Source organism: Pseudomonas sp. GM21 (assembly GCF_000282215.1).
In the GTDB taxonomy this organism is placed as follows: Bacteria; Pseudomonadota; Gammaproteobacteria; order Pseudomonadales; family Pseudomonadaceae; genus Aquipseudomonas.
Map to the genome: position 1 here is coordinate 1 of NZ_AKJS01000140.1, position 42,362 is coordinate 42,362.

General features: G+C 58.9%; 35 protein-coding genes and 1 pseudogene. 19 read left to right on the forward strand and 17 right to left on the reverse strand.

Features of this window, described 5'->3' with window-relative positions; translation table 11 throughout:
- The 3 genes from glcF to glcD form a co-directional block, all read right to left on the reverse strand.
- The coding region (glcF, locus tag PMI22_RS06825; protein WP_007947838.1) for a glycolate oxidase subunit GlcF at positions 1-1,150 on the reverse strand (1,150 nt) is incomplete at its 3' end.
- Between the two features lie 3 nt (positions 1,151-1,153).
- On the reverse strand, positions 1,154-2,218 hold the full coding sequence (glcE, locus tag PMI22_RS06820; RefSeq protein ID WP_007947839.1) for a glycolate oxidase subunit GlcE: 1,065 nt from the start codon (positions 2,216-2,218) through the stop codon (positions 1,154-1,156).
- Positions 2,218-3,717, reverse strand: coding sequence for a glycolate oxidase subunit GlcD (gene glcD, locus PMI22_RS06815; protein WP_007947840.1), 1,500 nt, complete (start codon positions 3,715-3,717; stop codon positions 2,218-2,220). Before glcD ends, glcE begins: the two co-directional genes overlap by 1 nt.
- Before the next feature lie 404 nt (positions 3,718-4,121).
- Here glcD and PMI22_RS32290 point away from each other — a divergent pair, with 404 nt between their 5' ends.
- The 5 genes and pseudogenes from PMI22_RS32290 to PMI22_RS06790 form a co-directional block, all read left to right on the forward strand.
- Entirely contained in the window at positions 4,122-6,137 is a 2,016-nt protein-coding gene (locus PMI22_RS32290) for an aminotransferase class I/II-fold pyridoxal phosphate-dependent enzyme (protein WP_007947841.1), read from the forward strand.
- 28 nt (positions 6,138-6,165) lie between these two features.
- Complete coding sequence (locus PMI22_RS06805) at positions 6,166-6,948, forward strand: transporter substrate-binding domain-containing protein (protein ID WP_007947842.1); 783 nt, start codon at positions 6,166-6,168, stop codon at positions 6,946-6,948.
- A 148-nt stretch (positions 6,949-7,096) separates the two neighbouring features.
- A complete protein-coding gene (locus PMI22_RS06800) occupies positions 7,097-7,810 on the forward strand; it encodes an ABC transporter permease (protein ID WP_007947843.1) in 714 nt (237 codons plus the stop codon).
- Positions 7,811-7,815: 5 nt separating this feature from the next.
- Positions 7,816-8,514, forward strand: a complete 699-nt coding sequence (locus PMI22_RS06795; protein ID WP_007947844.1) for an ABC transporter permease subunit — start codon at positions 7,816-7,818, stop codon at positions 8,512-8,514.
- Positions 8,514-9,335: pseudogene (locus PMI22_RS06790) on the forward strand (DMT family transporter); the annotation flags it as partial. The gene PMI22_RS06795 and the pseudogene PMI22_RS06790, both read left to right, overlap by 1 nt.
- A 45-nt stretch (positions 9,336-9,380) precedes the next feature.
- On the opposite strand, the gene PMI22_RS32540 reads toward PMI22_RS06790, so the two are convergent.
- Complete coding sequence (locus PMI22_RS32540; protein WP_405046860.1) at positions 9,381-9,512, reverse strand: hypothetical protein; 132 nt, start codon at positions 9,510-9,512, stop codon at positions 9,381-9,383.
- A 92-nt stretch (positions 9,513-9,604) separates the two neighbouring features.
- Here PMI22_RS32540 and PMI22_RS06785 point away from each other — a divergent pair, with 92 nt between their 5' ends.
- Positions 9,605-10,621 (forward strand): succinylglutamate desuccinylase/aspartoacylase domain-containing protein, encoded by a 1,017-nt coding sequence (locus PMI22_RS06785; protein ID WP_007947846.1) that lies wholly within the window; start codon positions 9,605-9,607, stop codon positions 10,619-10,621.
- Positions 10,622-10,702: 81 nt separating this feature from the next.
- The gene (locus tag PMI22_RS06780) at positions 10,703-11,083 is read left to right on the forward strand and encodes a RidA family protein (RefSeq protein WP_007947847.1); all 381 of its coding nucleotides are present in this window, start codon (positions 10,703-10,705) and stop codon (positions 11,081-11,083) included.
- A 47-nt stretch (positions 11,084-11,130) separates the two neighbouring features.
- On the opposite strand, the gene PMI22_RS06775 is transcribed toward PMI22_RS06780, so the two are convergent.
- Both PMI22_RS06775 and PMI22_RS06770 read right to left on the reverse strand, forming a co-directional pair.
- A complete protein-coding gene (locus PMI22_RS06775) occupies positions 11,131-12,843 on the reverse strand; it encodes an amidase (protein ID WP_007947849.1) in 1,713 nt (570 codons plus the stop codon).
- A gap of 255 nt (positions 12,844-13,098) precedes the next feature.
- A complete protein-coding gene (locus PMI22_RS06770; RefSeq protein WP_007947850.1) occupies positions 13,099-13,395 on the reverse strand; it encodes a DUF7693 family protein in 297 nt (98 codons plus the stop codon).
- A 139-nt stretch (positions 13,396-13,534) separates the two neighbouring features.
- Between PMI22_RS06770 and PMI22_RS06765 the strand changes: the two genes are divergently transcribed.
- From PMI22_RS06765 to PMI22_RS06750, 4 genes are all read left to right on the forward strand, one after another.
- The gene (locus PMI22_RS06765; protein WP_007947851.1) at positions 13,535-13,924 is read left to right on the forward strand and encodes a c-type cytochrome; all 390 of its coding nucleotides are present in this window, start codon (positions 13,535-13,537) and stop codon (positions 13,922-13,924) included.
- 219 nt (positions 13,925-14,143) lie between these two features.
- Positions 14,144-14,644: a DUF4405 domain-containing protein gene (locus tag PMI22_RS06760; RefSeq protein WP_007947852.1), complete on the forward strand. Its 501-nt coding sequence runs from the start codon at positions 14,144-14,146 to the stop codon at positions 14,642-14,644.
- Positions 14,645-14,787: 143 nt separating this feature from the next.
- The gene (locus PMI22_RS06755) at positions 14,788-15,945 is read left to right on the forward strand and encodes a response regulator (RefSeq protein ID WP_007947853.1); all 1,158 of its coding nucleotides are present in this window, start codon (positions 14,788-14,790) and stop codon (positions 15,943-15,945) included.
- A gap of 57 nt (positions 15,946-16,002) precedes the next feature.
- The gene (locus tag PMI22_RS06750) at positions 16,003-19,989 is read left to right on the forward strand and encodes a hybrid sensor histidine kinase/response regulator (protein WP_007947854.1); all 3,987 of its coding nucleotides are present in this window, start codon (positions 16,003-16,005) and stop codon (positions 19,987-19,989) included.
- Positions 19,990-20,159: 170 nt separating this feature from the next.
- Here the strand turns inward: PMI22_RS06750 and PMI22_RS06745 are convergent, their stop codons facing one another.
- Complete coding sequence (locus PMI22_RS06745) at positions 20,160-22,328, reverse strand: TonB-dependent siderophore receptor (protein WP_033049564.1); 2,169 nt, start codon at positions 22,326-22,328, stop codon at positions 20,160-20,162.
- Between the two features lie 387 nt (positions 22,329-22,715).
- Between PMI22_RS06745 and PMI22_RS06740 the strand changes: the two genes are divergently transcribed.
- Positions 22,716-23,588, forward strand: coding sequence for a DNA/RNA non-specific endonuclease (locus PMI22_RS06740; protein WP_007947856.1), 873 nt, complete (start codon positions 22,716-22,718; stop codon positions 23,586-23,588).
- Between the two features lie 72 nt (positions 23,589-23,660).
- Here the strand turns inward: PMI22_RS06740 and PMI22_RS06735 are convergent, their stop codons facing one another.
- The 8 genes from PMI22_RS06735 to PMI22_RS30010 form a co-directional block, all read right to left on the reverse strand.
- Positions 23,661-24,221 carry a YSC84-related protein gene (locus PMI22_RS06735; protein WP_007947857.1) on the reverse strand — a complete coding sequence of 187 codons (561 nt, stop codon included), beginning with the start codon at positions 24,219-24,221 and terminating at the stop codon, positions 23,661-23,663.
- A gap of 201 nt (positions 24,222-24,422) precedes the next feature.
- Positions 24,423-24,725, reverse strand: a complete 303-nt coding sequence (locus PMI22_RS30815) for a hypothetical protein (RefSeq protein WP_007947858.1) — start codon at positions 24,723-24,725, stop codon at positions 24,423-24,425.
- A gap of 64 nt (positions 24,726-24,789) precedes the next feature.
- On the reverse strand, positions 24,790-25,077 hold the full coding sequence (locus PMI22_RS0129665) for a hypothetical protein (RefSeq protein ID WP_157214455.1): 288 nt from the start codon (positions 25,075-25,077) through the stop codon (positions 24,790-24,792).
- A 205-nt stretch (positions 25,078-25,282) separates the two neighbouring features.
- Positions 25,283-26,167, reverse strand: a complete 885-nt coding sequence (locus PMI22_RS06730; protein ID WP_033049566.1) for a transcriptional regulator — start codon at positions 26,165-26,167, stop codon at positions 25,283-25,285.
- Between the two features lie 126 nt (positions 26,168-26,293).
- Entirely contained in the window at positions 26,294-27,202 is a 909-nt protein-coding gene (locus tag PMI22_RS06725) for an ATP-binding response regulator (protein ID WP_007947862.1), read from the reverse strand.
- Positions 27,203-27,243: 41 nt separating this feature from the next.
- Positions 27,244-28,653 (reverse strand): GGDEF domain-containing protein, encoded by a 1,410-nt coding sequence (locus PMI22_RS30005; RefSeq protein ID WP_007947863.1) that lies wholly within the window; start codon positions 28,651-28,653, stop codon positions 27,244-27,246.
- Positions 28,654-28,715: 62 nt separating this feature from the next.
- Positions 28,716-29,840, reverse strand: coding sequence for a response regulator (locus tag PMI22_RS06720; RefSeq protein ID WP_033049567.1), 1,125 nt, complete (start codon positions 29,838-29,840; stop codon positions 28,716-28,718).
- Between the two features lie 250 nt (positions 29,841-30,090).
- Entirely contained in the window at positions 30,091-33,846 is a 3,756-nt protein-coding gene (locus tag PMI22_RS30010) for a PAS domain-containing hybrid sensor histidine kinase/response regulator (protein ID WP_007947865.1), read from the reverse strand.
- A gap of 297 nt (positions 33,847-34,143) precedes the next feature.
- On the opposite strand from PMI22_RS30010, the gene PMI22_RS06715 reads away from it, so the two are divergent.
- Complete coding sequence (locus PMI22_RS06715; protein WP_007947866.1) at positions 34,144-34,536, forward strand: GFA family protein; 393 nt, start codon at positions 34,144-34,146, stop codon at positions 34,534-34,536.
- 23 nt (positions 34,537-34,559) lie between these two features.
- Here the strand turns inward: PMI22_RS06715 and PMI22_RS06710 are convergent, their stop codons facing one another.
- A complete protein-coding gene (locus PMI22_RS06710; protein ID WP_007947867.1) occupies positions 34,560-35,012 on the reverse strand; it encodes a hypothetical protein in 453 nt (150 codons plus the stop codon).
- Positions 35,013-35,164: 152 nt separating this feature from the next.
- Here PMI22_RS06710 and PMI22_RS06705 point away from each other — a divergent pair, with 152 nt between their 5' ends.
- From PMI22_RS06705 to PMI22_RS06685, 6 genes are all read left to right on the forward strand, one after another.
- On the forward strand, positions 35,165-35,626 hold the full coding sequence (locus PMI22_RS06705; protein WP_007947868.1) for an anti-virulence regulator CigR family protein: 462 nt from the start codon (positions 35,165-35,167) through the stop codon (positions 35,624-35,626).
- Positions 35,627-35,742: 116 nt separating this feature from the next.
- Positions 35,743-36,279: a hypothetical protein gene (locus PMI22_RS32130; RefSeq protein ID WP_033049568.1), complete on the forward strand. Its 537-nt coding sequence runs from the start codon at positions 35,743-35,745 to the stop codon at positions 36,277-36,279.
- Positions 36,280-36,676: 397 nt separating this feature from the next.
- Positions 36,677-37,603, forward strand: a complete 927-nt coding sequence (locus PMI22_RS06700) for a Gfo/Idh/MocA family protein (RefSeq protein WP_007947871.1) — start codon at positions 36,677-36,679, stop codon at positions 37,601-37,603.
- Positions 37,604-37,725: 122 nt separating this feature from the next.
- Positions 37,726-38,916: an MFS transporter gene (locus PMI22_RS06695; protein ID WP_007947873.1), complete on the forward strand. Its 1,191-nt coding sequence runs from the start codon at positions 37,726-37,728 to the stop codon at positions 38,914-38,916.
- A 216-nt stretch (positions 38,917-39,132) separates the two neighbouring features.
- Positions 39,133-40,203 (forward strand): calcium/proton exchanger, encoded by a 1,071-nt coding sequence (cax, locus tag PMI22_RS06690; RefSeq protein WP_007947874.1) that lies wholly within the window; start codon positions 39,133-39,135, stop codon positions 40,201-40,203.
- Between the two features lie 51 nt (positions 40,204-40,254).
- The gene (locus PMI22_RS06685) at positions 40,255-41,391 is read left to right on the forward strand and encodes a nickel/cobalt efflux transporter (protein ID WP_007947875.1); all 1,137 of its coding nucleotides are present in this window, start codon (positions 40,255-40,257) and stop codon (positions 41,389-41,391) included.
- A 68-nt stretch (positions 41,392-41,459) separates the two neighbouring features.
- Here PMI22_RS06685 and PMI22_RS06680 read toward each other — a convergent pair whose 3' ends face one another.
- Complete coding sequence (locus PMI22_RS06680) at positions 41,460-42,032, reverse strand: chorismate mutase (RefSeq protein ID WP_007947877.1); 573 nt, start codon at positions 42,030-42,032, stop codon at positions 41,460-41,462.
- Between the last annotated feature and the right edge of the window lie 330 nt (positions 42,033-42,362).

The window sequence follows — 42,362 nt, forward strand, 5'->3', positions numbered from 1 at the left end:
GCGCCTGCCAGCCGATATTGGCGGTGACAATGACCTCGGGATACCCGCTCTCCAGCGCATTGAGCTTGTTGTCGCGCAGCTGTCGGGACAGTTCGGGTTGGGTCAGCGAATAGGTGCCCGCCGAGCCGCAGCACAAGTGACTATCGGGCACGGGCGTGAGGTTGAAACCCAGCCGTATCAGCAGCGCTTCAACCGCACCGCCGAGCTTTTGCGCGTGCTGCAAGGTGCAAGGGCAATGGAACGCCAGGCGGTGGGCGCAGTGGATGCCGAGTTTTTCCAGCGGTTCGGCGCGCAACACTTCGACCAGGTCCTTGGCCAGCGCACTGACTTTTTTTGCCTTGTCGGCATAGGCCGGGTCGGCACGGAGCAAGTGACCATAGTCTTTGATGAACGCACCGCAACCGCTGGCGGTTTGTACGATGGCTTCGACACCGTTTTCAATGTCCGGCCACCAGGCATCGATGTTGTGCCGTGCGCGATCAAGGCCGGCTGCCTGAGCGTCGAGGTGATAATCGACGGCACCACAGCACCCGGCCTCGGGGACCGGTGTGATGCTGATGCCCAGCCGATCCAGCACGCGCGCGGCGGCGGCATTGGTGTTGGGTGACAGCCCAGGCTGCACGCAACCTTCCAGTATCAGCACCCGCCTTGAGTGACGCATCGTCGGGCGCGGTTTGGCCGGGTACACACGACGAGGCAACTTGGCTTGCAAGCTGTTTGGCAACAACGCACGAAACATCTGCCCGCTGTTGACCAGTGCCTTGAACAGTCCGGGGTTGGGCACAACGCTGCGCAAACCTTCGCGTAACAAGCGCTGGTCGATTGAGCGCGGTACGGCGGCATCCACTACCGCGCGACCAATGTCGAGCAAGTTGTGATAATCGACGCCAGAGGGGCAGGTTGTTTCGCAGTTGCGGCACGACAGGCAACGGTCAAGATGCTGCTGGGTTTTTCGCGTGACTTCGTTGCCTTCCAGCACCTGCTTGATCAGGTAGATGCGCCCCCTCGGCCCATCCAGTTCATCGCCCAGCAGCTGATAGGTCGGGCAGGTGGCATTGCAAAAACCGCAGTGCACGCACGTGCGCAGAATGCTTTCGGCTTCTTCTGCCCGGGGCAGTTGGCGGGATTTTTCGCTGAGTGTGGTTTGCATGGGTCAGCACTCCGCGTACAGGCGACCGGGGTTGAAGATGTCCCGTGGATCAAGCTGCTGCTTCAGGTTCCTGTGGTATTGCATCAGGTTAGCAGGCAACGGGTGGAACGGGCTGTCGATCAGGCCATGGCTGTAACTGGTCACATGCCCGCCGACCTCACCGACGATCTTGCGAATGAATGATGCCTGCGCCTCGGATTTGAGCCAGCGCTGTGCACCGCCCCAATCGATCAGTTGAGCGCCGGGCAAGGAAAGCCGGGGCGTGTTGTGGGGCAATGACAACCGCCATAGGGGCTGGTCCTCATCGAAAAAACCCAGTCGATGTTCGTTGAGATCCTCCCAGTAGGTCGCGTCCAGCAATTCTCCACCCAATCGGTCATGGGCCGCCGCCACTGAACCTTCGCCTCCTTCCAGCCGCAAATGCAGGCGCTGTCCGTCATGGCACGCCGCGCTGATCGGCAAGGGCTGCTGACCCCACTCCGCGAGGCGCTGCAAAGCGCGATCACTGTCCATTTCCAGGCTGATGCTCAGGCACTGACGCGGTTTGGGCAACACCTTGAGTGACACTTCAGTCACCACCCCTAGCGACCCGTAACTGCCGGCCATCAAGCGCGACACGTCATAGCCGGCGACGTTCTTCATGACTTCACCACCGAAACGCAAATGCTTGCCGTGCCCGGTGATCACCCGTGTACCGAGGACGAAATCCCTGACCGAACCTGACCACGGGCGTCGTGGTCCCGACAACCCGCAGGCAATCATGCCGCCGACGGTGGCGCCTTCACCGAAGGAGGGCGGTTCGCACGCCAGCATCTGATGCGCGCCGTCCAAAACATCGGCCAATTCCGACAGCGGCGTGCCGCAACGGGCGGTGATCACCAGTTCGGTCGGGTCATAACTGACGATGCCTCGGTGGGTGCGCGTATCGAGCACCTCCCCCGCAACAATGCGCCCAAGGAAAGCTTTGCTGTTGGAGCCCTGAATGCGCAGCGGCGTCGCGTTTTGCAGCGCCTGATTGACCTGTTCCAGCAGCGCGGCGCTGTCATCCATGTCGAATTCGCTGCGCATCAGAAACGCTCCAGATCAGGGAAGGGCAACTGACCCATATGCACATGCAACGCGCCAAATTCGGCGCAGCGGTGCAGGGTCGGAATGTTCTTGCCGGGGTTGAGCAGTCCGCCCGGATCGAAGGCGGCTTTGACCGCATGGAACAGCGTCAGCTCATCGCTGTTGAACTGCGCACACATCTGATTGATTTTCTCGCGGCCCACACCGTGTTCACCGGTAATGCTGCCGCCGACCTTCACGCACAATTCGAGGATCTTGCCACCCAGGGTTTCGGCGCGGTCGAGCTCGCCGGGCTGGTTGGCATCGAACAAAATCAGCGGGTGCATGTTGCCGTCACCGGCATGGAACACGTTGGCCACCCGCAGGCCATATTCGGCCGAGAGCGCTGCGATCGCCTGCAACACGCCGGGCAGCTCACGGCGCGGGATCGTCCCGTCCATGCAGTAGTAATCCGGCGACAGGCGTCCTACCGCCGGGAAAGCATTCTTGCGTCCGGCCCAGAAACGCACGCGTTCGGCCTCATCGCGGGCCTGGCGGACTTCGGTGGCGCCGGCCTGCTCCAGCACCTGGCGCACGCGGTTGACGTCATCATGCACATCAGCTTCAACGCCATCGAGTTCGCAGAGCAAAATGGCTTCGGCGTCGACCGGATAACCAGCGTGGATAAAGTCTTCAGCGGCGCGAATGGCCAGGTTGTCCATCATCTCCAGGCCGCCGGGGATGATGCCGGCCGCAATGATGTCACCCACCGCGCGGCCGGCCTTCTCGACGGAATCGAAGGCCGCCAGCAGTACTTTCGCCGTCTGTGGTTTGGGCAGCAGTTTGACCGTCACCTCGGTGATGACCCCAAGCATGCCTTCTGAACCGGTGAACAATGCCAGCAAATCAAAGCCGGGCGAGTCCAGGGCATCGGCCCCCAGCGTCAGGTGTTCGCCTTCGACGGTCAGGATGTCGACCTTGAGCAGGTTGTGCACGGTCAGACCGTATTTCAGGCAATGCACACCACCGGCGTTTTCGGCAACATTGCCGCCGATGGAACAGGCAATTTGCGAGGAGGGATCCGGCGCGTAGTACAGGCCGAAAGGCGCCGCCGCCTGGGAAATGGCCAGGTTACGCACCCCCGGCTGAACCCGTGCGGTGCGGGCGGCGGGGTCGATGTCCAGGATGTTGTTGAAGCGCGCCATCACCAGCAGCACACCTTTTTCCAATGGCAATGCACCGCCGGACAAACCCGTGCCGGCACCACGGGCAACCACCGGGACGTGCCGCTCATGGCAGACTCGAAGCACGCCCTGGACTTCGTCGAGGTGGCGGGGCAGCACTACCAGCAGGGGTGTGGTGCGGTAAGCGGAGAGCCCGTCGCATTCATACGGCTTGAGCTCTTCCTGCTGATGGAGGATTTCCAGATCGGGCAACCGCGCGTGCAGCGCATGGAGCAGGGCGGCTTTATCCACATCGGGCAAAGCGCCGTCGACGCGTTCATCGTAAAGAATGTTCATCGCCTGATCGCAACCCTCAGTGGTTTTTATTCGAGGTCTTCCGGTGGCAGCTAATGTGCATCATTGGCCTGCCGCGTTTTTCTGTCTATGGGTTGTTTAACGGGCCCTTCGGCGGTTTTTTGGCTAATAGAGAAAACAACCTCCAAAACATTAGCTTATCCGTGCTCGTTCGCCTCCATTGCCGGGAGGTAGACACGCCAAAGCTGCGGCCTTAAGAGCCTATCGACCACCCATTCCCGTGATTGAAAAACGGCGCGACTGTCGTGAAAGCGACCTGTTTGTGCTGAACGCGAAGCGTCGCGACTTTTCTGTTGAACGACTGTTCAGCTTCGACTATGTTGGTGGCCACCTCCCCCGGCTGGTTGCGCGGGCTTGCGTTTCTTCAATTCGAACGAGGCACTGGCATGCGGTTTTCACCCTTTGTTGAGCGGATTTCAGGCGACGGCGTGGCCGCTTGGGATATTCACAATGCAGGCCTTGAAGCCCAGGGGCGTGGTGAGGATGTGATCATTCTCAGCGTCGGTGACCCGGATTTCCCCACGCCCGATTTCATTACCGATGCCGCCATTGAAGCACTGCGCGAGGGCGACACCCACTACACCGAGATCGCCGGGCGCCGGGCTTTGCGCGAAGCCATCGCTTCTCGCTACAGCCCACTGTTCGAGCGTGATGTGCCAGCGTCCAGCGTGATCGTCGCGGCCGGGGCACAAAACGCGTTGTTCATCACGTCGATGTGCCTGCTCAGCAGCGGTGATGAAGTGATCGCCCTGGACCCGATGTACGTGACCTACGAGGCGACGCTCAAAGCCTCCGGTGCAACGCTGGTGCGGGTGCCGTGCTCGGCGGATTCAGGTTTCAGGCTCGATGCCGCCGTGCTGGCCAAGGCCATCACCCCGCGCACCCGGGCCATTTTCTTCTCCAACCCGAACAATCCCACCGGCGTGGTGCTTAACCGCGAAGAGCTGCAAGCCATTGCCGACCTCGCCATCGAACATGACCTGTGGGTGGTGGTCGACGAAGTCTACGAAAGCCTCGCATTCGAACGCGAACACCTCAGCCTCGCGGCGCTGCCGGGAATGGCCGAGCGCTGCGTGGTGATCGGCAGTCTGTCGAAATCCCATGCCATGACTGGCTGGCGGATCGGCTGGATGCTCGCCCACGAAGCCTTGATTGCTCACGCCGAAACCCTGGTGCTGAGCATGCTGTATGGCTTGCCCGGGTTTGTCATGGAAGCGGCGCTGAAAGCGGTGCAGGCCCACGACGACGTGGCCCAAGGCATGCGCGACATCTATCGCCGTCGTCGCGATCTGGTGGTCGCGAGCCTGGCGGATTGCCCAGGTCTTTCAGTGCTCAATCCCGATGCCGGCATGTTCGTGCTGGTAGACGTGCGCGACACCGGGCTGACCTCGCTGGAGTTCGCCTGGCGCTTGCTGCGCGAGGCGCAGGTGTCGGTCCTCGATGCGGCGGCGTTTGGTGAGCCGGCGCAAGGTTTTGTGCGGCTTTCGTTCACGCTGGGTGAAGAGCGCCTGGCCCTGGCCTGTCAGCGTATTCGCGACTTTGTGCTGGTGCTCAAAGGTGAAGCGCCCCGTCCCGTAATCAGCCCCGTGACCAGCCGCGTCACCTGCGAAGCCACCGTTGCACCGGTCACAGCCAAGACCATGATCGAAGTCGATAGCCTGCACAAACGCTTCGGTAATATCGAAGTGCTCAAGGGCGTGTCCCTGACGGCGCGCGAAGGCGATGTAATTTCCCTGATCGGCGCCAGCGGCTCGGGTAAAAGTACCTTGCTGCGTTGCATCAACATGCTCGAAGTGCCGGACCAGGGGCGCATTCTGGTGGACGGCGAAAGCATCAAGCTCAATCACGACCGCCCCGGTGCACCGTTGGTGTCCGACGCCAAACAATTGGTACGGATCCGTTCGAGCCTGGGCATGGTGTTTCAGAATTTCAACCTCTGGCCCCATCGCACGGTGCTGGAAAACCTCATCGAAGCGCCGACCCAGGTCCTGCGTGAAAGCCGAGCCGAGGCGACCGAGCGCGCCGAAGCCTTGCTCGAACGCGTCGGGCTGGCGGCCAAGCGCAACGAGTACCCGGCGTTTCTCTCCGGGGGACAGCAACAACGGGTGGCCATCGCCCGAGCCCTGGCCATGCGGCCCAAGGTCATGCTGTTCGATGAACCCACCTCGGCACTCGACCCGGAACTGGTCGGTGAAGTGCTGCGGGTGATCCGCTCCCTCGCGGAAGAAGGCCGGACCATGATCCTGGTGACCCATGAGATGGCCTTTGCCCGCGATGTCTCTTCCAAAGTTGCCTATTTGCATCAAGGGCTGATCGAGGAAACCGGTTCGCCGGATGAAGTGTTCGTACACCCACGCAGCGAACGTTGCCGACAATTCGTCAACGCTCACCAGACTCGCTAATAAATCATAAAAAAGACGGGGAAAAATCATGGGAAATCGACGTTTGGCAAACTGGTTTACCGGCGCGGCCTGCTTGTTGCTGGCCGGCATGAGCGCGGCCCAAGCCCAGCCGATCAGGTTCGCGGTGGCGGCAGAACCCTATCCGCCGTACACCGAAAAGCAGGCCAACGGTGAATGGAAAGGTTTTGAAGTCGACCTGATCCACAAGCTGTGCAGCGAAATGAAAGCCGAGTGCGAGATCAAGGAAGTGGCGTGGGACGGCATCATTCCCTCATTGCTGGCGAAGAAGATCGACGTGATTTTTTCCTCGATGTCGGTGACTGAAGAGCGCGAAAAACAGATCGCGTTCAGCAAGGCCTACTACGACTCGGTGATCGCGATCGTCGGCCCCAAGGGCACCTCCGTCAAGAAGTACCCGGACGATCTCAAGGGCAAGATCATCGGCGTGCAGAACTCCACCGTGAGTGCCAGTTACCTCAAGCAGTACTACGAAAAAATCGCCGACGTGAAGTATTACGACACCCAGGACTCGGTTAACGCCGACCTGATTGCCGGCCGTATCGACCTGATGATGGCGGACGGCACGGCCATGGCGGCCTTCGTGCAGACGCCGGATGCGAGCAACCTGGACTACCTCGGCGCGGTGCCTTATGACCCGATTTTCGGCAAAGGCGTGGGCGCCGGTCTGCGCAAAGACGATACCGAGCTCAAGGCCAAACTCGACAAGGCCATCCAGGGCCTGCTGGCGAGCAAGGACTATGACGACCTGTCCCAACACTACTTCGGTACCAGCGTGAAACCTGCTTTCTGATCTGAATAGAGATCCTGTGGGAGCGAGCCTGCTCGCGATGACGGCCTGTCATTCAACAATGATGTCGACAGACACACCGCCATCGCGAGCAGGCTCGCTCCCACAGGGGGCCTGCGTCAGGCAGTGATTGCGCTAACTGGAGAGTGAAATGCCGGCAATGTTCGAGTTGATCAATTTCAGCGAGCAAGGATGGGGCAGTGCGCTGTTAAAGGGGCTCTGGATGACCCTGCAGATTTCCGCCGGGGCGTTTGTGCTCGGGCTGATGATCGGGTTGGTGGTGGCCTGCCTCAAACTCAGCGCGCCCAAACCTATCGCAGCGCTGATGCGCAGCTACACCACACTATTCCGGGCAGTTCCGGAGTTGTTACTGATCCTGCTGCTGTACTACGTAGGCTCCATGCTGCTCAATTCGCTGATGGTGCAGATGGGTTACGGCACGGTGAATGTCAGCGGTCCGCTGGCGGCCATTGTGGTGCTGGGCCTGGTGCAGGGCGCTTACGCCTCGGAGATTTTTCGGGCGGCGATCCAGGCCATTCCTTTCGGCCAGATCGAGGCGGGCAAGGCGTTTGGCTTGAGCGGGTTCGGCTTGTTCCGGCGGGTCACGCTGCCGATCATGGCGCCTTACGCCATGGCCGGGATGGCCAACCTGTGGATCAACCTGATCAAGGACAGTGCATTGATCAGCGTGGTCGGCACCAACGAGCTGCTGTACACCGCCAAGCAAGGCGCGGGTTCGACGCGGCATTATTTGTTGTTCTACCTCACCGCCGCGGCGATGTATTACGCGGTGACGTTGGCGTCCAACTACCTGTCTGGACGGCTTGAGCGACGCATCCGTCGCTGGATGCCTTTGGCTGAGTAAATGAAATGATTCCAGCGTGGATAGTTGAATACGCGGCGCTGTTGGGCCGGGGGCTGCAAACGACCATCACCATCCTGTTGATTTCCAGCGTGCTGGGTTTCGCGCTCGCGGTGCTGGTGGCGCTGGCGCGGATCTCAAAGAACAGAGTGATCGCCAACGTCAGCCTGTTTTACACCAGCGTGACGCGCGGTACGCCGCTGCTGATCCAGATCTACATTTTCTACTACGGCCTGGGCAGCCTGTTTGCGCAGTTCCCGTTGATTCGCAGCAGCTTCCTCTGGCCGTACCTGCGGGACGGGTATTGGTACATCGTGTTTGCCTTGGTGGTGTCGGTGGGGGCCTATGTCGGCGAAGTGATTCGCGGCGGGCTGCTGGCGGTACCCAAAGGCGAGATGGAAGCGGCTTCGGCGTTTGGTATGACGGCACGCCAGTCGTTGCTGCGGGTGCGTTTACCCCGGGCGCTGCGCCTGTTGTTACCGACACTCGCCGGGGAGACCGTGATGCTGCTCAAGTCCACCGCGCTGGCGTCGACGATTGCGATTATCGACCTGCTGGGCGCCGCCAACGTGGTACGCGCCCAGACCCTGCAAGTGTATGAACCCTTGCTGCTGGTGGCCGGCGTCTATGTCTGCCTGACGTTTTTGATCGAAGCGCTATTTGCCTTTGCCGAACGGCGCGGGACGCCCGTTCGCAGGTCGATGTAATGAACGCGCCACGGATCGTCGACCGGTCGTTGCAAGGCATCGGCCTGTGCACCTTGGGGTACACGTTCCTGGCGTTGCAGGATGCTGCCATCAAATGGCTGGTGGCGGATTATTCAGTGGTCAGCATTCTGTTCTGGCGCGCCCTCGTGGTGGTGCTGGCTTGCCTGCTGGTGGGGCGCTTGCGCCTGGTCCAGCGTGCCTGGCACTCGCCGAGCCGGCGTCTGTTGGTGGTTCGTGGATTGTTGTCGATTGTTGCCTGGGTGTTGTATTACACGGCGGCCCGGGACCTGACCCTTGCGGAAATGACCACGCTGTATTTCTCCGCGCCGATCATGGTCACCGTGCTGGCGGCAGTGATCCTCAAGGAGCGCGCCAGCGCGTGGCAGTGGTTCAGTCTGATCATCGGTTTTGTCGGCGTGATCATTGCCTGTCGTCCCGACAACCTGGCCGATCCCGTGCCAGTGATCCTGACGCTGTTGGCCGCAATGTGCTGGGCGTTCACTTACATTCAGTTGCGCCAGGTGGATGAGCAGACGTCAGTGCTGGAGCAGATGCTGATCACCAACGTGGTGTTTGTGATTTGCATGACGGTGGCGCTGCCCTGGAACGACACCCCGGCACCGACCCCGGCCTGGCTGGGAATGCTCGGCGCCGGGTTGGTCGGCGGTATCGGTCAGTTTCTGCTGTTCGCCAGTTTTCAGCGGGCCACTGCCACCTTGCTGGCGCCGTTCGAATACACCGGCCTGATCTGGGCATTCCTGTTGTCGAGCCTGATCTGGGGCACGCTGATGGACGTGTCATTGATGGTCGGTGCCGGGCTGATCGCGGTCAGCGGCACCTTGGCGATGATCTTCGGGCGACACCCCTCACAAGACGTCGTCGGTGCTGAATGCTCCGTGTCGCAGCCCCTTTATCCAGCAACGACAGATGTGGAGGCCGTTGGCGGGGCTGAAGGTTTCGGGGTTCAGGCACCACTCGATCCAGAGTCCGTCGAGCATCGCCGATAAACCGATGGCTACCGTTCAAATCTCCAGTGTCGGCCATGGCAATGTTTCGGTTTTTAACGTTCGTGACGTGGGAGAACAAGCAGATGGCGCAGGATGTTTCGTTCAGTGTTCGCAACAACAACGGCGACCCGGTGCAGGTCTGCGCCTGGCGCTTCGAGGGCAATGGCAGCGGGCCGACAGTACATTTGCAGGCCGGGGTGCATGCCGATGAAATCGCCGGGATGCTGGTGCTGCATTTGCTGATGCAAAAGCTAGAGATCGCCGAGGCCAACGGTCGGCTCAACGGCAGTGTGACGGTAGTACCGCAAGCCAATCCGCTGGGCATCGGGCAGTTTCGCCAAGGGCGAATTCTCGGTCGTTTTCACGATGCCACCGGGCATAACTTCAACCGCGCGTTCGACCAGTCGGTCGCCATGGTCCAGCCGTCGACCAACGTCCAGGAATGGCAAAAAAAACTGGTGCAATTGGCGGCCCCGGCGGATGTGATGCTCGACCTGCACACCGATGACGAGGCGTTGCCCTACCTCTACGCTCACCGCTGTTTCTGGCCCCGTGGCCGCGAACTGGCCGCCGCAATGAAAATGGACGTGGCGATCATCTGGGATGACGGTGGCGATGGCTCCTTCGAAGAAACCATCATCGCGCCGTGGCTGCGCGACGGCGTCACCGATCAGCGCATGGCCGCGACGCTGGAGCTGCGCGGGCAGGGCGATGTCAGTGACCGGTTTGCCGAGCAGGATGCCGAAGGGTTGTACGTTTGGCTGTGCGGTTTCGGCGTGATTGATGAGGCGCTGGCGCCCGCTGACTGGCCTGTCGAGGCCATGGAAATGGGACATATGGAAACCATTCTGGCGCCGCAGCCCGGCGTGCTGATCTTTGAAAAAGAGCTCGGCGATTTCGTCGAAGAAGGGCAGCGCTTTGCGCGGATTCTACGCAGACCGGGTGATCCGTCGTCCGAAGTGGTGTTGGTGGCCGAGCAAGCGGGACGCATGGTCACCCGCTACCGGGATCGGCTGGTGTCCCAGGGCATGGTGGTGGCCAAATTCACCGGCAGCCGGGTCTCACGCAACTGGAGTGGCGGGTTGCTGGACCCGAACTAGATGAACAGCAGTGCGCCGTGGGGTTGTAAACTGCGCGCCTGATACGCGACAGCCCTTTATCACCTCAAGCACGAGATCCCCATGGCCAATCAAGACATCACGTTCACCCCTGACCCTGACCAGGATTCCATCTCCTCCGACGTCGCCGGTCTCGGCGGCCTGCTGGTTTCCACGCAGATCCCGACCCGCGCCGATGGCAGTCTGGAATTGGGTGGCATCGTCGAGCAGAGCGAATGCACGCTGCAAGCGCTCAAAGTCGCACTGGAGCGCGCCGGCAGTTCGATGGATCGGGTGTTGCACCTGACCATCTACCTCACCGACATGGCCGATCGCGCCGCATTCAACGAAGTCTATAAGCGTTTCTTCGCCAAACCGTGGCCGGTTCGCGCCGCTGTGGGCGTGGCCGCGTTGGCGGTCGAAGGCATGCGCGTGGAAGTGACCGCGATGGCGGCCAAGGGCTGAATCGTTGAGCGGGATTGGAGCCAGCATCACTCCAATCCCGGTCTACGTTACAGCTGGTTCGACAGCGGCGGAGTACGTGGCGGGATCAAGCGTTTCGACCCGGTGGCTTCATACGCCGACGCCAGGCGCAGCAGCGACGAATCGTCATAGGCGCGACCGGCAAAAGTCAGCCCGACGGGCATGCCGATGTCCGGCATCACACCCATCGGCACGGTGACCGTGGGCACCCCAAGGTGGCGGATGGCGAGGTTGCCATTAGCGACCCAGATGCCGTTGCTCCACGCGATGTCCGCAGACGCCGGATCGACATCGGCATTCGCCGGACCAACGTCGGCGACCGTCGGGAACAACACTGCATCGAGACCCAGGCGATCCATCCACTCTTCAAGGTCGATACGCCGCGTCTGTTCAAGGCCGCGCAAGCCGTCAGGCACGGTGGTGATCTCGTTCCAGGGCGTGATGCCGCGCTCGGCCATCCGCACATACTCGTCCATGCCGGCGGCAAGGTCGCCCTCGCGATTCGGCAGCGTGCCGGGGTCGTGGGGGAAAATCAGCGGTCCGTCGACGTCGACCAGGCGGTTCAGCTTCGGATCGCCATTGGCCTGAAGAAAGTCATCGAACGCCCAGGCCGTCAGGTCCCACAACTCATGGTGCAGGAACTCTTTGGAGACGATGCCGCGATTGAACACGGTCGGCGCCCCCGGACGGTCGCCTTCGCAATTGGAAACCAGCGGGAAGTCGACTTCGACCACTTCCGCACCGGCCGCTTCCAGCGCTCGTCGAGCCGCTTCCCACAGACCGATCACCGAGGCACGGGTGTTGATTCGCTGCCCCGTCGGCCCTCCGATTCCCGGCGCCTCGCTGGTGCCGGCCTCCGGGTCTTTGTTGATGTACATGCGCGGCACACCGAAACGCTTGCCGGCGAGCGCCTCGGGTTGCGCGGCGAGTTCATGATAGGAGGCAGGGCGCACCGAGGTAACACTCGGAATCGGCACCCAGGGTTGCAAACGCCACAGATCGCCGCGCGTATCCGGGTCTTCGGCCACCACCACGTCGAGCACTTCAAGCAAGTCCGCCATGGTCCGGGCAAACGGCACGACCACGTCCATGGTCGGGGTCAACGGCCAGTTGCCGCGCACCGAAATCACCCCGCGCGAGGGCGTATAGGCACACAAACCATTGTTTGAGGCGGGACCGCGTCCGCTCGACCAGGTTTCTTCCGCCAGGCCGAACGCGGCGAAACTGGCGGCGGTGGCCGTGCCGGCACCGTTGGATGAACCCGAGGCGAACGGCGCAGTGAGGTAGTCAGCGTTGTACGGGCTCTCGGCGCGGCCATAGACCCCGCGCTGCATGCCACCGTTGGCCATGGGCGGCATGTTGGTCTTGCCCAGGCAAATGGCGCCGGCGCCGCGCAGCCGTTCGATGGTGAACGCATCGCGACAGGCCATCAGGTGGGCGAAGGCGGGGCTACCCGACGCAGCGGTCAGCCCCTTCACCAGATAACTGTCTTTCGCTGTGTAGGGGATGCCATCGAGCGGCCCCAGCGTTTCGCCTTTGGCCCTGCGCGCATCGGACGCTTGCGCTTCCTGGAGCACATCGGGGTTGCGAACCACGACAGCGTTCAGTGCGGTAGAGGTGTCGGCACCGTCGTAGGCATTGATCCTGGCGAGATAAGCCTGCACCAACTCCACCGCCGTTGTCTGGCCGGATTCGAGTGCCGCACGCAATTGCGCAATGGAAACCTCAGTGACCTCAATCATGCTGTTACCGCCGGCGGCTGATGGGAGACGCGGGATTTCGGGGCATCACTTAACTGAAAATGGGCTTTCATATCGAATTCTCGTTGCACTGCATTACGCGGCAAGGGCTGGACGGGTGACCTGTGCGTTGTATTTTGGCATTAAGCCGGGAACAGAGGAAACGCTGTCCGTGGTGCGAGACGGATCCGGGGGCCGTCAGTCAGTGACATTCGAGCACTGGGCGAGCGACAGCCGATCAGTCAAGCCAAAAGGTGCTCAGTCCTCAGTCAGCAGCCGCTCAATCTGCGCCAGCTCCCACGCGCTGAGAAAACTGAGCGGGTCGGTGCCGTACCGTTGCCAACTGTCGAGATCGCCCTCGCGGCCATCGGGGCTGTGGCAGCGTTGGCAGTGGCGCACATGGACGCCATCGACGTCGAGGGTCAGGCACCAGCCCTCGATGTCGACCTGCACCTGGCCGGGCGTGGAGGGTCTATCGAGGCGTCGCAAAGGGTGGATGCCCAGGGCGGCGTTGCGCAATGTCTGGTAAACCTCGCGGGCGGTCAGGGGTGGCACGGTTGTCTCCAGTGAAATGTTTGTCAGGCGCCGATACGCCGGGCTACGAAGAGAGTCATTCTTTACGTAGACTTTTGCGTCTGCAAGCAGGCGTCCATTGATTCACTCGCGCCTGGCCCTACAAACTCGGAAACAGCCCATGAAGCAAGTCGCCGTATTTATCTTCACCTGTCTACTCAATACAAGTTTGTTGAGCGTTCCGGCACACGCGGCCGGCGATGTTGAAGCGGGTGCGACATTGTTCAAACGAATCTGCGGGGGGTGCCATCAGGTCGGCGAATCGGCACGGGGTTCATTTGGTCCGCAACTCAATAACATCTTTGGACGACCTTCGGGCAGCACTGCGGATTATCAGTATTCCGACGGCATGAAATCCGCCGGTATCGTCTGGAATCGCGAAACACTTATCGCGTACCTCGAAGCACCGAAAGAAGTGGTCCCCGGCACCCGCATGATTTTCTGGGGACTCAGCGATCCGGAAAAGATCGACAACTTGCTGGCTTACCTGGAAACCTTTCAGGTGCAGTAGTGCTTTACTGCACTCATCTAACTTTTCAAACTTTTGTGCTGTCGGCGATGTCGTTGTAAGGGTCAATGTAAATAGAAGTTTTACTCCTGCTTACAAATTACTTACACAAAACGGCTGTACCATTCGTGTCTCAAACCATCGCCTGAAAATCCCTCTTGCAAGTCCTGCGAGCCCGCTTGCGCGCTGACCCCAAGATGATTGAAACCTGGAAGATACCCCTTGAAAAACCTGATTAATCGATTCGCAACGCCTCTGACCACTGGCTTCTTTATTGTCTCTATGATTTCTGGCGTGGCGCTGTTCTTCCATTGGGCACCGGCGCTGTTTCATGGCATGCATGAATGGCTCAGCATTGTTCTTCTGGTTCCATTTGCACTGCACTTGTGGAAGAACTGGGGGCCTCTAATGGGGTATATCAAGCGCAAGTCACTTTATGTACCGCTGTTGCTTTCGATATTGGTTGCAGTGCCCTTCGTCATTTCCGGCATGGGTGGCAGGCAGGGGGGCAATCCGGCATTTGCCGCCGTGCAACTGGTGACCAAGGCGCCTTTGACCGACAGCGCGGCCCTTTTCAAGAACACACCTGATGAACTGGTTTCGCGGCTGCGCCAACGTGGGCTTTCAGTGACGTCGGCCAGCGACAGCCTCAACCAGATCGCCCAATCAGCGAAGATGCAGCCCACGCAATTGATTGCCGAACTGCTGAGTGAGCGGCAGTAACGTAATAAAGGATAGGATCAAAATCCAGCCATTGAGCAGTTTGACGCCGACAGGGCGGCCGTGGATAACTGCAGCTAAGCTTCCCAGCGCTGGGGTGGAAATGTCGCCTTGGGATGTCAATGACTGGCAATGGAGCCGCCCGAATGAGTACTGAACAGAATCATTACAGTCCGCCCACGCTTCTCGTGGTCGATGACACGCCCGATAACCTCATGCTGATGACTGATCTGCTCAAGGATCGCTACCGGGTCAAGGTTGCCAATAGCGGTGAAAAGGCTTTGCGTGTATTGCAGGGCGACCCGCTGCCGGACCTGATCCTGCTCGACATCATGATGCCCGGGATGTCGGGCCATGAAGTGGCCGATCAGCTCAAGCGCGATCCGCGTACCCGCGATATTCCGATCATCTTTCTGACCGCCATGGCCGGGACCGAAGATGAGATCCATGGTCTGGAACTAGGCGCTGTCGACTACATCACCAAACCTATCCGGCCAGCGCTGGTTCTGGCGCGGGTGGATACCCAGCTCAAGCTCAAGGCGGCGAAAGACTTCCTGCGCGATCACAACGACTATCTGGAGCAGGAGGTGGAGCGCCGCACCCGCGAGGTGATTGCAATCCAGGATGTGGCCATCCAGGCCATGGCGTCACTGGCGGAGACCCGCGATAACGAAACGGGCAACCATATCCGGCGGACCCAGCATTACATCAAGGTGCTGGCAGAGCATTTGCGGGAACATCCGCGTTTCAGCCACTTTCTCAGCGAAGAGACCATCCAGTTGCTGTTCAAGTCGGCGCCGCTGCACGACATCGGCAAGGTCGGCATTCCCGACCATATCCTCCTCAAGCCGGGACGCTTCACCGAGGAAGAGTTCGAGATCATGAAGACTCACACAACGCTGGGGCGTGACGCCATCCAGCATGCCGAGGATGCGCTTGGCATTCGCGCCGACTTCCTCACTCTGGCCAAGGAGATTGCCTACAGTCACCAGGAAAAATGGGACGGCAGCGGGTACCCGCAGGGGCTGGCTGCTGACGATATCCCCATCAGCGCCCGGTTGATGGCGGTGGCCGACGTCTATGACGCGTTGATCAGCCGTCGGGTCTATAAACCGGGGATGCCCCACGCACAGGCCGTCGAGATCATTCGTCAGGGGCGAGGCACGCACTTCGACCCTGACATCTGCGATGCCTTCCTGGTCTGCGTTGAACAGTTCCTGGCCATTGCCGCGCGTTTCGCCGATACCGATCAGGACATGGCCGGCAAGCTGGCGGCCCTGGAACGTAGCGGCCAGACTCAGTGAACCCGCAATTACGGGGCCCCTTTGTCAGTGTATTCATCAGGTTCACGAGGTTAGACCATGGCTGGATTGCGCACGCTGCTTGAGCGCCTCGCGCTTATGCACAAACTGATTCTGGGGTTCGCGGCGCTGCTGCTATTGGTGCTGGTACTCGGGGTGCAAAGCCTGCGTACCCAGCAATCGCTGAAACAGGACATGCAAAACCTCTATCTCCAGGAACTGGTCGGCATGGAGCACCTGCAAGAAGCACGGGTGCAAATGCCTCATATGATGCAAGCACTTCAGCGGGCGGTGGGTACCGACAGCGCACAGATTCGCGTTGAATCCCTGCAGCAGCTGCACGATTCCCGGGATCGCCTGCAGGTGGCGCTGGCCAACGGCAAAGTGACCCTCAGACGTGCGGAGAACCTGGCGCGCCTCGCCGAGTTCGACCTGCTGGCGCAACAGTTGCAGGGGCATAGCGAACAGGCCTTTTTGTTGATTGATCAGGGGCGGCAGAATCAGGCGTTGGCGCTAGTCAATAGCCGTGAGTTCCAGCAACTTGCCAAGCAGGCCGATACCCTTTTGTATGCGATCGCCCAGATCAAGGAAGCCTCGATTCGCGACACGGCCAAGGAAATTGCCGATTTTGCCGAACGCAGCACCAAGCTGACCTACATACTGTTGATTGGTGGATTGTCGCTGGCGCTGCTGCTGGCCTGGCTGGTCAGCCAGTCGATCCGCAACCCGCTCAACCGGGTGCGGGCTGCGGTGGACCAGTTGGCCGCAGGGCAGCTCGATCAACCGATACCCCACACCGACCTGAACAACGAAACGGGTGATCTGGCGCGGGCCATTGCCAAACTGCAAACCGAGTCCCAACAACTGGAGCGTCAGCGCTGGATCAAGGCGCATACCGCCCAGTTGCAGGTCGATCTGCAACAGGCAGAAACGCCAGCCGAGCTGGCGCAGGTGTTCCTGCAACACGTGGCAAACCTGCACGGTATCTGCCAAGGGGTGCTTTATAGCGCACAAGAGGACGCCGGTCAGCTGCTGCTGATGGGCCGCTATGCCACTGATTCCGAGCGGCCACCCGAAGCGCAAGTCATGTTCGGCGATGGCCTGTTGGGGCAGTGCGCGGTGGATCGCCAGCCGCGTCAGTTTCAAGCGTTGCCGGAGCAATACTGGCGTTTGCACTCGCCGCTTGGCGAGATTCCCGCCAGTTGCCTGCTGTTGCAACCCATCGTGCATGGCGAGCGGCTGCTGGGCGTACTTGAGCTGGCCGGACTGGCGCCGTTGGGTGAGCGCGAATGGCAGCTGTTGCATGAAGCGACCCCACGCCTGGCTGCTGCCATGGCCATCATGGAACGAAATGAGGCGGTCAAGACCCTGTTGGCAGAAACCCGTCGCCAGGCCAATGAAGTGGCGGAGCAGGCGCTGAAGCTGGAGGAACAGGCGCAGGCGCTCAAGGCCAACGAGGCACAGTTGCGCGCCGTACTCGACAGCAGCCCGGTGGCCATGGTGATCAGAGATGTCGATGGCCGTCCGACCTACTGCAATCCACAGTTCGACAGTTTGTTCGGCACCCGTCTCGCTGAACTCGAAGATACGGATCCGGCACAGTTCTGGGTCGACCCGCAGGCACACGAGCGCTTTCTCGAAGCAGCGTCGCAAGGGCCGGTGCTGAACTTCGAGGCCCGCTTGCAACGCGCGGGAGGCGAACGCTTCGATGTACTGGTGTCGACCGTCACGATGACGTTGGGAGAGCGGGGCGTGTGGGCCAATTGGTATTTTGACATCACCGAGCGCAAGACTGCCGAGGCCGAGGTGCAGCGCGCACGCGAGGCCGCCGAGGAGGCGACTCGGGCCAAGAGCAACTTTTTGGCCACGATGAGTCACGAGATCCGCACGCCAATGAACGCCATCATTGGCATGAGCCACCTGGCCTTGCGCACCGAGCTCGACCACCGCCAGCGCAACTACATCGAGAAGGTCCATCGTTCGGCGGAATACCTGTTGGCAATCATCAACGACATCCTCGATTTCTCCAGGATCGAGGCCGGCAAGATGCACCTCGAACACATTCCCTTCCACCTCGAGAACGTGCTGGATGGCTTTGCCAACATGATTGGCCTGAAAGCCGAGGACAAAGGCCTGGAATTGCTATTCAACATTGCGGCCGAGTTGCCGACCGCGTTGATCGGCGATCCGTTGCGTCTGGGTCAGATACTGGTCAACCTGGGCAACAACGCGACGAAGTTCACCGAGCAGGGTGAGATCGTGCTCGGTGTAGAGCTGCGAGGTGCTGCAGGAGAGGAGGCGCATCTGCATTTCTGGGTGCGTGACAGCGGGATCGGCATGAGCACCGAGCAATGCTCGCGCCTGTTTCAGCCGTTCAGCCAGGCCGATAGCTCCACCACCCGAAAATATGGCGGCACCGGGTTGGGCCTGGCCATTTCCCGGCATCTGGTGGAGTTGATGGGCGGGAGCATTTGGGTGGAGAGCGAACCGGGCCACGGCTCCACGTTTCATTTCGAGGTGAGCCTGGGCGTGCAACGCGATGTTCAATTGCGGCGCATGGCGACTGCCGACGAATTGTTCGGCAGTCGTGTGTTGGTGGTCGACGACAACGCCAGCGCGCGCGAGATTTTGTCTGGCATGACGCGCAGCTTCGGCGTGGAGGTGGACGTCGCACAAAGTGGTCCAGCCGCACTGACCTTGCTGTTGGAGGCCGAAGCCAAGGCGCAGCCCTATGATCTGGTGCTCATGGATTGGCGCATGCCCGGCATGGACGGGGTGGAGACGGTGCGGCAGATGCAGGCCGCCAAACTCGCACAAACGCCGTCGGTGATCATGGTCACCGCGTTCGGTCGCGAGGAAGCCCGCGAAGAGGCCAGCCGGCAAGGCATTCAATTGCCGGTGGTGCTGACCAAGCCGGTGACGCCGTCGACATTGCTTGAGGCGCTGGGCAGGGTACTCGGCAAGATCCCTCAGACCGATACCCGGGCCAGCGAGCGACTCGACCATAGTGCCAGCACTATGGCCAGCCTGCGTGGCGCGCGACTGCTGCTGGTGGAGGACAATGAGTTGAACCGCGAGCTGGCGTGTGAATTGCTGGAAAGCGCCGGTATCGAGCTGTGCCTGGCGGTCAACGGCGCAGAGGCGCTCGACCAGCTGGAGCGCGATGCTGACCTCGATGGTGTGTTGATGGACTGCCAGATGCCGGTGATGGACGGTTATACCGCTACCCGCAAGATACGCGAACAGTCACGTTGGGCGAATCTGCCGGTGATCGCCATGACGGCCGACGCGATGGCAGGGGACCGCGAACGGGCGCTTGCCTGTGGCATGAACGATCACATCTCCAAACCCTTGAACGTCGAGGACATGTTCGCCACGTTGGCCAAGTGGATACATCCCAGACCTGGTCGTGGCGCGCCTGCGGCCGACGTGTCGCCCGTCACCACGATGACGGCCGCTGGCCTGCCAGCCAGTCTTCCCGGTATTGATTTGAACGCAGGCCTGGCCACCTGCATGGGCAAGGTCGAACTCTACCTGCGCCTGCTGCGCAAATTTCGCTCCAGCCAGCAGGCCTTTTGCGCCGAATTTCTGGCAGCCCGAAGTGAAAGCGATCCAACGGTGGCGGTTCGACTGGCCCATACCCTACGGGGTACAGCGGGCAATATCGGAGCCATTGATGTGGCAAATGCAGCCAGCCATCTGGAACAGGCGTGTCTGAACGGTGCGGTGGAGCAGGATCTGGTTGAACGACTGGCGGAGGTTGAACGCTGCCTGACGCCGGTGCTTGAAGGATTGTTGGTACTGAACGAATCGACAGAGCCCGTCGATTCATCAGCCGCGCCACCGTTCGACAGCGAATGGCATGCGCAATTGATTCACGTGCGGCAGCTGCTGGCCGAGAGTGACGCCCAGGCGCTGACGGCCTTGCACAAACTACAAGGGCTGGCTGCAGGCCCTCGGGTGGCCGAGCAATTACATCGGGTTGTCCAGCAAGCCGAGAGCTTCGATTTTGATCAGGCGCTGGAGTTGCTTGAGGATCTGTGGTGATCATCAGGCTGATGAAGCGGGGATATCGCTAAAGAAGCTCTGCACACCCGGCTCAACGGAGTCGCTGCGCAATCAGCAGAAAACACAACACCGGCGCCAGGCCGGTGTTGTGTTTTCTGCGTCATGTTCAGGTGGGGATAGCAACGAGCAGCGCCACCCAACCTGGTGTCTTAGAAGCGATACTTCGCCGAAGCCGTAACGCTACGCGGTGCACCGTATGTCAGGGCGCCGAAGGCATCGAAGATGTCGAAGTACTTTTCATCGGTGACGTTGTTCGCATTCACCTGCGCCGAGAGGTTATCGGTGATCTCGTAGCGAGCCATCAGGTTGACCAGCGCATAGGCATCCTGCTGGATTTTCTCGGAGTTGCCGGCCGGGTTGAGGGCGTAGGTGTAGATCGAGTCTTGCCAGTTAACCCCGCCGCCAATGGTCAGCTTGTTGAAAGCACCGGGCAGACGGTAGGTGGTGAACGTTCGCAGCAGCTTGGTCGGGTACAGTGTGTTGACGTCGTCGCCGTTGGCATCGTCGACCTTGAACTGGGTGTAACCCAACGTTGCGTTCCAGTCCGTTGCGAGCTCGCCGGACACTTCCAGTTCGAAGCCCTTGCTGGTTGCGCCTTCACTGGCTTCGTACGCGAAGCCACCCACGGGGTTCGATGGATCGATCAGCACGCCGGTATTCTGGCCCAGATTATCCTGCTTGATCTGGAAAATCGCAGCGGAGGTGTTCAAGCGACCGCCGAAGTATTCACCCTTCAGGCCGATTTCCCGGTTCTCGCCAACGATGGGCTCCAATGTCTTGCCACTGCTGTCGCGCACCGATTGCGGCAGGAAGATTTCGGTGTAGCTGGCATAGGCCGAAAGGTTTTCGGTGAGGTTGTAGACGACGCCTGCATAAGGGGTGAATTCATGATCGACATCGACCTTGCTCACTTCCGAAAAAACGTCATCACTGGTCTTCTCGTACCAGCTCTCACGCGCACCCAGAATCACTTTCAAATCGTCGGTCACGTTCAAACGGGTGGCTGTGTATAGCCCCTTTTGCCGGGTTTCGCTGTAGCCGTAATCGGTCCTTGGGCCCCATACCGGCTCGGGGAAATCGCCCTTGTAGGTATCGAAATTGGCCACGCCGTCAAAACCGGTTTGCGCGTCGAGTGAATCGGCGTCGAACTTCTGCTTGCTGTCTATATAACCAAAGGCCGCTTCATGCTGACGACCCAACAGAGAGAACGGGCCATCGAAACGGATGCCGTAGTCGTCCTGGGTGGTCCTGGTCTTGTAGGTTGCCGGGAACGAAAACATCGGCGCGCTACCGTCCCTGCCCGGATTGCCGGAAAGGTACAGCAGGGAAGAGTGGCCGTTTCGCTCGCCACGGTTGTAGCTGAGGTGAGCTTGCCAGTCGTTGGCAAACTTGTGGTCGAGATTGACGAAGTAGGTGTCGTAGGTCGTGTTCCACTTGCTCCAGTCAGCGGAGGTTGTCTTGGAACGGCTCCAGTTGGTGCGGCTGCCATCGGCGTACCAGACGGGCAGGCCACCCCACATCGGTGATTCGGCGTTGTTTTCCTGATGGCTCAAACCGAACCAGACCGTGGTGTCGGGCGTCAGGTCGATATCCATGGTGCCGTAGAGGGTTTGGCGCTTGTTCGAATTCATATCGATCCACGTGTCACCCTCGTTGGTCTCCCCGACCAACCGTGCGCGAATCGTACCTTCCTCGTTCAGCGCTGTGGCCACATCGGCCTGGGCACCATAGGTGTCCCATGTACCGGCGTTCACTTCCAGCGAACCGTTCAGTTCAGTGCTGTAAGCGCGCTTGCGCACCATATTGATCGACGCGGACGGATCGCCGGCACCCGTCATCAAACCGTTGGCTCCGCGGACCACTTCAACGCGGTCATACATGGCCAGGCTGCTGAAAATCTCACCCGAACTCCATGGCTGTTCAAAGATGGTAGGTACGCCATCGATCATCAGCGAGTTGAGTTCAAAGCCACGGGCGTTGAATTGTGCCCGGCTGGTTTCGTAGCGGTTGACCGACACACCGGTGGCATTGTTGACCACGTCGAGGATTGTCTGCAGATCCTGGTCCTGTATGCGCTGCTGGGTGACGACGCCGACCGACTGCGGTGTCTCCCGCGGAGACAGGTTCAAGGGGGTGGCCGTGCGTTCAGATTCGGTCGTGTAGGAGTTAGTGCCCTCGGTGATGGCGCTGCGTTCACCCGTGGCCGTCTCAGTGATAGCGATAGCCGGCAAGGTCACAGCGCTGCCCGTCTCGGTCTGCTCAGTCTGTTCCGCCGCTTGCACGGAGGGCGCAACGAAGGCGATACCGGCTGTCAGCATGTGCACTGCGAGAGCCAAAGGGCGTAGTGCCAGAGGCGCACGCGGCGTAACGGAGTTTTTTGAACACAGGAGGATGGGGGCGGTCATGTGAGCTCACATTTGAATTGGTGTTATTTGAGAATAGATATCATACGCAAATGTGATGAATTGCCAAACACTTGTTTAAGAAAGATTGCTTTTTGATATCAGTCAACGCGGTGATCTGACTTTTGGCGTTCGCTTCTGAGCGTTTTTTGCTGATTGCTTCCTCGACGTGCATTGGCGAGTAGAATGCAGCCGCCGTTCAGCACTAACGGGATTTGTGATGGTCAATAAACCCCGCGCGACCGTCAGCGGTGGTCCTCTCCGTCCGTTTACCCCTTAATCCAATTCGAAGATCTAAAACGCATGCACCTACGCAAAATTGCAGTTGGGCTCTCGGCCCTTGTTTTGCTTTCCTCCGGGGCAGAAGCCCGCAACCTGCTGGATCTCTTAAAGCCGCCCACCCAGGCACAGGAACAAGTGTCCCGCTCGGGCTCGATCAGCAAGAGCGCGGCGCTGGACCTTTATTCAAACAAGCAGAAGCAGGCATCGTTCGACGGCTGTGCAGATCTGTTCCCGGCAGCCAAACCGATCAACATCGCCACCGTGCCCGCAACCATGAATCCCTTGGCCCTGTGTTCCGACCACTTCGCGGTGCTGTACTCGCAAACCAGCAAGACGCCGCTGGTCGTGGTCGAGCGTCTGAATGCCGCCCAGCTTCAGGATGCCAAAGGGGAGGAGCGCACCAATCAGTTCTATGCGGATCCACGCATCCCCAAGAGTGGGCGGGCAGAGTTGAGCGACTACCGCAGCCAGCATCCGGCGGTGGACCGCGGTCATCAATCCCCGGCAGCCGATGCTCCGAACCCCAATGCAATGGCTCAGTCCTTCGCGCTGTCGAACATGGTGCCGCAAGACCCCACCAACAACCGGAAGATCTGGAGCAAGGTCGAATCTGATGTGAGGAAGTTTGCCAAGCGCGCCGAGGGCAACGTTTATGTGTTTACCGGCCCGCTGTTTGACCCGGGACACACCACCATTGGCGACAATAAAGTCTGGGTGCCGAGCCGCCTGTTCAAGTTGGTCTATGACGCATCGTCCCAACGTGCGTGGGCGTACGTGCTACCAAACGCAGAAACCCGTATCGAGAGACCGATGGACTATGACGCTTTCGTGAAAGCCACGGGGCTCAAGTTGCTGGGTAACCTGCCGGTTACCGGTTCCGTGGGCCGCACTTGATCGCTTCTACTTAATGGACTTCACCCCAAGGGTTGGGGGGCAACCGATGGGGTGATTCGTGCCTGGCCGCTTTTAGCGTTTGATATGGGAGATTTTCGAACCTTCGATGCTGACCCCGGCCATTAAGCCTTGCTGGTCGAAGATGAACGCATACGCATCATCTTTGAGCGTCGAGCTGGACAGGTTCTTCGCAATCCCTTCATTCACGACAACCACGGTTGGTCCCACGCCAACTTCCCAACCCTTGGACTCAGCCAGATAATTCACCGCTTTATCATTCATCAGAAATACTGCATAGCCATAGGACTGGGCGCCCGCCTGCAGCCCCCACGACCCGCTCACGGAGTTGTAATAGTCCACGACGGTCTTACCTTTCATTAATACACCTTCGCCATAGCTGCCGCCGAAGACCAGGCCAGCCTTGATGATTTTGGGGAAGACCAGCACGGCCTTGGCTTGTTGCGAGATGGATTTGGCTGTTGGATTGGCTTTGTAGAGCGTCTCCAATGCTTGCACAGCGTCTTTATTCAGATCCTCTGCGGTTTCTGCACTGGCACTGTTCAGCAGGCTCGTCGAGGCCAGCGTAGCTAACGCGAGGAAGATCGATAGAAAGTAGCGCATTGATTGAGTCATTTCCGTACTCCGAGAAGGGAGCATTGGATGAGAGCAGCAGTCAGTACCTGCGTCAGACAGGAACCAAACCGACTGAAGTTATCCGGCGCACCCTGATATGTGTGGTTTGCAAGCGTCGCGCTGGAATGCAGGAAACCCAAGGCGCGATGCCATCACTTGTTGTGACCACTATGAAACGGCCGGGTTCGCCGCTTTCTACCCCTATCGTTTTTTACATTCCGCCAACACCACCTGGCAGGTGTTCGGCGTGCCGCCTGAGCGGCCGGCATAGCGAATGCAATTATTCAGGGATTTTTGGCGGGCAATGTTCAGGGTGGAGCCCCACGCCAGGCCGCCTTCACCGGCAGTGGGTAGCGCTTTTGCATAGCAATTGGAGCCCAGGCTTGCAGTCGAATAGCGATGCCTGGATGTTTTGCTTGAACATCCCGCTGTCAGCGCAAGGCTGATGGCGAGCAGGGAGGGGAGAACCCATGACCAGCATTGGTGCGCTGTTTTTTCGGTCATCCCGTTTCCCCTGTATCAACAGCTCAGGCGTGTGTGGGGCTGTGCACTTTGGCGTTCGCCGGGGTCATCTTTTACTGCACAGAATGAACATGTCATTCCCATCATCGAACAGGTAACGCGTCTCGGACAACGGGCGCATCCAGTAACTCAGGCTGCTGTCCGGCCGGAAAATAAACAGGCCCAGTGTGTTTACCAGTTCAGGAATCGTGCTGTCCGTTTCGCCTTTGGCGCTGCGCTCAACATTTATGTGCAAGCGGTGCCCCTCTTGTTGCACCCGAAAGGCGCTGTTGCGGCGCAGGGTACCTATTTCCGCCCCGGAGTTGGCATCAATCAGTTGGGCCACCATACGCATATGGCTGACCCCGGCGGGCCTCAAATCCACTCTGAAGCGAGTCGTCAGCCATGACGGGCGCGTTGGAGAGGGCACTTGATGCGCGCTCTCTCCAGTGCACCAAAGGTCCAGGTTCGCCTTTTGCTCGCCCGACACGCGCCCCAGTGCTACACACAACAGGCCAACGAGTACGAAGGCCAGGCACCAACCTGCATTTGCGGCACGTCTAGTCATGTTGTTGTACGCCAATGCAGCGACTGCTCGCTGTTTCCAGTTCGCCATCGCAAAGAATCTGGTCTGCCCCACGACGCGACGGTAACAGGTACAGGTGGATGTTTTGCTCCGAAATGCCCAGGTGCTCCGCCAGTTTGCGGCTGTGCTGAACCATCAATTTCAGGTGCGGCGCCTCCGCAGGTTGTGGCTCTTGAGCGGATAGATGCACATGCACATCGTCCATCATGACCGGCGCTTCGAACGCTGGCGGTACCACCTCAAGCGTCGGTGCCAGCCAGCTTCTTCCCACCAGAAAGGCCAATACACCCCAAAGGGGCAATGCGAGCCACAACCCCCAACGCCTCGGTAACGTTATCGGGTGCACGGGCAGCGCGCCTGAATCGGGCTCGGCTGACGCCGGCATTGCCCCGATTGATGGCAGCACGACGGGTACGTCCTCGGCAGCGGCCAGGGTCGATACAGAAGACATAACAGGGGCGAGCGCCTCGCTATCCGTCTCAACCGCGTACGTGGCAGACACCGCATTCGCAGTGGCTGGCAATTCCTCGACCCTCACGCCATCGGCGAGCTTGTAGCCTATGCGTGGCAAGGTCTGGATGAATTCGCGATCCGGCTGCAGTTTTTCCAGCGCCAGGCGCAATTGCCGGACAACCTGAGCCAGGCTGTTGTCGGTCACTTCCAGGCCGTATTGGCCCCACGCGCCGGCCATCAGTTCGCGCTTGCGCACCACCGATCCACCCGACCGGAGCAGCATCGCCAGGCATCGGCTGGCGATTGCACCGATGCGCAAAGGCTCCTCATTGGTTGCTTCAACGCGAAACAACAGGAAGTTGTTCTCGTCGAATACCAGATGTTCATCAATTAGCAGTTGACCCATGTCGACCATCTGTATGAGGCAAAAAGGTAAGTCGAAGACGTGTCGTCGACCCCTAGAGTTAAGCGGGCATTCGTTGCTTTGGCCAACCTCTTCGCGCAACAGGTGCTGAAAACAAATGTCACCCCATTACACGGCAATGCTGACGCGCGATCCGATGGCCGCAGCGTCGCCGCAATGTTGCAACAGCTCGTCGAGCTGCGAAAAATGCCGCAAGCCATCCTCCCGGTCAGTGAGCCGGGTATCGGCTGCGTCATCTTGCAGCGCCAGGGGCACGTCCTTGCCTTTGAAGCTTAGCCGCGCGATTTCGACCAGGCGCCGAAGCATCGGTACGATCTGCGCCTGCATCGGTTGCAATTGAAAATGTTCGACGTCTGTCTCGCAGAGTTCGCCCGAGACCGTGAGCAGGTTCAGTAATTGACTGCTGTTTTGTTCAAGCAGGCGCAATACACCTTGCTGACCTCGCAGCAGATTGCCGTCTTCGAGCAGGGCACGCACCAGCCCCAGAATCGAGACAAGCGGTGCTTTCAGGTCATCGCGGGCAAACTGCTCGATGTCGTCGCGCAAATGCGCCAGTGCCAACAGGCCGTTATAGTCGGTCTGCAGCTGTTTGTGCCGCTCCACATGACGTAGCTGGTTATTGACCCTTAACTGCAACAACTCCGGATCTATGGGCTTGGTCACAAAATTGACCGCACCCAATTCCAGCCCCTGCCGACGGGATGCGGGGTCGGTCATCGCGGTGATAAAGATGATGGGAATCCGACTGGCGCGGGGATGGCCGCGCAGGTGCCTGACCAGTTCGAACCCGTCCATGTTCGGCATCATGACATCAAGTAACAGCAGATCCGGCGGCGTGTCCGAGGTGCAGATGGCCAACGCTTTATGACCATCCTGGGCAACCCGGACCTGATAGTCGTGCATGAACAGCCCTGCGATCAGGTTCAGGTTGTCCGGTGTGTCGTCGACCACCAGTAGCGTCGGACGTTGATCGTGCTTGACGATAGGGGTCGTCGCCACGGCCTTGGTGGTGATCATCGAAACATCCTGTGATAACGAGTCCAGGTTGAGGGTAGGGTTCAGGCGTGCGCAGTTGAGGTGGAATAGGGCAGGGTTTCACTTACATAGCGGTTGCGGCCTTGCTGCTTGGCTTGATAAAGCAGCAGGTCCCCACGGATCAGCAACGTCTGAACGCTGTCGCCGGGCCCATGCCAGGCGCTGACACCCATGCTGCAGGTCACGCCAATACGGTTGCCGGCATAGACCAGCGTTGAGCTGCCCAGTGTTTGCACCAGACGATTGGCCATCTGTTGTGCACCTGCCAGATCGGTGTACGGCAGCACGATGAGGAACTCCTCACCACCAAGGCGGGCGACCAGATCCTCTTGTCGGACTGTCTCGGTCAGCAGTTGTGCAAGGAACTTCAACACCTGATCTCCGCCGTCATGGCCATAGGTATCATTGACCCGCTTGAAGTGGTCGATATCCAGCATCAATATGCACAACGAACCGAGCTTGCGCGTGGCGCGCGCCAATTCCACTTCAGTCAGCGTCATGGCCGCCCGGCGGTTGTACAGGCCGGTGAGGAAGTCGTGGGTGGCCGCCTGATGATGCACCACGCTGGTATTGATCAGATGGGTCAACAGCCAGTTGATCAGCAGTAAGCAGGCCAGTATTCCGGCCGCCAACAACAGCCCGAGGCTGTTCATTCTCAGGAACTGCGGCAAAAAATCCGGTGCCAGTGGATCACTGTAGACGCGCATTTGCAGCCCTTGATGCAGGTTCGCATAGTGGTGAAAAAAGCGGTCTTCGCCTTGCACTTGAATAGGTTGCGAAATCGACCAGTCTGCGCCTGTGGCAGGCACAAACTCTGCCTTGCCGGCGATGAAACGTATGTCGAAATACAAAGCAGGCTCTTGGCCGTGTGACACGGCGACATGAACGACAAGCCTATCGGTAACCGCTGGCCCCAATACCAGGGGCGGTAGCAGCGGCTGGGGTTGTAACCGGGTTTGCGTTTCCTGGATCACCGCATAACGCCTGTCGCAGGTATAGCCCAGAAATTGCCGGCTGGTCATGCGGATACCGCCGTCAATGAGGCTCATGCGTGGCCCCTGCGGTTTGGGCAAAGGAGCCAGTTGGTGTACCGGCACGCGTAGTGTGTACTTTGATAGCCCCTCGACTTCCGCCGATAACGTCTGCGTGGCCCGTTGCTGGCCGGCGATGTACTCATCCGGCAGGCAGCCTTGCGGAGGCGGATTTGCCATCAGCAATGATTGTTGCAATTTATGGGTTTGCAGATTGCCCAACAGGTTGGAATAACCCCAGGCGCTTCGTTGGGACAGCAGTGCTTGCTGACTCTCCAACAGTATGACGTGTTGACTCTGATAGTGATTGACAACGCCAACGACCGTCAGCATCGACAAAACGGCCGCTATCATCCAGCAACTACGCTTGATAGCTCGCGCGTGCTCAACGACCCAACTCATGTTTTTACTCCAAAGTGACCGCCGGAGACGTTTGTTTCAAATCTGCCCTTACTCGGCAGCTGTTAACCGGTCATGGCCTCAAGGGGCTCTTCGGCAGGGGTATCGGCATAGCGCTCGGCGATTTGTGCGAACTCCTTTTCCAGACCCGTGAAGGCCGCTGCTACATCCGGATCAAAATGGCGGCCGGCACCGTCGCTGATGATCGACGCTGCCTTTTGGTGAGGCATTTGCGGCTTGTAGACCCGTCGACTGATGACCGCATCGTAGACATCGGCGACCGCCATCAGGCGGGCGCTGACTGGAATGGCGTCACCGACCAGGCCATTGGGGTAACCGCTGCCATCCCATTTTTCGTGATGGCACAGCGCAATTTCCTTGGCGATGCGCAGGAAGGGCACTTGGGCTCCCAACAGTTCCTCGGCGTGTACCAGAGCCTGATAACCCAACTGGGCGTGGGTCTTCATGATTTCGAACTCTGCGGGCTCGAAGCGCCCCGGCTTGAGCAGGATGTGGTCTGCAATACCCACCTTGCCGATATCGTGCAGCGGCGCCGACTTGAACATCAGCTCAATGCTTTGCTCATCCAGGTGTGCGCTGAATCGCGGGTGATCGCGTAGTTTCTCGGCCAGCAACCGGACGTAGTGCTGCGTGCGCCGCAGGTGGTTGCCAGTCTCGTTGTCGCGGGTCTCGGCCAGCGATGCAAGGGCCAGGATAGTCACGTCATGGGTGGCTTGCAGTTCACAGGTTCGCGCGAGGACTTCCTGGTCGAGAAAGGTATTTTGCGAACGCAACTGGTCCGTTGTCGCCTTCAGGCGCAGTTGCGTCTGCACTCGCGCCAGCAGAATTCTCGGGTTGATCGGTTTGAACAGGTAGTCGGTCGCTCCTAGCTCGAACCCCAGGCACTCATCTTCGTCTTGATTGCGGGCGCTCAGAAACATGACCGGTATACCGCACGTATCAGGGTTAGCCTTGAGACGACGGCAGACTTCGTAGCCATCCATGTCGGGCATCATCACATCCAGCAGGATCAAATCGGGTCTCGCCCGGTTGACGATCTGCAACGCATGGGCACCGCTGGTTGCAATTCGCACGTGATAGCGCTCACTCAGCAACTCACTGATCAGTTGCAGATTGGCCGGCAAATCGTCGACCACCAACACGCTGGGCCTAGGGGATGAGTTGTTCAACTGGACTACCTCGTGACGGGGGCACAGATGGAGCGGTATTGCGGCAGGGGCGAATGCTTTTGCCGCGGGAGCACGACGGGGAAGGTGTGGACTGTCGTTTCTGCCAAGTGAATGCAGTAACGCATACCCACCACACCTCTGCTCTGAAATGGGCTGAACCGCCTGCGCCGGGCGCTGAAAAACGCTGAAAACTTCTGAACAACAAGTTTTCAAAGGCATGAAGCGCGTGATGCCCTGCAATTTCATTTGTTCATTGCGCGGTTCCACAGGCCTGCAGGGCCTCGCTCAAACAGACTTGCGCCCGCTCGAAATCGAAACATTTCACCGCGCCTTCCAGTGGCTGGAAACTGTTTGCAAACGCGCCACGGAGTAAGCCGGCATGCGAGGAAAAGAACGGCACTGCCTGCGCATCAAAGTCACCCAGAAGCGCGTCGAGATGCTGGCAGATCCGTTGCAACTCGACGACGTCGACCACTATCGGCGGCGCGGTCTCGACTTCACTGGGCAGCTTCTCCCGCAACTGCGCCAGCAGCGCTTCCAGGGGGCCAGAAAGCGCCTCCAGAGCGATTCGCAACTCATCCTCGGGTCGCTTGGCGCGCAGAGCCTGCTCCAATGCAGTTGCCGCCTGGGCGACGGCGTCGGCACCGATGGTCGCTGACACGCCTTTGCAGCTGTGGGCCAACAATTCGGCTTTATCCAGCTCACCCGCCGCCATCGCCGCGTTTAACTGTTTCAGCACGGGGCTCTGGCTAGCCAGGTAGTGCTGCAAAATATTCGCATACAGGCTGTGCCTGCCCAGGACCCGGCGCAGTCCCGCTACCATGTCCACACCGTCGAGTTTCAAACCCGTATCAGCACAATCCATTTGCGCCATTGAATCGGGCGCGACGGTGCATTTTGGTTGGGACGTCGTCTCATTCAGCCAACGGCGCAAAACGACGTAGAGCGTCTGCGGTTCGAAGGGCTTGCTGATAAAATCATTCATGCCGGCTGCCAGACAAGCGTCATGATCACGCTTGCTGGCATTGGCGGTCATCGCAACCACGGGCAGGGTGCTCAATCCAGGCTGCCCACGCAGCAGACGGGTGGCCTCCAGACCATCGAGCACCGGCATCTGCATGTCCATGAACACCAGGTCATAGCGCTCAGCGGACAATCGATTCAGTGCCTGCCGGCCATCCGCTGCGATATCGACGGAACAACCCACCGCCTGCAGTAGTTCGGCGGCGACCTGCTGGTTCAACTCATTGTCTTCTACCAGTAAAACACGGGTCCCTTCGGCCACCCTCCAGTCGCACGGAGTGACCCCGTCGCACAGGTCATCAATGACATTGCTCTGGGCCAACAGCAGGCGGACCTCAAACCAGAAGTTGCTGCCTTCACCCAGCACGCTCTGCACACCGACTTGCCCCCCCATCAGCTCGGACAGCTGTTTGGCGATTGCCAGCCCCAGGCCCGTGCCACCAAAGCGTCGTGTGGTGGAGGTATCCGCCTGCTGGAAGCTCTGGAACATGTTATTCAATTGCTCGGACGAGAGCCCTATGCCGCTATCGGTCACACTGAAGTTAAGCAATACGTCATCCGCGCCGGCATGACGCAGGCTCACCTCAACGCGGATCTGCCCACGTTCGGTGAATTTCACAGCATTACTCAGGTAGTTGAGCAGTATTTGCCGCAGTCGAAGTGGATCGCCACGCAAGCGTTCTGGAACATCCGCAGCGACGTTGATCCGCATATCCAAGCCTTTATCGGCAACACGCGGGTGTATCTGGTCGAGCACTTCTTCCAGCAATTGGGCCAGGCTGAAGTCGCGGACTTCCAGCTGAAGCTTGCCGGCCTCGATCTTGGAAAAATCCAGAATGTCGTTAATGACGCCCAGCAAGTGCCGGCTTGAGCTTTGTACCTTGTTCAAGTAGTCGCGCTGACGGTCGCTCAACTCCGTGCGCAAGGTCAGGTAAGTCATGCCGATGATGGCGTTCATCGGCGTACGAATCTCGTGGCTCATGTTGGCCAGAAATTCGGACTTGATGCGAGCACTGTCCTCGGCCAATTGCCGCGCCTGCTCCATCTCTTGCGCCGCCGCGCGCTGGGCGGAAATGTCCTCGATGATCCAGATCGAACCTTGCGACGACAGGTTGCCGGGCGCCACTGCGCGTGCACTCACGCTTGCCCAGAAGGTGCTGGCATCCCTGCGGCAAAGCTGCATCTGCTGGTGAACGATTTCGCCGCGGTCCAGCCGCTCGCGAACGTCGGCTTCGAACGTCTTCATTGACTCTGTCGACATGACCTGCGCCAACCAGATCAGTGGAGAGCGCTGCAATTGTTCGCCCGCCGCATAACCGAGCAACTCGTCCAGCCGCGAATTGGCCTGCATGATCTGATTGCCTCGCACCAGCGCAAGACCATAGGGCGCCGAGGTAACAATGGCCTGCTGCTGTTCGTGCGCTTCGCGCAGGTTGCGTTCTTCTTCTTTGCGCTGGCTCAGATCGCTAATCGCGACGCACAGGCATTGCCCTCGATCCTCTCGCATCGGCAGCAGGCACAGACGCAACTCGGCAGGAAACTCGCTGCCATCCGCGCGACGGGCGACCACCTCGACCGTATTGAGCGGCTTGTTTGTACGGACCTGCGCGAGCAGATGATCGATGATTTCGAGCTGACTGTCGGGTACCAGCGCCCGGTAACACTGGCCGAGCAGGCTGCCGGGTGCATAACCAAAGGTCGCTTCGCTCATCTGGTTCGTCATGATCACGCCGTGCTCGTCGAACACTAACAGCGCTTTAGGCGCAAACTCGACGATGCCGCGATACCAGCTTTCGGTGGCTTCCAGGGACTGCTGACGCTGTTGCAGGATCAACGCCTGGCACTTCAATTGCTCCGCCTGTAGGCAGGCCTGGTGCAATAACTGCTGATTGTGCAGGCGCTGCTGCAGCAAATTCAGCAGTGTGCCGAGTTTATTGGGCAGGCTGTCGAGCAGTTTGAGCTGGGCGAGATCCGGGCGATGGGCGAAAACGAGCTCAAGGCTGGCGAGCTGCTGCCCATCTTGCAGCAGTGGCAAGCTGTAATGCACTTGGCCGGTATGCCCGACGACGGGGTCGGCATCGAATCGCAAAACCGTCCTGCAATCCAGGAACTTGCCCAGCTTCTGCTGCAACGTCTGGGTAAAAGCCTCTCGACTGGCACATAACTGCAGCGCCTGCACCAGCTCGCTGAGACGCCCCTTGACCCAGTGCTTTCGGTGCAGCTCTTCATTGACATCGACATAGGCATCGAGCGCTTCGGCCAGGGCCACGACTTCGGTCAGCCCCTGGCGATGCCACGACTTTCCGACGGCTTCGCCAGCATTCATGCGGCGTATGCGTTCGGACAGACACAGCAGAGGTTTCACCAACTGACGACGCAGAATGACCAAAAATACCAACAGGCCCGCGGCCAACGTAATCAATTGCAGCAGGGCACTGATGTGGGCGGACAGCTTCGCGTTGTTCCGAGCCGCCTCGAAGTCGCTATTAAAACGTTGGGTAGTCAAGAGTTTCAGCTGATTGAGTGCGTCTGCAAAACTCCACTCGGAATTGATGTAAGTGGAACCTGCAAGCGATGTCGGTCCTCCTCGGTGGAAGCTCTCCTTCATTGCCTGACGCTCCATGCCGGTCTGCCTGTGATCCATTTCCTCGACAGTGGTCAGCAGTTTGTCTTCCGCGTCAGTCAGTCCGATCGTTCGAAAATCGGTGGCGATTTCGTGAAAAGTGCGGTTGTTTTGCCACTTTTCGTTGTATTGGGTGAGATACATCTCGTCGCCGGTGCTGACATACAGGCGAGCCAGTTGTGTCAGTTCACGGTTGAGGGTAGCCATCAAGGCAATATCGGTGAATGTCTGGTGGCGTCGATCAGTGGCTTGCTCGGCCTGCTTGCCGATGTACTCATCCAGACCCACGGAAATCAGGCAAGCAATGAACGCTATGCCAAATCCGGCCGAAATGAGTTTGCTCAGACGTTCCAGGCTCATGGGCTCTCCTGCGACAACAGTCCCGATCACACGCCGGAAGCTTAATGGGTGAAGTTAACCGCCATGCCTTTATCAGTGCTGTGAAAACAGCTGATTCAATCGAATCAATCTGATGAAAAACGCTGAAAAGCTGTGAAAGGCCTCTAGGGTAGGGAGATCGAACAGCTATTCGAACGGCCGGGAAGGTGTGTGAATGCAGGCATACAAGGGTGGCCTTTGGTGAGTTTGACGCGCGTTGACTAACCTCTTTGATACTCATTTTGCGAGCGCGAGCGCTTGATTCAGAGGAGGTGCGGCATGGAACGATTCACCGGCGGCTGCCTGTGCGGCAAGGTCAGGTTCGTGGCATCGGGACGCCCCTATCGGGTCGGCCTTTGTCATTGTCTGGACTGCCGCAAGCATCATGGGGCGCTTTTTCACGCGTCGGCGATATTCCCGCAGGATGCGGTCACGATCGAAGGCGAAACCCGCGATTACGCGGGGCGGTTTTTCTGCCCTCGCTGCGGTTCCTCGGTGTTCGCCCGCACCGCCGACGAAGTCGAAGTGAACCTGGGCTCCCTTGATGCGCCAGACCAACTCAAGCCAACCTATGAAAGCTGGATTGTGCGCCGCGAGTCCTGGTTGCCGGCGTTTCCACTTACAAGACGATATGAGCACGATCGTGACGCCACGGGGCGTGTTGATGAGTAGTTATCGATTGCGAAGGGGTGTGGCTACTTCGCCGCGACACCTTGCTTGATATCCCCACAAAAGATATCAAAGTTGCCATCCGAGGGTGCCGTGCGTACGACGATGGCGTACTCACCGGAGAGCAGAACCGACATTTCAACCGGTGCGGTTCTGGATAACGTCCAGCCGCGTATGGGCTGGCGTTCGGTGTTGACCTGTTCGTTCATCGCGTAGGCGACCGGTCCGGGTTGTTGGCAACTGCCTTTATAAATGAAGGTGTAAAGGCGCAAGGGCAGGGTGACACCGCCTGGAGCACCGCTGATGAAGTAACTCAATCCGGTTTTATTGTCATAGCTCGACAACGTTACATTGCCGATCTGACCGGCGTTGCGCTGTGTGGCAATCAAAGTAACGGTGACACTAGGGGTCGATGATGTGGCGCAGCCAAAGAGGGTTATGGTGACCAGTAGTGCTGCCAGTGAAATTTTGAGGTTCATAGCCAAACTCCTGCGTCGAAGAACTGCACGGGTGATTAGCCGGTATAGCTCATTAATGGCGGCTCTGATGTTGTCTGCGTGAAATTCCGTGTACCTGTTGCCGTGTAGAGCTAAATTACAAAAAACATTCCTCCACAATGAAGGAAAGACCTATGTTCAGATCTCGCTCATTGATTGCAGCCGTTACATACCTTGCGCTGTCCTGCGGCTCAACCACGGCATTAGCCGACCCTGGCAATGGAAAAGGCCAGGGAAACGGCAAGGGCAACCCGCATAACAGCGAAGTTCATGGCAACCAGGGAGGCAAAGGCAAGCAGTCCAGTGGCAACGATTGGGATCACGGCCCAAGCATCAATCACGCAAGCGTTCTGGGAATTATTGGCGGGCATCAGGATTACTGGAGTCCCGCGTCGGCATTGCCGCCTGGCATTCAAAAGAACCTCGCGCGCGGCAAGCCACTTCCCCCAGGGATTGCCAAAAAACTGGACGGCCGCTTAGTCGGCAGACTGCCTCACTATGATGGATATGAATGGCAACAAGCTGGCACCGATTTGATCCTGGTCGCGCTGGCGACCGGACTTATTTACGAAGTGCTCAACGGTGCTTTTCATTGATCCTTGAGTCGCGAATACGGTTTGTTCGCAAATACATATTTCATCTGTTGCAGGACTTGAACTGTCTGGGTCCAAGTGCGTCTTAAGCCATGTGATATTAACTAATGGACGCAATCATGATTTTAAAAAACAAGAGTCTCGTTGCTGTAATGTCTTGCGCCCTGATGCTTGCAGCGGCCCCATTACTGCCTGCTGACCTGTCTGTCATGAACTCCGCCTTTGCGAAGGATGGTGGCGGTGGTGGTGGTAACGGTGGCGGGAACGGCGGTGGCGGCGGTAACGGAAACGGAGGTGGTGGTCACGGCGGTGGCGTTGGCGGTAGCCATGGCGGCGGTACTGGAGGCGGTCACGCGGGTCACAGCGGTTCCGATCACTCCGGCGGCTCTCACAGTAGCGGCCACGGCAATGGGCTCGCCAGTGATCACGCCGGCAGGTCCGTTCGCGATCATGGTGAAAGCGGAAATCACTACGGCAATGACCGTAATAGTGACCGCGGTCATGGCCAGACGACTTCAGGCATTGCCCACTCCAGAGATACTCACGGCTTAAGCAAAGCCAGCGCTATTGCTGACTCGACTCCAGGCGATCACAACGCGAAAGGTTTGAGCAAAGCCGGGGTGTCGGTATCGAAAAGTCGCACTGATCATCCATAACAGCGGATAGGGAATACGACAGATTCAATTGCGAAGTCTGCCGCATGCTTCAGATCAGTTCGACTTCTTCTGTGGAAAGTCTGAGTAGGCGGGAATCCTCGCCTACCCTCTGCGAGCGCACTTGCATGACTATAAAAAAGTGAGGTTGCTCGTCCTCGCGCCTCCCGCCCCACCCATAACCCATCGCCCCTGTATCCAGTTCCCTCGACCAAGGCGCCACTCAAGGTGTACTCGCCTGGCGTTCATTGAAACAGTGTGTTGAATTGACCGAGCATCTCCCATTGCTGACCAACGACGGTTGATGCCCTGCGCCGTAAGCACGTCATCGATGACTTCCCCGCAATACAAACGTAATCTTGCCGATTCGCGTACCAAGACAAAAAACAAGGAGTCATTGATGCGACCAATCCGTCTCGGCCTGGTGGGCTACGGCAAGATTGCCCAGGATCAACACGTTCCAGCGATCAACGCCAACCCCGCGTTCCAGTTGGTGTCCGTCGCAACTCAAGGGCAGCCCTGCGCCGGGGTAGAGAATTTTCAGTCCCTCGGCGAGATGCTCGAAAACGGCCCGCATGTCGATGCGATTGCGTTCTGCACACCGCCGCAAGGGCGATTCGCTCTGGTGCAACAAGCGCTGGCCGCTGGCAAACATGTGTTGGTAGAAAAACCGCCGTGCGCCACGTTGGGTGAAGCGATGGCGTTAGTGACTCAGGCAGAGGCGCAGGGTGTCAGTGGCTTGTTCGCCTGGCATTCACGCTACGCACCCGGCATCGAAGCCGCCCGCGAATGGCTGGGCACCCGCACCTTGCAAAGCGTACAGATCGACTGGAAAGAAGACGTGCGCAAATGGCACCCGGGCCAGGCCTGGATCTGGCAGCCCGGAGGTCTGGGTGTCTTCGATCCCGGCATCAATGCCTTGTCCATTGCCACCCATCTGCTGGCGTTGCCGCTGTTTGTCGAGTCTGCCGAGCTGCGCGTCCCCGGCAACTGCCAGTCGCCTATTGCCGCCTCCATCAAAATGTCCGATGCGCGCCACCTCGATGTCCGCGCGGAGTTCGATTTCGACCACGGTCATGAGGAACTCTGGAGCATCGAGATTCGCTGCACAGAAGGCATCCTGCGACTGGATAACGGTGGCGCGCTGTTGAGCATTGACGGCGTGCGCCAAGCCGTATCGGAGGAGGGTGAGTACGCGGCGGTGTATCGACATTTTCAACAGCTGATTGACGACAAAGCCAGTGACCTGGACCTCCAGCCGTTGCGACTGGTGGCTGACAGTTTTTTTGTCGGCAGTCGGGCGTTGGTTGAGCCGTTCTACGATTAGCGGCTGCGCAAAGATTTAGCCGGTCTGTTGCATCGATCGGTTGAATCCACACTCTAAAGTTACAAAACCAGGAACTGGAAACTCGGATCGCTCGCGCTAGCCGCGCTCCGACATACCCAAAAATGAGTACTGAAAGTCCGCGCACCGACGCTGAGCGTCTTCGTATTCCACGCACGATTTGGGCGTTGGGCTTTGTCAGCCTGTTCATGGATCTATCGTCTGAATTGGTACACAGTTTACTGCCTGTGTTTATGGTCACTACATTGGGTGCAAGTGCATTGACCGTCGGGGTGATCGAGGGGATTGCCGAGTCGACCGCGATGCTCGTCAAGATATTCTCTGGCGCTATCAGCGACTTTATTGGTCGGCGCAAAGGATTGCTGCTTCTGGGATATGGTTTGGCCGCTCTGAGCAAACCGCTTTTTCCTCTGGCTCAATCGGTTGAAGTGGTCTTCACCGCACGCCTTCTGGATCGAATCGGCAAAGGCATTCGTGGTGCACCGCGAGATGCCCTGGTTGCCGATGTGTCGCCACCAGAAATACGTGGTGCCTGTTTTGGGCTGCGACAGTCGATGGATACCGCAGGGGCTGTTCTTGGCCCCGCTCTGGCCATCTTCCTCATGCTATGGCTCGCCGATATCCAGCTTGTCCTGTGGTTTGCAGTGATCCCGGCAACAATAGCGGTGGCTCTCATTTTAGTTGGAGTAAAAGAACCCACACCTGCCTCCAGCGAGCGCAACTTCCGATCTCCCATTCATTGGAGAGTCCTTCACGATTTTTCCACTGGCTATTGGTGGGTCGTCATTATTGGAGGGGTGTTTACACTTGCCCGTTTCAGCGAGGCGTTTCTGGTATTACGGGCGCAGCAGACAGGTCTGTCGATCACCTGGATTGCGCTGGTGATGGTGGTAATGGCACTTTTTTATATGTTGTCCGCTTACCCTGCCGGCTGGCTATCTGATCGTATCAATCGGACGAAGCTGCTTTGCGTGGGTATGGGGTTACTCGTCCTGGCGGATCTGGTACTTGCCCAGTCCAGTTCAGTCATCACGATGATGCTGGGCGTTGCGTTGTGGGGGCTTCATATGGGATTTAGCCAAGGCATTCTTGCCTCGCTGGTAGCGGATAACGCGCCCACAGTACTCAAGGGCACCGCCTACGGCATTTTCAATCTGGTCAGTGGTGCATGCATGCTGATCGCCAGCGTTCTTGCGGGCGGGTTATGGCACAGCCTTGGATCGGACAGTACGTTCCTCACTGGGGCATTGCTTGCCACAACAGCTCTGCTCCTGCTTTTGTTCAAGCCGCAGTAACTACAGGTGACCCTAAGACTGCCGTCACGCGGCGCCAAGCTTCATGACTGGATCGCAATGGGCTGCCTTTCGTGTTCCTTGAGGATAGGGCCTGATTAATAGCAACTGACTCTCATTGTTATGTCGGTGGAATTTTCGACGGGATTGCGCAAGTAAGCCATCCTTACCGGGATATCGATTGCCGCTTCATCAACCTGGTCTTATGCGAGTACAGCCATGCTCTATTGGATGTTGGTCTTCGTCCCCATTCCCATCCTCTTGAAGTTCATTGCGCCCGAGCAGGACTTGCTGATTTTTCTGGCGGCTTCTCTGGCCATCGTGCCGCTGGCCGGATGGCTGGGGCGGGCGACCGAGCAACTGGCTGAGCGCTCAGGGGAAGGGGTTGGTGGGTTGCTCAATGCCACGTTCGGCAATGCCACTGAACTGATCATCGCCATTAGCGCATTGCGGGCCGGCCTGCACGATGTGGTGAAAGCCTCCCTGATCGGCTCCATTGTCGGCAATATCCTGCTGGTGCTGGGGGCCGCCATGCTTGCCGGCGGGTTGCGTCACAAGGAACAGCAATTCAATGCCCTCGCAGCTCGCTCCCAGGCCACGTTGCTGACCATGGCGACCATCGCACTTGTATTGGCGGCTGCCTACAACGCCGTGGTGGCGCCTCGTGCGCCGGAAGGGCTGCAAAGGTTGAGCCTATATATCGCCGTGGTCTTGCTGTTTGTTTATGGGTTGTTTCTGTTGTACTCGCTGGTGACCCACAAGAACCTGTTTGCCGGGGATCCCAAGGTGGCGAGCGATGGGCAGCAGTCCCCGCTCTGGTCAAAGAGTAAGGCGTTGCTGGTTCTGGCCGTGGCGACATTGTTGATCGCCTGGGTCAGCGAGATCCTGGTGGCGGCCATCGAGCCCAGTGCGCATCAACTTGGCCTGAGCAACCTCTTTGTCGGTGTGTTCATTGTCGCGATACTCGGAAACGCCGCGGAGCATTCTTCCGCGATTTCGGCGGCCATGAAAAACCGCATGGACCTTTCGCTCTCGATTGCGATTGGTTCCAGTGTTCAGGTCGCCCTTTTTGTAGCCCCCGTTCTCGTGCTGGCCAGCTACGCCATCGGTTCGGCGCCAATGGACCTGGCGTTCTCCGGCGGTTTGGTCCTCAGTGTGCTGCTGGCCGTTCTGATTACCGGTCAGGTGGCCGGCGACGGACGATCCGACTGGCTCAAAGGGGTGCAACTGCTCGCCGTGTACTTGATCCTCGGCCTGGCCTATTTCTTTACACCTGATGTGGCGGCCTGAACTTATAGATTCTTTCGAAACCCTCCGCCGTTACTCCACATAGGCTCTGTCATGCCGGATTTTTCAGAACTGCTTCGGCAGGGTAGCGCCCACGCGTGGTTCTATTTCCCCAGCGCAATACTGCTCGGAGCCTTGCACGGGCTTGAGCCGGGGCATTCAAAAACCATGATGGCGGCGTTCATCGTGGCCATTCGGGGCTCTGTCAAACAAGCCGTGTTGTTGGGCCTGGCCGCAACGCTGTCGCATACGGCAGTAGTCTGGTTGGTCGCTATCGGTGGCATGTACCTGGGCAAGGGACTGGATGCTCAAACCACCGAGCCGTATTTCCAGCTGGCATCTGCGGCACTGATTATCTTGATTGCACTCTGGATGCTGTGGCGCACCTGGCGTGGCGAGCAGATGTTCAAGTTTGAGCAGGGGGAAAGTCACCGCCAAGACCACGGTCACCACGATGAAACCCAGCGCATTGATACCGGCCATGGCCGCATCGAGCTTTCGATTTTCGAAGCCGGCATGCCACCGCACTGGCGCCTGAAAGGAGTGAGCGGGCATGCCTGGGGCGCTGCGGATGTCCGGGTGCTGACGACGCGTCCGGACGGCAGCACCCAAGCGTTCTCATTTGTTGAACATGAAGGTTTTCTGCAATCGACGGCCGACATTCCCGAACCCCATGAATTCAGCGTTCGCTTGAGCCTTGGACACGCCGGGCACTCGCATGACTACGACCTGGAATACCAGGAGCATGATCACGGACACTCGCACGAGGGGCTGGAAGGTGTGGAATTGTCAGTTGACGGGTATCAGGATGCACATGAACGTGCCCATGCCAATGACATCCGCAAGCGCTTCACCCATCGTGAAGTGACCACCGGCCAGATCATCGTGTTCGGCTTGACGGGAGGGCTGATTCCTTGCCCGGCGGCCATCACCGTTTTGCTGCTCTGCCTCCAGGTCAAGGAAGTCGCCTTGGGTGGCTTGCTCGTCCTGTGCTTCAGCATTGGCCTGGCGATTACGCTGGTGTCGGTCGGCGCGGCGGCAGCCATTGGCGCCCGGCAAGCCACTCACCGCTGGCCGTGGATGGGGGCGGTTGCGCGTCGGGCACCTTATCTGTCCGGCGCGTTGATTATCGGTGTGGGCTTGTATGTCGGCCTTCATGGCTGGATCGGGTTGAATGCTGTCTCGTCCTGAATAAGGTTTCAACTTCTGACTTTTTATCAGGACCGCGACTATTGATGCATCAGCTCGGGGTTCGCCCGTCATGGCGCGATGACACACAGCTCCCCGGTGGCGCGGATCAGGGCCTGACCGTGCAGTTGATCCTTGATCAGGCTGGCTCGCTCGGTCCCCAGCCAGTCTGGGCAGTGGGGGTCATTGCGATAGGGCTCGAAGGCGGCGTATTGCTGCAACAGGCGGTGTTGCAGCTCATCCAGCAGTGGCCTGATTTGATGGATGAGGTCCGGGCGTGGTGTGTCTGGTGCCTTGTCCGCCGCGCGCCATTGCGCGAGCAAGCCGTATTGCACCAGCTTGTTGGCTTCGATTTGTGCGGCGATCAGATCGGCGACCTCGTCCGGATTCAGCTTCTGGCTCACGGCAGTCTTCCTGGCGTTGTCGATAAGCTGTGTTTCCCGGGCCGTGTCCTGGACTGGCTTGCCGCTGTCCCATTTGGTCAACGCCACGAGATCAGCAGTATTCAAGCGCTCGTTGATCGTCACCAGCAGCGGCAACAAGCTATCGGGTACGGGGGCGGGTGTACTGGCCTGGACGCTGCAAGCGAATACCCCGAACAGGGCGCAGCTCAGCAGTTGCGGCAAGCGTTGGAAGTGGGGCATAGGCACAACCTCATTGAGCGCAAAATTCACAATCAGGTCTTATGTACCACAGGTGCGGCAGAGGCATTAAGTGGGGACTGGTTTATTTTGTTCAGGAAAAAGCCCGGCTTGTTTGGCCGGGCTTTTCATTGAGTGCAGCGTGAAGACTAATCATTCATGCGGCACGATACTTGATCAAACGGTCAGCACCACCTTCGGCAACGCGGTTTTCGATCAGCCGGTCAGAACCATCAGCGGCTACGCGGTTTTCGATCAGTCGGTCGGAACCGTCAGCGGCCACGCGGTTTTCGATCAGACGGTCGGAACCGTCAGCGGCTACGCGGTTTTCGA

Coding starts and splice junctions, on each gene's coding strand:
- PMI22_RS06715 (WP_007947866.1), top strand. CDS start 34,144: ATGGAACGATTCACCGGCGGCTGCCTGTGCGGCAAGGTCAGGTTCGTG.
- PMI22_RS30010 (WP_007947865.1), bottom strand. CDS start 33,846: ATGAGCCTGGAACGTCTGAGCAAACTCATTTCGGCCGGATTTGGCATA.
- PMI22_RS06795 (WP_007947844.1), top strand. CDS start 7,816: ATGATTCCAGCGTGGATAGTTGAATACGCGGCGCTGTTGGGCCGGGGG.
- PMI22_RS06765 (WP_007947851.1), top strand. CDS start 13,535: ATGAAGCAAGTCGCCGTATTTATCTTCACCTGTCTACTCAATACAAGT.
- PMI22_RS06775 (WP_007947849.1), bottom strand. CDS start 12,843: ATGATTGAGGTCACTGAGGTTTCCATTGCGCAATTGCGTGCGGCACTC.
- PMI22_RS06740 (WP_007947856.1), top strand. CDS start 22,716: ATGCACCTACGCAAAATTGCAGTTGGGCTCTCGGCCCTTGTTTTGCTT.
- PMI22_RS06745 (WP_033049564.1), bottom strand. CDS start 22,328: ATGCTGACAGCCGGTATCGCCTTCGTTGCGCCCTCCGTGCAAGCGGCG.
- PMI22_RS30815 (WP_007947858.1), bottom strand. CDS start 24,725: ATGACCGAAAAAACAGCGCACCAATGCTGGTCATGGGTTCTCCCCTCC.
- PMI22_RS0129665 (WP_157214455.1), bottom strand. CDS start 25,077: ATGCGTATGGTGGCCCAACTGATTGATGCCAACTCCGGGGCGGAAATA.
- PMI22_RS32540 (WP_405046860.1), bottom strand. CDS start 9,512: ATGCTCGACGGACTCTGGATCGAGTGGTGCCTGAACCCCGAAACCTTC.
- PMI22_RS06800 (WP_007947843.1), top strand. CDS start 7,097: ATGCCGGCAATGTTCGAGTTGATCAATTTCAGCGAGCAAGGATGGGGC.
- PMI22_RS06705 (WP_007947868.1), top strand. CDS start 35,165: ATGTTCAGATCTCGCTCATTGATTGCAGCCGTTACATACCTTGCGCTG.
- PMI22_RS06805 (WP_007947842.1), top strand. CDS start 6,166: ATGGGAAATCGACGTTTGGCAAACTGGTTTACCGGCGCGGCCTGCTTG.
- PMI22_RS32130 (WP_033049568.1), top strand. CDS start 35,743: ATGATTTTAAAAAACAAGAGTCTCGTTGCTGTAATGTCTTGCGCCCTG.
- PMI22_RS06710 (WP_007947867.1), bottom strand. CDS start 35,012: ATGAACCTCAAAATTTCACTGGCAGCACTACTGGTCACCATAACCCTC.
- PMI22_RS06680 (WP_007947877.1), bottom strand. CDS start 42,032: ATGCCCCACTTCCAACGCTTGCCGCAACTGCTGAGCTGCGCCCTGTTC.
- PMI22_RS32290 (WP_007947841.1), top strand. CDS start 4,122: ATGCGGTTTTCACCCTTTGTTGAGCGGATTTCAGGCGACGGCGTGGCC.
- PMI22_RS06735 (WP_007947857.1), bottom strand. CDS start 24,221: ATGACTCAATCAATGCGCTACTTTCTATCGATCTTCCTCGCGTTAGCT.
- glcD (WP_007947840.1), bottom strand. CDS start 3,717: ATGAACATTCTTTACGATGAACGCGTCGACGGCGCTTTGCCCGATGTG.
- PMI22_RS06700 (WP_007947871.1), top strand. CDS start 36,677: ATGCGACCAATCCGTCTCGGCCTGGTGGGCTACGGCAAGATTGCCCAG.
- PMI22_RS06755 (WP_007947853.1), top strand. CDS start 14,788: ATGAGTACTGAACAGAATCATTACAGTCCGCCCACGCTTCTCGTGGTC.
- PMI22_RS06695 (WP_007947873.1), top strand. CDS start 37,726: ATGAGTACTGAAAGTCCGCGCACCGACGCTGAGCGTCTTCGTATTCCA.
- PMI22_RS06780 (WP_007947847.1), top strand. CDS start 10,703: ATGGCCAATCAAGACATCACGTTCACCCCTGACCCTGACCAGGATTCC.
- PMI22_RS30005 (WP_007947863.1), bottom strand. CDS start 28,653: ATGAGTTGGGTCGTTGAGCACGCGCGAGCTATCAAGCGTAGTTGCTGG.
- PMI22_RS06725 (WP_007947862.1), bottom strand. CDS start 27,202: ATGATCACCACCAAGGCCGTGGCGACGACCCCTATCGTCAAGCACGAT.
- glcE (WP_007947839.1), bottom strand. CDS start 2,218: ATGCGCAGCGAATTCGACATGGATGACAGCGCCGCGCTGCTGGAACAG.
- PMI22_RS06730 (WP_033049566.1), bottom strand. CDS start 26,167: ATGGGTCAACTGCTAATTGATGAACATCTGGTATTCGACGAGAACAAC.
- PMI22_RS06785 (WP_007947846.1), top strand. CDS start 9,605: ATGGCGCAGGATGTTTCGTTCAGTGTTCGCAACAACAACGGCGACCCG.
- cax (WP_007947874.1), top strand. CDS start 39,133: ATGCTCTATTGGATGTTGGTCTTCGTCCCCATTCCCATCCTCTTGAAG.
- PMI22_RS06685 (WP_007947875.1), top strand. CDS start 40,255: ATGCCGGATTTTTCAGAACTGCTTCGGCAGGGTAGCGCCCACGCGTGG.
- PMI22_RS06750 (WP_007947854.1), top strand. CDS start 16,003: ATGGCTGGATTGCGCACGCTGCTTGAGCGCCTCGCGCTTATGCACAAA.